This is a genomic window from Mesorhizobium carmichaelinearum (genome assembly GCF_900199455.1).
In the GTDB taxonomy this organism is placed as follows: Bacteria; Pseudomonadota; Alphaproteobacteria; order Rhizobiales; family Rhizobiaceae; genus Mesorhizobium; species Mesorhizobium carmichaelinearum.
The window spans coordinates 580001-635936 of record NZ_FZQR01000003.1 but is presented as its reverse complement, the minus strand read 5'-3'; the positions used below and the strand labels follow the sequence as shown (position 1 = coordinate 635936).

Genomic DNA, 55936 nt, shown 5'->3' with positions numbered 1-55936 from the left:
TTCTTCTTGGCCTTCATGATGTTGGGCAAAGAGGCATAGCGCGGCTGGTTGAGGCGAAGGTCGGCGGTGATGATCGCCGGCATCTTCAGCTCAACCGTCTGCAGGCCACCGTCGACTTCACGCGTCACCTTGGCCTTGTCGCCTTCGAGCACGACCTTGGAGGCGAAGGTGCCTTGCGCCCAGCCGAGCAGCGCCGCCAGCATCTGGCCGGTCTGGTTCGAGTCGTCGTCGATCGCCTGCTTGCCGAGGATGACCAGGCCGGGCTGTTCGGCGTCGACGACGCCCTTCAGCACCTTGGCGACACCGAGCGGCTCGGTCTGCTCGTCGGTCTTGACCAGGATGGCGCGGTCGGCGCCCATGGCGAGCGCGGTGCGCAAGGTTTCCTGCGCCTGCTGCGGGCCGATCGAGACGACGATGATTTCCTCGGCCTTGCCGGCTTCCTTCAGCCGGATCGCCTCTTCCACCGCGATCTCGTCGAACGGGTTCATCGCCATCTTGACGTTGGCAAGTTCCACCGCCGAACCATCAGCCTTCACGCGAACCTTGACGTTCGCATCCACAACCCGCTTCACGGGCACAAGGATCTTCATTTGCCTGTCACCTCTTCACGCTAGTTGGGCGCGCTATAACAGCTTGCGCCCCTTCTGAGTTGTCGAAAGCCGACATTCCTGACTGAATTCCGGCCAGACGGAATTCTGGCCGGATGGAAATTCTGGTCTTTGCCCGCCTTGGACTGCTCCTTAACAGCCTTGGGGCTCAGACGGAGACGTTTCCGTAGTTGCGGCAACCCTTGACGTCAATACGCTGAAAGCGGCTCAAATCGGTTCAGTTTGAGCCGGAGGGGTTTCCCCGGCCCCAGCGCGTTGTGGTCGCCGACGGTTCAGGGGCCGCCGGTTCGGCGGCAAGCGACGGCTGGTCTGATGTGGGAGCCACCGTATCCTCGTCGGCGCCGGCAAAAAGCGGCACGCCGCGCCTGCGCAAGACCAGCACCAGCACGGCGCCGGCAATGATGCCGCCGATGTGGCAGGCCCATGAGATCTGGTCCTCGCCACCGGCGGCGAACATGAAGACCTGGAACAGCACCCACAGGACAAGCGGGATGAAGGCTGGAATGCGCAAAGGGATGCGGGCAAAGGCCAGCACCCAGACCTTCACCCTGGGATAGAGGATCAAATAGGCGACAACCACGCCGGCGATAGCACCGGAGGCGCCGATCAGCGGCACCTGCGAATTCCACGCGACGAGGCCCTGGAAGGCGGCGCCGGCGATGGCGCACAGCAGATAGAAGATCAGGTAGCGGATGTGGCCGAGCGCGTCCTCGACATTGTCGCCAAACACCCACAGGAACAGCATGTTGCCGCCAAGGTGGAAGATGTCGGCGTGCAGGAAGGAATAGGTGAGGTAGCTCAGGCTTTCGGGGATGATGACAAAGCGCGGGTCGAGTTCGGCCGTGTCGTGAACGACGGATGGAATGAAACCAAGGCCAAGCACGGCCGCATTGGTGAAGTTCTCGCCGCCCAGTGCCGTTGCGCAATAGACCAGTGCGTTGGCCACGATCAGGCCGATCGTCACATATTGCAGCCGGATATGACGCAGCCTGTTGGTGTCGTAAAGCGGGATGAACATGCGTGCCTGGCCCCCTCCCGCTTTATGGTCCGTTCAGCGGTTCTTGCCGGGAACCCATAGCACGTCGGCATTTCCATTGTCATTGACCGCCCGGGCAGCGACAAACAGGAAATCCGAGACGCGGTTGATGTATTTCAGCCCGTCGCGGTTGACGTGTTCGCCCGGGTCTTGCGCCAGCGCCACCATCAGCCGTTCGGCCCGCCGCGCCACGGTGCGGGCGAGGTGAAGCGCCGCAGCCGCCGGCGTGCCACCGTTGAGCACGAAGGATTTGAGCGGCTGCAGATCGTTGTTGAGGAGATCGATGTCGTTTTCGACACGGTCGGTCTGCGTGGCAACAATGCGCAGCGGCTCATAGCCGAGTGGCTTGCCATCATCGGGGACGGCCAGGTCGGCGCCAAGGTCGAAGAGATCGTTCTGGATGCGCGACAGCATGGCATCGATCGCAGGGTGGCTGGTTGCCGTATGGACCCGCGCGATGCCGATGCAGGCATTGGCTTCGTCGACCGTGCCATAGGCATCCACCCGCAGATCGGATTTCAGCCGCCGCTCGCCGGTGCCGAGACCCGTCGTGCCGTCATCGCCGGTGCGGGTGTAGATCTTGTTGAGCTTGACCACGTCGTCTCCCCCCGCTGCCGATATCCTCACTTGCGGGTGAAATACACGGCCAGCAGGATCAGCGCCAGCGCCACGGCCTGCAGCATGACGCGTGCCTGCATCAGCTTGTTCGAGGTGACGCCGGAACCGCCGCGCATCATGTTGATGAGGCCACGGATCAGTACAATCACCACGGCGGCCATGACCAGAATGGCGAGGATGTTGAAGACGGTTGCCATTGTAGCGTTTCCAGTTGTTTTCGCGTTCAGGCGCGTTTGGCCATCAGGCGGTAGAGTATCGATGCCGGCAGGACGCGTTTGAGTGCGGCGCCGATCTTAGCCGGCACTGTTACCACATAGTGCGGGCGCGGGCGCCGCGACAGAAGTGCATGGCGCAGAACCTTGTGGACCACTTCCGGCCCGGGTTTCAGCGCCGATTGGCTGCCGCCGGCGCGCAGCCTTTCCAACTGCGCCGCATAGTCCGCGCTGTGCACGGAATTCTCGATGTCGATGTTTTTCAGGAACCAGGGCAGGCCATTGCTGGCGATCTTCGATTTCACCGGCCCTGGTTCGATCAGGCAAACATGGACGCCGCTGCCTTCCAGTTCCTGGCGCTGGCAGAGCATCAGCGCCTCGAGCGCATGTTTCGACGCCGAATAGGCGCCGCGAAAGCGCACCGGCACGAGACCGAGGATCGACGAGCAATGGACGATGCGGCCATGACCCTGGCGGCGCATTACCGGCACGAGACGGCGGGTCAAATCGTGCCAGCCGAAGAAATTGACCTCGAACTGCTCCTTCAGCGCGGCCACCGACAGATCCTCGACCGCGCCGGCCTGAGCGTAAGCGCCGTTGTTGAACAGGGCGTCGAGCCGGCCGCCGGTGCGGTCGAGCACTGAAGTCACCAAGGCAGCGATCGAGACCGGTTCGCTATAATCGAGGTAATAAGCCTCGATGCCGTCGCTTTCCAAGGCAGCGATGTCCTCGGGTTTTCGGGCCGTGGCGAACACCCGCCAGCCTTCCGCCTTGAGTGCCCGGGCGCAATATGCACCTATGCCGGACGAGGCGCCGGTGACGATGATGGTGCGCAATTCCTGCGCCATCGGACTCGTGGTTTCGCCAAGGGTTGCCATTTGCCGCATTCACTTCCCATATTCGCGGCGTCGAGACAATCGAAGGGAACGCGGGTTCTTGTTGCGGAATATTGTCGCCCTGCGCCGCGTGCTCTACGACGCGCTCGGTCATTTCAACACCGATGACGGCTGGGCGATGGCCAGCCATCTGGCGATCACCTCGCTGATGGCGCTGTTTCCGTTCCTGATCTTCGCCACGACGCTGGGCAGCTTCCTCGGCGCGCAGGCCTTTGCCGACACGGCCGTGCATCTGGTCTTCGACACTTGGCCGGATCAGATCGCCAAGCCGATCGCGCATGAGGTGCTGAACGTGCTGACCGTCCGGCGTACCGATCTGTTGACCTATGGCGTGCTGCTTGCCGCCTATTTTGCTTCGAACGGCATCGAGGCGCTGCGTACATCGCTCAACCGCGCCTATCGCGTCACCGAGACACGTGGGATCATCTATCGTCGTGTGCAGAGCCTGTTCTTCGTGCTGATCGCGACGGCCGGTTTCCTGGCGATCAGCGTGCTTCTGGTGTTCGCGCCTCTGCTGGCGCGACTGGCGGAAGCCCATTTCGAGTGGATAAAGCCCTATACCGGCACGATCACGCTGTGGCGCTACGTCATCGCCTCAGCCGTCATCATCGGTGGGCTGTTTTCGGTGCACTACTGGCTGCCGGCCGGCAAGCGCCGCTTCGTCTCGCTGGTGCCGGGCATCGTCTTCACACTGGCGGCATGGCTCATCGGCTCGACGATGTTCGCCACCTATCTCGATCATTTCTCGTCCTATGTGACGACCTATGCTGGCCTCGCCTCGATCATGATCGCGGTGGTCTTCCTCTACATCGTCTCGGCGATCTTCATCCTCGGCGGCGAGCTCAATGCCGCCATCAGCCGTTATCTGGAGGCGCGGGCGCGGGTCGGATGAGGAAGGAAGAACTGGAGAACTGGAGAATTGAAGATTGGCCATATCTGGCTGGGTGCTTCTTCCTCAATTCCTCAATTCCTCAATTCCTCAATTCTCCCCTTGGCCGGCCGCGCCGTCGCCAGGCCAACGCCGAAGGTCGTGATCGCCATGCCGACAATCTGCAGTGCGTTGAGTTGTTCGTCGAATAGCGCCCAGGCGATGATCGCCGTCACCGCCGGCACCAGGTAGAACAGCGAGGCGACTTTCGACATTTCGCCGTCGCGGATCATCACCATCAGCAGGAAGATGGCGCCGAGCGACAGCACCAGAACCAGCCAAGCCATGGCGAAGATCAGTTCGCCGTTGATGACGACGGTGTGCGTCTCGAAGGCGAGCGCGGCCAGGATCATCAGCGAAGCGCCGCCGACATATTGCCACATGGTCGCCGCCACGAGGTCGCCGCTGGAAGCAAAGCGCTTCTGCCAGATTGTGCCGGCGCTCATGCCGAGCACCGAGACCAGCGAGGCGGTCAGCGTTGCCGCCGTCACGCCGCCGCTAATCGCGCCGAGCTTCGGCCACAGCACGATGACGATGCCGATCAGGCCGATGCCAAGGCCAAGCCAGTGGCGCGGCAGGATCGCCTCGCCGAGAAACTTGCCGGCAAGCACGGCGGTGATCAGCGGCTGCAGGCCGACGATCAGGGCCGAAAACCCGGCCGGCATGCCCCGGTGGATGGCCCAGAAGACGGCGCCGAGATAGACGCCATGCATCAGCACGCCGGCGCCGGTGGCATGCAGCGCCTCCTTGCGGGTGGCTCGTTTCGAGCCCAGCACGGGCATCAGGGCAGCCAGCAGGATGGCCGCTATGACGAAACGCGCGGCAAGGAAGGTGAACGGCTCCGCCCACGGCATGGCGTAGCGGGCGCCGATAAAGCCGGTCGCCCACAGGACGACGAAGGTGGCGGGGATGAACCGCTTGATGCTTTGCATTTTTCCGGAGACCGCAGGCTGGCGAGAACTGAACGTGCCGATGCTCTAATCCCGTTCAACCCGGCGTGCAAAACGAAACGATTGATCCATGCATCACGGGAATTCAACCGGCGGCGACTTCGTCACGCGTTCGAAAGCTCCCTCCAGTTCAGAGTCCGACCATAAGCCTGATATCGTCAGGGGTCGCGCCGGACCCGCGCAGCTTGGCAAGGCCGGTATCGCCAAGGCTCTTCGACAGTTTCCGCCCGTCCGGTCCGAGAATAAGCCGATGGTGGAAATAGGCGGGTTGCGGCAGCCCAAGCAGTTCCTGCAGCAGGCGCTGCACGCCGGTGGCGGAAAACAGGTCCTGTCCGCGCACTATATGGCTGACGCCTTGCAGGGCGTCGTCCATGACGACGGCGAGGTGGTAGCTGGTTGGGATGTCGCGGCGCGCCACGATCACGTCGCCCCAGTCCTGCGGGCGCGCTTCGACCGAGCGCGTCACCGATAGCGTCTCATCGGTGAATTCTGCCCATGCGAGGTCCTTGCCGACACGCGCCATGGCGGCGCCGATATCCAGCCGCCAGGCAAAGGGCTCGTTATCGGCGATGCGCCGTTCGCGTTCCTTCACGGGCAGCGTCTTGTCGGCGGGGGGATAGAGCGGCACGCCGTCGGGATCGCGCGGCCAGTCACGCCCGTGCTTTTCACTGTCGGCGATGAAGGCCCTGATCTCGCCACGGCTCATGAAGGCGGGATAGACGATGTCCTCGCGGATCAGCTGGTCAAGCACCGCCTCGTACTCCGCGAAATGCTCGGACTGGCGGCGCACCGGTTCTTCCCAGCCAAGGCCCATCCATTTCAGGTCGGCAAGCACGCCGGCCTCCAATTGCGGCGTGCAGCGTGTGGTGTCGATGTCCTCGATGCGCAGCAGCAGGCGACCGCCACTGGCCTTTGCGAGCGTCTGGTTGAGCAGCGCCGAATAGGCGTGGCCGAGATGCAGGTCGCCGTTGGGGCTGGGCGCGAAGCGGAATGTCAGGAGCGTCATGTCTCAAGCGGCAATCGGGTTGTGCGGCGGTTTCGGCCGTTGCTACTTTGCTGCACATTGGCGGACAAGGATACCATGCAGCGCATCGTGACACTGGACGACATTGCGCGCGGGCTCGATGCGCTTTGCGTCATCGACCCGCGCCTGGAAAAGGTGCGCGGCATGGCCGGCGAGGTGCCGCTCAGGCTTTCGGAGCCTGGCTTCAGGAGCCTGGCTTCCATCATCGTCTCGCAGCAGGTCTCCCGGGCGAGCGCCGATGCCATCTTCGGCCGGCTGACGAAGCTGGTCAACCCGCTGACGCCGCAGGCGATCCTGGCCGCCGGCGAGGACATGTTTCGCGAGGCCGGCCTGTCGCGGCCCAAGCAGCGTGGCCTGATCGCAATTGCCCAGGCTGTGGCCGACGGCCTCGACCTCAATCACCTCTGTTCGCTCGACGCTGACGAGGCCATTACGGCGATGACGGCGGTGCCCGGCATCGGCCCGTGGACGGCGGAAGTGTACCTTCTGTTTGCCGCCGGGCACCCAGACATCTTCCCCGCACGGGATGTCGCACTACAAACGGCAGTCGGTCATGCGCTCGGCATCGACCCGCGTCCGCCGGAGAAAACACTGATCGCATTGGCCGAATCATGGAGCCCGTGGCGAGGTGTCGCATCGCGGCTTTTCTGGTCCTATTATCGCGAAACCAGGGGCAGGGACGCCGCACCGCCCGCCTGAATCCGCAAAAAAGCATAAAAATCATGCTTTTTTGGCACGTCGCGCGAACCACAATCCGCTTCACATCCCTGTCATGTCGGGCTTACAGTATCCGCGCCGTTCGGGTCTAGAACCAAGGAGGTAAACAAGGTGACGGTTGCCGTATCTCCGGATGGGCTTCCAGCGCTGGTGCTGAATGCGGATTACCGTCCGCTCAGCTATTACCCCTTGTCGCTCTGGTCCTGGCAGGACGCCATCAAGGCGGTGTTCCTCGACCGGGTGAACATCGTCGCCGAATACGAGCATGCGGTGTCGTCGCCGACCTTCTCGATGAAGCTGCCGAGCGTGGTCAGCCTGAAGGCCTATGTGAAGCCGTCCAGGCATCCGGCCTTCACCCGCTTCAACGTCTTCCTGCGCGACCGCTTCCAGTGCCAGTATTGCGGCACGCCCGAGGATCTGACCTTCGACCATGTCATCCCTCGCCATCGTGGCGGTGCGACGACCTGGGAGAATGTCGTCGCCGCCTGTTCGCCCTGCAATCTGAGGAAGGGCGGCATGATGCCGGCGCATGCCAAGATGTGGCCGCTGCAGAAGCCTTATCAGCCGACGGTGCATGATCTGCACAACAACGGCCGCCTGTTCCCGCCGAACCATCTGCATGAAAGCTGGATGGATTATCTCTACTGGGATGTCGAGTTGGAGCCATAGTGTCGGCGCCTGGAGCCGATTGGCCAGCGCATGTACAAGATCACGATCGAGTGCCTTGAGGTTGCGCCGGCGTTAGGCCCGCAAGCTGCCATCGACATAGAGCAAGAGTTTCGCGCCAACCGAAAGTGGCACGAGCAGCCGAGTTGCACCTATGCCGGCGGGAAACTCCTGCTTGTTGCAAGAAATGACTTTGACGCCGACGGAAAGGCCCTGCTCGACGAATTCTGGGACTGTCTCGCTGCGTATCTTGGAAAACACAGAGACATGAATATCCTCAGCGTCGAACAGGTCTGAAGTCACCCTGATCAGTGTTAGTCGCGGGAAAGCACGCCGCGAAAGGCGACGGCGGCCAGGACAAGGCTGGCGATGGCGTTCCAGCCGGCCAGCGACAGTCCCAGGATGCGCAGGGCGGCCTTGTCGCAGGAGGGCGGCACGAATTTGTCGAGCGCGTCGAGAACGCCCTTGCCACCGGTGTCGACCGGGCCTGCACCCGCCGTGCAATCGGTCGGGCCGGCCCACCACTGCCATTCGACACCGGAATGGTAGACGCCGAGATAGAGGCCGTAGAGCATCAGCAGGCCGCCAATGCCCAGCAGGCCGCGAGTCAGCCAGGCCGGCGCCCGCAGCATCGATGCAATCACCGCCAGCACCATCAGCGGCGCGCCGATATAATAGGGGGTGCGCTGCTCCAGGCAGAGATGGCAGGGGATATAGCCGCCAATGTACTGGAAGCCGAGCGCCGAGCCGACGGTCGCGGCCATGGCGACGGCGAGAAACAGGGCGGTCCGCGTCCGCTGGCGTCCGGTATCGGCATTCATGGTCGCTGTCATGGGTCTTTCGTCCGTTGAGTTCGCCGCCCGCCAGGTCCGCTTGCCCCGTTCAGAACCGTTACCTGGTTTTGACGAGGCCTCAGAAGGCGTATTTGACGACGATATAGAGCAAAATCAGGGCAGCCGCGGCGGCGCCGACGATCAGGCCAAGGCGCTTTTCGATGAACTCGCGGATCGACTCGCCGTAGCGGCGCAACAGCCACGCCAGCAGCAGGAAACGGGCGCCGCGCGCCAAGATCGCCGAGACGATGAAGACAACAAGATTGATGTGAAGCGCCCCGGCCAGAATAGTGACCACCTTGATCGGCGGCAGGTGCGCAACGCCGGATGTGACGAGCAGCATCAGCATTAGCCCGGTGCCGGACGACTGCCACTTCTCGAACGTGGCAAGGCCGCCGAAGTGTTCCAGGATCGGCCGTGCTATCGTGTCATAGGCGTAGTAGCCGATCAGCCAGCCGGCAATGCCGCCCAGCACGGACGCAACGGTGGCGGTCAGCGCGTAGCGATAGGCGCGTTCGGGCCGCGCCAACGCCATGGGCAGGAAAAGTACGTCGGCCGGAATGAAGAACACCGAGCTTTCGACGAAAGCGATGAAGGCCAGCCACCATTCGGCGGACTTGCGTGCAGCGAGAGACAAGGTCCAGTCGTACAGTCCGCGAAGCATCGGCTCTCCTATGCGTGTCGCCCAAAAGTGCGCAGATGCCTGGGGTGAAACAAGACCCAAAGCGCGCGCGGCCATCCTTACAGATGCGCCATGCTGCATGCGCCGCCTGTCTAGAAAGATTTTCCGCGCTGCACAATGGCAGCGCCGTGATGAAAATCAAAAGGCGAAGATTGGTCGCATCCGCGCGCCTGGCTCTCAAATCGAACGTGCGGCTACGAGTCTCTGTTGAGTGGGGCGTCGGATTTTCCCGAAACGGGCTCCAGCGCTGTCGAAGGGATGATTTGATAGAGCGCCGCACGGCTTTTCCAGAGGGGCGGCTGTTTCACTCAGCGCTGCCTGGCGAAATAAATGCCAGTATTGCAAGTATCAAAAATAGGGATAAAGTCGATGTCTCGCGGAAAGCTTTTGAATATTGCGATGCAACATATCTATTGTTGAGAAAGACGGCTTAGGTGAGCAACGCGGTCGATCGATTGAAAATGGCGACGTCGATTTTGAACTTTGAGGCGCGGAGAGAGAATGGACATCTTGCGATTTACAAGTTGCCCATTGGACGATGGGGGAGGTTCCTACATATGATGCGGGTCGAAGGCGTGACATATCGACGGCATGTGCAAAAATGGCTGATCGTGGCCGCTTGTGCCGTGATCGGGCATGCCGCGTCCGCAGGCTCCCTGGCGCCGGTCGGTGGGCCCTGGCAGAGCGGAGGCGGTTTGCCATTCGACAAGGACACCCGCAAGTCGGTGAGCGGAATCGCCTGTGCGCTTCAACCGGCTCCGCGAAGATGTCTGTTGGCATTGGATGAAGGCATCGCTACGCGCACGATCCTGTTGGGGGATGGATCCTATGCGGTGGACGAAAAGCCGCTCGACTTACCGCTGGACGGCGCTGAGTTGGACGCCGAAGCCGCCGCTGCCGACAATGGCTATTACTATCTGGCCGGCTCGCATGCGCGTAAGCGCAAACACTGCGATGAGAATCCAGCCAGCCACCATTTGCTCCGCATCGGTTATGATCCGGCCAGCGGAGCCGTTCTGACAGACGCCAATGGCAAGATAAGCGATATCACCGACGCCACCGGGCTGGACAAGGTTTTTGCTGCCGTTTCGGGTGTCAAAGAGCATCTCGACGACTGTCTTAAGGACGGCCAAGGCGTGGACATCGAAGGTATGGCCGTCATGGGGCCGAAGCTGTATCTGGGCTTTCGGGGACCGGCGAACGCCGGCTATGCGCCAATTCTGGCTCTCGACAAGAAGGCCCTGTTCGCCAATGAACCCGCCTCGCCCGAATTGACCAATCTAGAGGTTGGCAAGGGGCGCGGCATCCGTGATCTGGCAGCCGTCAAGGACGGTATCCTGGTCCTTGCCGGGCCAGGAGATGCGGAACCGAGCGCTGGTACGTCTCCGCCAACATGGACCTTCAGCCTGTGGGATGGCTCGCATGATGATGGCGGCAAGGCTACGCCCAAATTGTTGACCGAACTTGACCTGTCAGGGGTCGCGCTCCGCGATGGCGCGGGCTGTGACGATAAGGAAATCAAACCGGAAGGCATTGCAGTGCTCAGCGATGAGCCGCATCACCTTAAAATTCTGGTCTTGTCCGACGGCATGTGCGATGGCGGCCCCCTGGTCTTCTCCGTCGATTTCTAGGGGCATCGCTATCGCGGGTGGTGAAATCTGGCGGTATCCGGGATTGCCGGCAATTGGCCAGTTGACGAACAGGCCTCCGACCGTATAGTCCGCGCCCATCCAGGCCGCCCGGCCTGAGCCCCTATGGCGGAATTGGTAGACGCGCTCGACTCAAAATCGAGTTCCGCAAGGAGTGCTGGTTCGATCCCGGCTAGGGGCACCATCCTTCGCTCTTCGAGCTTCGGATGGCAGGCCATCCAAGACTTGTTAGACGAAGGAGTGTCCTCTGAAGCCTTGGCGAAGAGGATTAGCACAGGTTTCGGCTCAGCGCCGCCGAGGTGCACCGTCTGAAAATGCGCGTTGCCGGTTCGGGCTGTCCGGAGCGGTGGATTTCGCCGCCCCGGATGCAACTGACAGATGGATGAAGGCCTGTGCCAAAGCCAAGCCCTTAACTCTCGCCAATTCGCTCAGAGCGAGTGCTTGTAGCCGATCCCGATGTTCCATTTGTCGCCGGCGAGACCGTTGTAGGGAGCCGAAGTCGTGTCCGTCTTCTTCCAGGAGTACCCGACGCTGGCATAGACCGCGTTGGTCGGGTCGATGTTGTAGGTCACGCCGGTGGCCAGCTTCGGCGTTTCCCAGGTGGTGCTGAAGGCATTGCGGTAGCGGAAGTTGAAGACGTTCCAGGTCCACTGCTTGGACAGCTTCCAATCGCCCGCGAGATAGAGGGCGTAGTAGGGAACATTCGCGTTGGCATCCGCATCCTTGATGATGCCGGTGTCGTGCCAGGTGTAGCCGAGCCCGAGGCTCGGGGTCAGGCTGAAGGCATCGGTGATCTTGATTTTGTAGCCGAGGCTCGCTTCGGCGTAGTACTGCGACTTTCCGCCAGTCTTGAAGGTCGGCTGGATAAAGATCCCGCCGACAAAATTATTGTCGAAATTGTGCGAAACGCTGAGCTTGTAGTAGGTGTCGGCAAGCGAGCGGGCGGTGTTGCTGCCATTGTCGATGGCGTAGAATTCCGGGTCCCCCTCGATTGCAATCGTCCAGGTCGGCGCTGCCGGTGGCGGGGCTTCGACCAGGTCGGCTGCAAGGGCCGATGTGGCCATGGACAAGCAGACGCCCAATGGGGCGATGATGGTGCGCAAAAGCATGGTCTTTCCTCGAGATGTGGCGGCGCATCGGGATGGAGCGGCGCGTTGGGATGTGGCGGCGATTTAGCTAGGCGCGCGCTATTGCAGTTATGTGACGATGTGCCATTCGTCTGGACCGCTTTTGTCCAAACGGCTCTCGGTAAGATATTGGCGGTGCGGTTTGGCCACACCCGCGAGGCTGTGACGGGGGGATCCATTGGCGATCGCGCAGGCGATCCTGGTGGTCATGGGGGCGTCGGAACCGCCGCTTCGCCTCGGTTTCCGCCGATGCGCAGGCTCGGCCACCGGAGCTGGCGATTTCGTAACGGCCAAGCGGGGCCCGGTCTCACCACCGGCCCAGCGGGCTCTTCATACGCAGGCGGGCGGCGAGGCGGCCCTGGCCATCCTGACGGCCGACATGCCTCGGCAATGCGATCAAGACGCCTTGCGCGCCACGGCGGGATCGCCGTCGTTGGCCGCGCTAAGCTCGCCGGTTGCCAAGAGGTCCAATCCGTCGAATGCCCGTTCGAGATCGGCACTCACATCGGCTGCCGATTCGCTGTGGCGGCCCTGGTGCGTCGGCGTTTCCAGCTTCTGGTGAAGCTCGCGGTTCTCATCGCGGCAACGGGCATGGGCGAGCTCGTCGGTCATGCCGCGCAAGTGCAGATCGGCGAGCTGAACCTTCACCGCGGCACATTCCTTGCGCGCTGCGTCGCGTTCCTCGCGCAACTTCGCGATCTCGGCTTGCGAAGCCTGGCGCCAATGCTCGGCTGCTTCCTCGGCACCATCCGAGACAGGGCTTGGCGGCGCGCGGACAACGGCTTGATCGACAAGCAAAGCGGTGGTCCGGCGCTGGAGCGAGCGCAACTCCCTCTCCAGTCCCGCGGCCCGCTCCTGCGCGGTGGCGGCGCAATCGTTGAGAACGCCGCGCTCGTGCTCGGCCGTGGACAGCCGCGCGTGCAGGTCTTGCTGCGCCGCCATCTGCCGGGACAGTTTGCCGGTCAGTTGCTCGTTGAGAAGCTGGTAATCCGCGGCCTTGGCATGCAGCAGCAAGGCGGCCTGTTCCAGGCCGGCGAGCCGCGATGCAATGTCTTCACGCGCCCGCTCGGCGGCTTGCCTGGCCACAATCTCATCGGCAAGCTGCTCGGAGATCTGCGCCAGGTTCCCTCTCAGGCGCTCGACCTCGACATTCGCCTTGAGAAACCGCGCTTCGCGCTGGTTGGTGTGCCCGTCGGCCTCGGCAATGGCCTGCCGGGTCCTGTCGAGTTCGACCTTCAGCTCGGCGACGGTCGCGTTCGCGATCGACAACTCGCGCGATTTTCGCTCGAGCTCTCTCGACGCGCGATCGTGCAAATGTTCGAGCCTGGCCGACGCCTCCTGCAATTCCCATGTCTCGGCCTCGAGAGCGTCGGCATGGCGCGTTTGCGCATCGAGCCTGACCAGATAGTCCTGCAGGGAGGACCACGCGTGGCGCGACAATTCCAGCCCTTCCGCCACGCCTTTCAAATGGGCGGCCAAATCGTCGCCGGAACGCAGAATCGACCGATGGCTGGACAAGGGGGTGGAAGCGCGCCTGGTCTGGCTCCAGCCTGTTTGAATTGAACCGGGAGAGACAGCCGGCGTGTCCGGCTGGGCCAATCTGGTGGGCACGTCTTCGAAGGAAGGCGAAGCCGTGCCGGCTTGAATGCTTCGGATCAGGTCTTCGAGCGGGTCATCGTCGCGCTTTCGGACAGCGGCACTCCCTTCTGCACTGATGTGCCGGGCGCCGTTGGCCTCATGATTCAGCGACATTTTTCTCTCATCGCTACCGAATTGCTAAAGCATCGCGGATCAGCAACAAGATTGCGAGTAGATTTTGGCGGTTTTCACAGAAAACTTCTGCCGAAAAATCTCGTTTTTTTATGAACAGAAGTCAATATTAGCGTCGACTGCAGGAAAATCGAAGTAAGTTCCCGATCACCTCTATCGAGTATCCAGATCCTGCGGCGAAATATGCCGTTCTGTCAGAACCGCATCCGGCCGGCGTTAGCGCCGCCTCATGCCGATTGGCGCTTCGACGCGCATGACCCGCCGCATGGCTGCGATCTCCTCAAATGCCTATCGCATATTGCCGGTGTGGCCCTGCGAGTATCGGCCGGGCTGCGGCCAGACCGTCAAGCCGTGAGGCTCGACGCCGACCGGGATCTTCGTTACAGCGCCCGAAGTCGTGTCGATCATGTAGACCTCGCTGTCGAAGCGGCCGGACAGCCACAATTGCTTGCCGTCGGCGCTGACATTGCCCATGTCGGGGCTGCCGCCACCCGGTATGGGCCATTGCGCGACGACCGATCGGGTGGCGAAATCGATGACGGTCACGCTGCCCGGCCCCTTTGCACGGCCTTGCTCCATCTTGTGCGAGCCGCGGTTTGAAACATAGAGCTTCGTCCCGTCGCGGCTCACGACAAATCCGTGCGTGCCGATACCGGTGGCGATGAAGCCGATCTCGGAAAAGCTGTCTCCGTCGATCAGGAACACGCCGTCGTTCATCATGTCGGCGACGTAGAAGACCTTGCCGTCGGGGGAGAGCCGGACGTCCTGCGGCATGCCCATCTTCGACAGAGCGAGGTGGCCGAGCACTTTCTGGTTTTTCAGGTCCACCTTCAACAGGCCGCCATCGCCATATTCGCAGGTGAAGATGGCGTAGGCATTGTCGGCGGAAAAATCGGCGTGGTTGATACCGGGGCAGGTTGGTGTCGGTATCGTCGATTTCAGCGCCATGGTCTGCGGATCGCGCAGGTCGAGCCGCTGGTAGGCTTCATCGACGATGACGGCCGAACTGCCGTCCGGCATGAAATACATGTTGTAGGGGTCATCGACCGGAATATCGTGGCCCGGCTTGGCGGTCTTTGGGTCGATGGGCGTCACGCTGCCCTTGCTGGTGCCGCTGGCGTTGTTGGCGACCCAGAGCGTCTTAAGATCCCAGGACGGAACGACGTGCTGCGGCTTGCGCCCGACAGGGAACCTGTCGACTTCCTTGAGGGTCACGGGGTCGATGACCGATACGCTGTTAGACGAGCGGTTCGGAACATAGACACGCGGCAGCGCGCCTGCCGTCGCCGGGCTCAAATGATCAGAACTTGTCTGGCTGTAGATGTTGATCGGAGCCCGGGGCGGCGGCTCGCTGCAATCTTCCGGGCACGAGCCGGCTGAAGCCGATGCCGAGGCCAGCGCGAACAACAACACGAGCGGCGCGGACAAGCTCGTGAACCACCAATATGCCTTGATCATTTGGGCTGCTGCTTTTCGATGAAGCTGCGGATCGCCTCGGTCGTTCCGTTGACGATCAGGTCTACGCCGAGCTGGCCAAACGCGGCTGACGATCGTGTCGGATCGCCGCCGTAGACGCCGTCGCCGGCATTGAACTTCGGGGCGGCCGCAAGGCGATCCTTGCGCACCATGGACGGGTCGATGGCGAGCATGAGCGACGTGTCGGCCAGTCCCGCGTGGGTTCCGATCTCCGGCTGCGTCGCGCCGGCCGACAGGAGCTTGTCGACATAGGCGCCCTGGGTGATCTGATAGTATTCGAGCGCCGCAAACACCCGGACCGGGGTTTTGCGCCATTCGGCATTCAGGCGATCGGCGACATGGCGCTCGTCGGCCTGATAGCCGCCATGGTCGCCAATCAGCACGATGGTCTTGAAGCCATGCAGCTTGAAGCTGCGGGCCGCGGATTCGAGCAGTTCCTCGAAAGTCTTGTCGCTGACGGTGATCGTGCCGGGAAACCGCATATGGGCGGTAGGCGGATCGATGGTTCCTTCCGGGACGTAGGAGATCACGGGCGCGACCAAGGCGTTGCCCAGTTGGCCGGCTATTTTTTCGGCCAGGAACTTGACCCGCACATTGTGCTTGCCCAAAGCCATGGCAGGCCCGTTCTGTTCGGTGCCGCCTATCGGGATAATGATCGTCGTCGTCCCGGCGCCGATCCGGTCGCGCAGTTCGGTCCAGGTCTGGTCGTCGAGGAAAACCGACGCATTGGCGGCGCTCGCCACTGACGCAAGGCCTGACAGAAACCAAAGGCCGACGACGGTGCCCGCGAACCGTGCGATCGTTCCAGCCTTTGCACCATACGCCGCGTTGGACCGCGGACGCCCGTCCGTTGTTCTTGTGCCATTTGTGTGAGAGGCAGAGGGCTCGGCAAGGCGCCTGCAGCCGCAAAAATTCGGGATCATGGTCTACCGCCTGCGCAACAAGCTCTTCATACGGTTGCGCAACAGGCGGGCCATGTTGCGGGTCTCGCGGTAGAGATGCAGCTGCGAGGCGGCTTGGCGGGCGAGACGGTCGGCATCCGGCGTCAGCCCGATCACCAGCGTGCCGATCGGCTTGCGCTCGCTCCACAGCCTGCTCATCACCGGATGATCCGGCACTGCGCAGGAGTCGGTCATCATGATGTTGGGATCGTCGAGATGCTGCCTGGTGACCTCGATCATCAGCAGCGTGCCCGGCGAATAGGCTGCCAGCGTCTCGTCATAGGCCGTCTTCCAGGTGTAGGCGACGCCGGCCTCGACGAAGACGATCAGGCAGGCGATGGTGCGGCCGTCGAGTGTCAGCGAATGGATGCGGCACATGTCCTGTTCCGCGAGCCTGTGCACGGCCTCGCGGGCAAAGGCGGCGCGGAAGCGGTCGATCGCCATGGCGGTGCGCTCGCGGCCCTTCCAGCCGGACGCTTCCAGCGTCAGAAAACTTTCGATGGCGTGGCGGATTTCTTCGGGGCCGCGCGCCACCACATGCTCCAGCCTGCCGAGGTCGGCAAGGCGCCGCTTCAGGCGGCGGAACTCGCGATAATGGTGCGAACGCAGCGATGCCTTCAGATAGTCGTCGCCGTCGAGTTCGCTCTGGAGCACGGGTCGCGAGGTCTGACCGGTGGTGACCAGCGTCAGGCCGCGCGTCTCGGCAACGGAGTCAAGCAGGCTTGCCACCGGACCGTCGAGCCTGATGTCGGGCAGCACGAAGACTTTCGGCAGCTTGAGGTGCGGGCGCGACAGCATCGAGAAGAAATCCTCGACGACGCCGATCGGATCGTCGCGGTCGATCAGCGGCGTGCCGAGCGGACCGAAGGGGCTCGCCCAGGTGCGCATCACCGGAACGCCGAGCGGCACCACCGGCCGCTCGACCGAGATCGGCACCAGCAGACGCAGCCGGTTGCGGTATTCGTCGCCGTCGCGGATCACCGCCAGCCGCACCTCGCGATCCTCCAGCCGAGGCATTGCGGGCGCCAGGAAGCGCGGGTTGAAGAAGACGTTCGGCTCGATCGTGCGGGCGCAGAGATAGTCCAGCTCCTCGACCAGGTCGAAGCCGGCGGACGCCGGATAGATGGCAAGCTTGCGCTCCGGTCGGTTGTTGGCAAGGATTTCGATATGGGCGGGGTCGGGGTCGCGTGCCAGCCCGGCAAGGCCGGACACCATGGCGCCGGCGGTGCCGCCGCTGGTTTCCTCGAGCAACGGGATGGCGCCCATCAGGCGGCTCCTTTGGCAGGCACGAAGATCGCCATGACGATGCCGAGCTTGCGCCACACCGTGAAGGACAGCGCGCTGGCCTCGAAGATCATGGCAAAGGCGGTGGCCATGGCCGCACCCCACAGGCCGAAATGCGGGATCAGCACCACGTTGAGGCCGATGTTGAAGGCGAGCGTCATGGCATAGACGGCGGCGCAGATGTTCTGGTTGCCGCTCATGGTGAGCAGGCTTTCGCATGGCCCCACGGCGGCGCGCGCCACGACGCCGAAGACGAGCAGGAACAGCAGCGGATAGCCCGACGTGAATTCGGGGCCGAACAGCACCAGCATGGGTTCACCGAGCGCCAGCACCAGCAGCGCCATCAAGAGCGACGGCCAGAAGGTCCACGACACCGTCTCGCGGGCGAAGGCGGCAAGCTTCTCCGGCTCGCCATGGGTGAACTGCGCATAGCGCTGGGCAACGCCGGCCTTGACCGCGAAATAGACGAAATGCACCAGTGCCAGCGTCTTGACCGTGGCGAAATAGACGGCGACGTCCTTGGGATCCATATAGGCGCCGACCATCAGCACGTCGGCATTGGTGAGCAGGAAGAAGAAGCTTTCGACCAGGAAGATCGGCAGCGAGACGACGAACCATTGCGCGAAATGCACCTTCATCGGTCCGGCCGGGATCTGCCTTTCCATGCGGTGCGTGACGCCGATCAACTGCGCGAGCGTGGTGACGTAGGTGGCGGCGATCGAGGCGAAGATCGCCGTCCTGGCGTCGGCGGCGTAACCGGCATAGAGCATCAGCGCCATGAACAGCAGGATCAGCACCGGCCGTATCAGATAGGTCGGCGACAAAGCGAAAAGCGCCCAGCTGTTCGCCCTGGCCTGGCCCTGCAGCAGATCCGACACCGCGATCATCGGCAGGCAGATGACGCCGAGGATGAACGGGATGACGTAGTAGTTTTCGATCCACGGCGCCGCCAGCCAGACGCCGAGCGCGCCGAGCCCGGCGATGATGGTGGAGGCGATCAGCACGAACAGGCGGCTGGCCACGACGATGCCGCGCAGTTCGTCCATCATTCCGCGCTCGCGGTATTCGGGGATGAAGCGGATGACCGAGGTGTGGAAGCCGAGGCAGGCGAGGTTGCCGACGATGACCATCGTCACCCAGACCAGCACGAAGATGCCGTATTCGAACGAGCCCATCCAGCGTGCCATCAGCACCTGGCTGATGAAGGCGATGACGGCGCTGACGATGCGGATGGAGAAGGCGATGACCGACATGCGGCCGGCCTCGCCGCGCTCATCGGCGGTGAACAGCACGGCGTCGATGCGGCCAAGCAACGGTTCGACGCGCAGCGCCAAACGCTGCGGCAAGAACCGCCCGGCAGTCGTGGCCGCGGAAAAGCGCACCCCGATCTCTCTCCGTTTTCCGCCTCTTTTTCAGGCTTTGGTGTAGCGGAGACACATTAAGAAACGGTTGGGTGAGGAGCGGTCCGCGCAGCGGACGAAAAGCCAACGATTTGGCTTTTCGAGCGACGAACGCCCGGAGCCATAGCGGAGGGCCGGCGACCGCCTAAGTAGGTGAAGCCCAGAATCCGGTTTTCGAGATGCGCCGTGTTTCGGAACACCGACGGCGATACGGCTAGAGGAAATAGGCCAAATCTTGGAAGTCAGCGCTGCCCCTCATCCACCCTTCGGGCACCTTCTCCCCGTGTAGTGACGGGGAGAAGGAAGAGCGCTTCCCTTACGCGAACGCCCCGTGGCAGTGCTTGTATTTCTTCCCCGAGCCGCAGGGGCAGGCTTCGTTGCGGCCGACCTTGCCCCAGGTCGCCTGGTTGTTCGGGTCGCGGTCTTCGGGGGCGACGATGGCGTTCGATTCCTGGCGCACCAGAAGCGCTGTCTCGCCGCCTTCGAAATCGTTCTCGCCGGTGGTGCCGTCAATATGCGTGCCGAACATGTCGGGGGCTTCCGGGGGCGGGGCTTCAGCGGCCTGGCGGACCAGCTCGACACGCATCAGCTGCGCGGTGACGGCCTGGCGCAGATTGCCCAGCATCGCCTGGAACAGCTCGAACGCTTCGCCCTTGTACTCCTGCAGCGGATCGCGCTGCGCATAGCCGCGGAAGCCGACGACCGAGCGCAGATGGTCGAGGTTGACGATGTGCTCGCGCCACAGATGGTCGAGCGTCTGCAGCACCACCGAACGCTCGACATAGGTCATCACTTCGGGGCCGAAGCGCTCGGAGCGCTCCTTGGCGGCGGTGTCGGCGGCCTGCGTGATGCGCTCGCGGATGTCGTCCTCGGCGATGCCTTCTTCCTTGGCCCATTCGTCGACCGGCAGGTCGAGATTGAGGAATTCGGCGACCTCGGCCTTCAGCCCGGCAACATCCCACTGCTCGGCATAGGCGTTTTCAGGAATGGCCTTGGCGACGATCTCGTCGATGACGCCTTCGCGCATCTCGGCGATGATCTCGGTCAGGCCTTCGCCGTCCATCAGCTCGATGCGCTGTTCGAACACCACCTTGCGCTGGTCGTTGGAGACGTCGTCATATTTCAATAGGTTCTTGCGGATGTCGAAGTTGCGCGCCTCGACCTTCTTCTGCGCCTTTTCCAGCGCCTTGTTGATCCAGGGATGAATGATCGCCTCGTCTTCCTTGAGGCCGAGCTTCTGCAGCATGCCATCCATGCGCTCGGAGCCGAAGATGCGCATCAGGTCGTCCTGCAGCGACAGGAAGAATTTCGAACGGCCGGGATCGCCCTGGCGGCCGGAACGGCCACGCAACTGGTTGTCGATGCGGCGCGATTCATGACGCTCTGTGGCGAGAACGTACAGGCCGCCGGCGGCCAGCGCCTTTTCCTTCAGGCGCTCGACGTCGGCGTTGATCGCCTTTTCGCGCGCCTCGCGCTCGGGGCCTTCCGGCATGTCGCCCAGTTCGTCGGCGATGCGCATTTCGGCATTGCCGCCGAGCTTGATGTCGGTGCCGCGGCCGGCCATGTTGGTGGCGATGGTGATGGCGCCGGGCTTGCCGGCCTGGGCGACGATCGCCGCCTCGCGCTCGTGGTGGCGGGCGTTCAGCACCTCGAAATCCTTGAAACCTTCCTTGCGCAGGCGGTCCGCCAATTGCTCCGACTTCTCGATCGAGGTCGTGCCGACCAGCGTCGGCTGGCCCTTGGCGCTGGCTTCGCGGATCTCCTTGACGATCGCTTTGTATTTCTCCTCGACCGTCCGGTAGACCTCGTCGTCCTCGTCCTTGCGGATGACCGGCAGATTGGTCGGGATCTCGGTGACTTCGAGCCCGTAGATGTTGCCGAATTCCTCGGCCTCGGTCAGCGCCGTACCGGTCATGCCGGACAGCTTCTTGTAGAGGCGGAAGTAGTTCTGGAAGGTGACGGAGGCGAGCGTCTGGTTCTCCGGCTGGATCGCCACATGCTCCTTGGCTTCGAGCGCCTGGTGCAGGCCTTCCGAATAGCGGCGACCGGGCATCATGCGGCCGGTGAATTCGTCGATGATGACGATCTCGTCGTTGCGAACGATATAGTCCTTGTCGCGCTGGAACAGCCGGTGCGCCTTCAGAGCGTTGTTGACGTGGTGGACGATGGCGACGTTCTCGACGTCGTAGAGCGACTCGCCCTTCAACAGGTCGGCATCGCGCAGCATGTTCTCCAGCTTCTCGGTGCCTTCCTCGGTGAAGATCGAGGTCTTCTGCTTTTCGTCGATCTCATAATCCTGCGGCTGCAGCTGGATGATGAAGGTGTCGATGGTGTTGTACATTTCCGAGCGGTCCTCGAGCGGACCGGAAATGATCAGCGGCGTGCGCGCCTCGTCGACCAGGATGGAATCGACCTCGTCGACGATCGCGTAATTATGGCCGCGCTGCACCATCTGGGCGCGCTCATACTTCATGTTGTCGCGCAGATAGTCGAAGCCGAGCTCGTTGTTGGTGGCGTAGGTGACGTCGGACGCGTAGGCGACGCGGCGCTCCTCGTCGGAGAGGCCATGGACGATGACGCCGACCGAGAGGCCGAGGAATTTGTAGACGCGGCCCATCCATTCGGAGTCGCGGGTGGCGAGATAGTCGTTGACGGTGACGACATGGACGCCGTTGCCGGCGAGCGCGTTGAGGTAGACCGGCAGCGTTGCGACCAGGGTCTTGCCTTCGCCGGTGCGCATCTCGGCGATGCCGCCATTGTGCAGCACCATGCCGCCGATCAGCTGGACGTCGAAGGGGCGCATGCCGAGCACGCGGCGCGCCGCCTCGCGGGCGGTGGCGAAGGCGGGGACCAGAAGGTCGTCAAGGCTGGCGCCATTGGCGATATCCTGGCGGAATTTCTCAGTACGCCCGGCGAGTTCGGCGTCGGAAAGCGCCCGCATCTCGTTTTCCATGGCGTTGATCGCCTCGACACGGGGCCGGGTCGATTTGACCCGACGGTCGTTGGAGGAACCGAAAACCTTACGGGCGAGACCGCCGAGACTGACCATCCAATGGTCCTTTCGATAGAATTCTCAATCTTCAGACGAGCGCCGGCCGGCCCCATCACATCCGCGTGAACGCACCGCCTGAATACGGGCAAACACAAAAAGCGCCCGGAAAACGGTTCTGGACGCAAAGTCGTTGGACAGATAAGAGGGGGCTCAACTGATGTCAACGCCGCGCTGGCCCTGCCGGTCGCGCCAAATTCCGCCACAATCTGGCTGATCTGGAAGCCACCCCTCCTTACAATCCTTCCCCGGAGTCATCCTTATGCCCTTGTTGTTCCGCCGTGCGTCGCTTGCCAGCCTTGGCCTGGCCTTCGGCCTGTCGGCTCTTTGCCTGTCGCCTGTCATGGCACAGGAGGCCGCTCCCGCTGCTCCGGCCGATGCCGCCGCGGCACCGGCGGCTGCACCGGTCGACCCGAACGCCGTCGTCGCCACGGTCAACGGCCAGCCCCTGACTGAAGCCGACCTGGTGCTTGCCGAAGGCGAGCTGTCGCAGCAATTCGCGCAGCTGCCGCCCGAACAGCGCCGCGCCGCGGCCCTTTCGGCGGCGATCGAGATCCGCGTCATGGCCGCCAAGGCCGTTACCGACGGGCTCGACAAGGATCCCGACTTCCAGCGCCGCATGGCCTTCCTGCAGCAGCGCGCGCTGCATGGCGAGATGGTCGAGAAGGGTGTCGTCGACAAGGTCACCGACGCCGAGATTCGCGCCCGCTACGACCAGGAAATCGCCAACACGCCGCCGGTCAACGAGGTGCATGCCCGTCACATCCTCGTGAAGACGAAGGAAGAGGCCGAGGCGATCATCAAGCAGCTCGACGCCGGCGCCGATTTCCAGAAGCTCGCCAACGAGCACACAAGCGATCCCTCGGGCAAGTCCAATGGCGGCGACCTCGGCTGGTTCGGACCTGGCCAGATGGTGCCGGAGTTCGACAAGGCGGCCTTCGCGCTGGAGGTCGGCAAATACACCAAGGAGCCGGTGCAGTCGCAGTTCGGCTGGCACGTCATCAAGCTCGAGGACAAGCGCGCCAAGCAGCCGCCGGCCTTCGACGAGGTCAAGGACCAGGCCAAGCAGGCGGTCATCCGCGACAAGTATTTCGCGCTGGTCAAGTCGCTGCGCGCCGGCGCCAAAGTCGAAATCCCGGACGCCAAGCTGAAGCAGGCCGTCGATACGATGGAAGCCGGCAAGTAAGCCTGAACGACGTTTTCAAAGGCGCGGCAGCCAAAGGTTGCCGCGCCCTTTTTTTGGCCGCCCGTTATCTGCCGGGCGCTTCTATGCCTTGCAGGAGATAGCGGACCATCTTGCGTATCGTCGCCTCAGGCTCGTCAAGCCGGTTGATCAGGAGATGCCGCCAGGCGTAGGAGGCGACGAGATCGGCGACCACACCCGGATCGATATCGCCAGCGATCTCGCCGCGTGCCTTGGCGCGCTCGATGATCTGGCCGGTGTGAGTGCGGCGCCCTCCGGCATAGCCGGCAAGGGCCGCGGCCGCGGTTTCATCCGATTGGGCCTCGGCGATCAGCGACTTGAAAACACTGCCCGACGATGTCTGGCGCCAGTGCGTGAACAGATTGATCAGGAAGCCGACGAGATCCTCCTGCAGGCTTCCGGTATCGGGAAGGTCGACGCGCTTCTGGCGCTGGTAGACTTCGAGCAGCAGGGCCGCCTTGCTCGGCCACCAGCGATAGATGGTCGGCTTGCCGGCACGGGCGCGGCGCGCAACCGCCTCGATCGAGAAACCGGCATAGCCGGCCTCGATCAGCACGGCTTCGGCAGCCTCCAAAATCGCTTCGGCGCTGTCAAGATTGCGCCTGGCGCCAATCGATTTGCGTGCCGGATCGGCGATTTCGCCCATTAGCCGTTCCTCCTGAAGCGGTTTTTCGTCTCGTCCGAAACGACAACCCGCCGGCAATCGCTTGCCTCGCCCGCGCTTTTGCCCAGATAGGAACCATCCGGAGTAAAAGCACTCGTTTTCCTTGCAGCACTTGCGGACGGCAAAGGAAGCCATCTGGCCGCAAAAAGCGCTGATGCCAAGAGATATCAATACATCATCGCTTGACGAAACGGAACGGTTCGTTCTATTCAACGAAACGTTTCGTTCCGATGGAGATCGTCATGACGGCTGTTATCTCACCCGGCTCCGCGCCCGCCGAGACGACGATTTCGAACTGGATGACCTTTTTGCTGGCCGCCGCCTGCGGGCTGATTGTCGCCAATATCTACTATGCACAGCCACTGATTGGCCCGATCGGCGCCGAGCTTGGCCTGCCGCCACATGCGGCGGGCCTGATCGTCACGATGGCCCAGATCGGCTACGGAGTGGGCCTGTTGTTTATCGTGCCGCTTGGCGACCTCATGGAAAACCGCAGGCTGGTGCTTGGCATACTCGCCGTTGCAACGCTCGCCTTGCTGGGCGCGGCGATTTCGACGCAGCCGGCGGCTTTTCTGGCCGCGATGCTGTTTGTCGGCCTTGGCTCGGTCGCGGTGCAGACGCTTATCCCCTATGCGGCGCACCTGGCGCCGGAAGCCAGGCGTGGCCGCGTGGTCGGCAATGTCTCGGTGGGATTGCTGCTGGGCATCATGCTGTCGCGGCCGTTTTCCAGCTTCATCACCGCGCTGTCGTCCTGGCATGTGGTCTACTTCACCTCTTGCACGGTCATGATCCTGCTGATCGTGGTGCTGCGGTTCGCGCTGCCCAGGCGCGTGCCGACGGCGCGTCTGAGCTACGGCGCGCTGTTGGCGTCCATGGTGCATATTGCGCGCACGACGCCGGTGCTGCGGCGGCGGGCTCTCTACCAGGCGTTCCTGTTCGCGGCCTTCAGCCTGTTCTGGACGACGACGCCGCTGCTGCTGGCCGGGCCCGATTTCGGCTTGACGCAGCGCGGCATCGGCCTGTTCGCGCTGGCCGGCGTCGCTGGCGCAATCGCCGCGCCGCTCGCCGGAAGGGTTGCCGACCACGGATGGGGCCGGCCGGCAACCGCCTTTGCCATGCTGTGCGTCGCCGTCGCGTTTCTCGTGACCCACATCGCGCGCAGCGGCTCGACGCTTTCGTTGGCGCTGCTGGTCGTCGCCGCCATCGTGCTCGACTTCGGTGTGCAGACCAACCTTGTCCTCGGCTATCGCGACCTGTTCGCGCTCGGCGCCGCACATCGCAGCCGTCTGAACGGGCTCTACATGGCGACGTTCTTCATCGCCGGCGCAATCGGCTCGGCTGTCGGCGGCTGGGCGTATGCGCAAGGCGGTTGGCCGCTGGTGTCCTGGATCGGACTGGCGCTGCCGGTTGCGGCACTGCTCTGTTTCGCGGCCGAATTCATGTCGCGCCAAAGCGCGTGAATTCGCACCCAGATCGGGTCATCATTGCATCGCTTGAGAGGTTTCGGACTCGATGCGCCATCCACCTTCGGCCTTGACCAGCCCGAGCGTGACACGCGCCTTGCCGGTTAGCCGTGCCGCCGCCTTGTCCTTCGGCACATAGTCGTAGCGCATGGCAAAGGCGGCTTCAGTGCGGTCCTCGCCATGCGGCGTGATCTCCAGGCTGCCGGGTTCCAGCCCGAGCGACCACGAGGCCCATTGCGCGAACCAGTCGGTCTTCACCTTGACGATGGCATCGGCGTCGTAGCGTGTGCCGAAAATGGCGGCGGACGGGCCGTAGATCCGCTTGACCGTTTCGGCCATCGCTTTGGTGTCCGGGGCCAGATAGTCCCGGCGCAGGAAGTTTTCGATCGAGGCCTTGTCGTCGCCCACGGAGCGCTCCAGCGCCGCGACCTGCGAGGCTGGTGCCGGCTCGGCCGCCGGCTTGGGCTTGGGGGCAGGCCCATCACCCGGGACGAATTCGAAGCGCTCGAGCAGCGAGCCCTGTTCCCACGGGCGCTGGCCCTCGCGGGTTTGCGAAACGACGTCGCGGCGCACCGCGATCATCATGTCGTTGATGCTCTGGCCAGGCTCGGCGATGTGCCGCAAAAGGGCTGATGCAAAGGGCGAGTTGCGCCCGGTGCCGTCCATGGCGACCGCACCCGGCGCCGTCGAAAAAGCGATGAACGAGCCGCGCGTCGAATCGAACTGCGCCAGCCCGGCGAGCGCCGTCGCCGAGCGCGTGGTGGCGGTGCGGCTCAAGCTGCGTGCAAACGGATTGTTGCGGCAGGCATCGAGAAACACCAGGCTGACCTTGGTCTGCTGTTCCATGATGTCGAGGACTTCGTCGATCGGCACCGCTTCGAGCTGCAGCTTCACCGGCATGTCGAGCCGGGCGTCGACAGGCACGATGTAATTACGGCCGTCGACCTGCAGGCCGTGGCCGGCATAGTAGAAAAGCCCGACGCCGGCGCCTTCGAGCGCATCGGAGAATTCGCCGATGCTGCGTTCGAGCTCGCGCTTGCCGAGATCGTTGCCTTCGATGACCTCGAAACCGATGGAGCGCAGCTTGTCGGCTATGTCGAGCGCGTCGTTGACCGGATTGGCCAACGTGCCGGCCTCGGCATAGGTGCCGTTGCCGATGACGAGCGCCACGCGCCGCGCCGGCTCAGCGTCGGCGCTCAGCAGCAACAGTCCCAGAAATGCCCAAGCGAGGATCGCAAGCCTGCCCATGGGCGCGATCATAGCGCCACAGGCCCCGGCGATGCCAACAGATTTGAAATGCAGGCTTAATCCGCGCGGTTCGCCGCCTCGGCAGGCGCGGCGAAAACGCCCTTGCGCCCGCGCGCCGTATCGGGCAAACCGGCCTTCCCTTGCGATTTTCCCGCCCGAGGTCCCCATGTCCACGACGATTTCGCCGCTCGCGCCGAAGAAATACCCCAAGATGCCTGAAATCGAAGGGGTGCGCATCGCCACCGCCGAAGCGGGGATAAAGTACAAGAACCGCACCGATCTTCTGGCTATGGTGTTCGACGCCGGCACCACGGTCGCCGGCGTGTTCACCAAGTCGAAATGCCCCTCGGCGCCGGTCGATTTCTGCCGGCAGAACCTTGGTGCCGGCAAGGCGCGGGTGCTGGTCGTCAATTCCGGCAACGCCAATGCCTTCACCGGCCAGAAAGGCCGCGAATCCACCGCAATGACCGGCGAGGCGGCGGCCAAGGCGGCCGGCTGCACGGCGGGTGAGGTCTTCCTGGCTTCGACCGGTGTCATCGGCGAGCCGCTCGACACAACCAAGTTCAGCCATCTGCTTGCGGGACTGGTCAGCGACGGCAAGCCGGACCTGTGGACCGAGGCGGCGAAGGCCATCATGACCACGGACACCTATCCGAAGGTCGCGACGCAGACGGTCAAGCTTGGGGACACCGCTGTCACCATCAACGGCATCTCCAAGGGCGCCGGCATGATCGCCCCCGACATGGCAACGATGCTGTCCTTCATCGCCACCGACGCGCCGATCGCCGCCCCTGTGCTGCAGGACCTGTTGTCGCGCGGCACGGCAAAGACCTTCAACGCGGTGACTGTCGACAGCGACACCTCGACCAGCGACACGCTGCTGATCTTCGCCACCGGCAAGGCCGCGAAACGTGGCGCGCCGGAAATAACCGATCCCAAAGATGCCCGCCTTGGTCAGTTCCGCCGGGCGCTCGGCAAGGTGCTGAAGTCGCTGGCGCTGCAAGTGGTGCGCGATGGCGAGGGTGCCCGCAAGCAGGTTGAAGTCACCGTCACGGGCGCGAAATCGGCCCGCTCGGCCAAGCGCATCGCGCTATCGATCGCCAATTCGCCGCTGGTCAAGACGGCGGTCGCCGGCGAGGACGCCAATTGGGGCCGCGTCGTCATGGCCGTCGGCAAGGCCGGCGAGCCCGCCGATCGCGACCGGCTGTCGATCTGGTTCGGCGACAATAGGCTGGCACATGAGGGCGAGCGCGACCCGGCCTATTCGGAAGAAAAGACCTCGGCCTACATGAAACGCGACGATATCCGCATCCGCGCCGATATCGGCATTGGCCGCGGCAAGGCGACGGTGTGGACCTGCGACCTCACCAAGGAATATGTCGCCATCAACGGCGATTATCGGAGCTGACGGTTTTGGCTTCCAGGCATCCGGCAAGCATGCTCGCGATCGTGCGCCGCTACGAGGCGGCCGGCTTTCGCGCCTGGCCGGCGGCCGCTGTCCACTATGACGGCACCTGGGTGGTGCGGCTGACTGCCGGCCATCCGGCTAAGCGGCTGAATTCGGTCAATCCGCTCGATCCCGGCGACATCCAGCACATCGCCGACCGCATCGGCCGGGCCAGCCGCCGTTTCGATGCCTATGGCAGGCCGTTGACGTTCCGCATGTCACCGCTGTCGGGTCCCGATCTGGCCAGCCATCTCGACAAGGAAGGCTGGAGCCGGTTCGACGAATCGCTGGTCATGCGGCTGCCGCTGGCCGATGCCCAACTCGATGCCGCCATGGACCAGATTCCGCTCAAGGACATCAGCCGCTTCATCGGCGCCTCGATCAAGGTTAGCGGCTCGGATGTTTCGCTGCGGCCCGGCCTGTCGGAGATCATCGGCGCCATCCAGCCCGAGGCCGGGCTGTTCGCGCTCGAAGATGGGGTCGAACCGCTGGCGACGCTGATCTGCGTGCATGACGGCGATCTCGCCGGCCTGTTCGAGGTCGCCACCGACAGATCGGCGCGCAACAAGGGCCATGGCCGCAACCTGATCCTGTCGGCGCTGAAATGGGCGCGGCTGCGCGGCGCGCGGGAGGCCTGGCTGCAGGTCGAGGCCGGCAATGTGCCGGCGCTGGCGCTCTATCGGTCGCTCGGCTTCGAGGAAGTCTATCGCTACCACTATCGCCGGCCGCCCGGGAATGAATGATCTGGCCAATACCGGCAAGCGCCTGCTCCTGGTCGCCGCCTGCGCGCTGGTCGACGCCGACGGCCGCGTGCTTTTGGCGCAGCGGCCTGAAGGCAAGCAGCTTGCCGGCCTGTGGGAATTTCCCGGCGGCAAGGTCGAGCCCGGCGAGACGCCGGAGCAATGCATCATCCGCGAACTGCATGAGGAGATCGGCATCGAGACCGAGATCCCGTGCCTGGCGCCGCTCACCTTCGCCAGCCACTCCTATGACGACTTCCATCTGTTGATGCCGCTGTTCGTCTGCCGCCGCTTCCGCGGCATCGCCCAGCCCCGCGAAGGGCAGGCGTTGAAATGGGTGCGGCCCAAGCAGATGCGCGACTATCCGATGCCGCCGGCCGACGCGCCGCTGATCCCGTTCCTCATCGACCTGCTCTGAGGGGCGGCGACGGATCGGACCACGATTCATATCAGCCAGCGTTAATGGAAGATTTATCTCATCATGAAAAATTGATGCATGGCCGTGTCCTCGCGGCCGCGTCGCCAATTGGCTGGGGAGCGATAGGATGAGCCTGGATAGGGATTGGGATTCGATCCGGCCCGACCGCAGCTTCCGTGCCGCCGATGCGGGCATGGGTATCTTGCGCGTCACGCTGCTGTTCGGCTCGGCTGCGGTGGCGCTGGCGCTGATCGCAATCCCTTTCCTCGACAGCCAGACCCGCTCGCAATCGGCGCGTGATGATTTTCCCGGCGGTCTCGATATGACGGCCACCGGCTCGATCAGCCATCGCGGCACCTATACGGTGCGCCGCAGCGTGCTGCAGCCGCAGCCCGGTTCGGTCTGCATCATCGGCTCCGACGGCAGGACCAGCGGTGACTGCTGACATGGTTAAGATATCCGCGAAAGGGCGGCCGTTTCACCGCCTGTTAAGCCTTTGCCGTTAACCTTTCTTAACAGATCGGCGGTAAGGTCCTGGTAATGGGGATCGAGGTGATGAAAACAGTGCTGCTGCGCTTTCTGACGGATGAGACCGGCGCTACTGCCGTCGAATACGCCCTGATCGTCTGTGTGCTGTCATTGACCATCATCGGCGGCATCGGCCAGGTCTTCAACCAGATCACCTGGCTGTTCAGCGACAACACCAGCAGGCTTGCGAACGCCTTTGCTTCGCCTTGATGGCAATCGCGACGACCGCCTAGAGCGTTATTTTTATGCATGTCGTCTTCCCAAAACCGAGGTCACGTTTGGGCGACATGCATTAGGATTCGCCGGAACCTTCCAGTATAGCTTTCAGCGAGACCTTGGCTGAACCGGGCTTCAGCGGTTTCTGCTGCGATGCATCGGGCGCCCAGCCAGACATCCAGACCATCGAGAAGCTTGCCCGGATCCGGCCGTCGGGGTCGGAAAACCGCTCGGCATAGATTTCCGCGGCACGGGCAAACAGCCGGCGCGTGCCTGGCCGCCGGCTGCGATCGGCAAGCGCGCTGGTTTCGCCCATGGCGCGCAGATCGGCCATCAGGGCAAACAGATTGGCATAGCGCACGGTCACTGTCTCGACGTCGGTGACCGGCAAAGCGAGACCGGCGCGCTGCAACAGCGCACCGGCATCGCGCACGTCGGTGAAGGGGACGACGCGCGGGCTGGCTCCGCCGTAGAGCTCGGTCTCGGCCGCAAGCAGGCTTTCGCGCAGTTCGCCGAGCGTGCCGGCGCCGGCAAAGGCGCCAAGGAAAAGCCCGTCCGGCCGCAGCGCACGGCGGATCTGGATCAGCATGCCGGGAATATCGTTCATCGCCTGCAGCGACAGAAGCGACACCGCCAGATCGAGGCTTGCCGGCTCGAACGGCACGGTTTCCAACGGTGCGACCAGGCCGGCGGCACCCATCAGGAAAACCGCGTCCGTCTCGACGCGGACAATATCCGCTACCTTGCCGCTCTCGGCGAGCACGTCGGCCGCGGCCGGCGTCTGGCAAAACAGCACCGCTGCCTTGCCGAACCGGCGCTCGACGGCGCCTAGTCGGTCGGCAAGGTCCTCGGCGGCGCGGTTCATGAGGAAATCGGCACCGTCGACCGGATGGGTGAGCGCGCGCCGCTTGTGCGCCAGCCAGAGATCGGTATCCATTATCGGGTGCAAAGGGCGGATCCTTGTTTGTCCACGCCCTGATATACTTGGTATACACGGTGCGCAGGACCAACCACGTGGCCGATCCCATGTCCAAGATCAAGTCCATCGGGATCAGGAACCTCACCCGCTCGGCTCTCGGCTGGCCTGCGCGGGTCCTGTTTCCGCCGGTCTGCGCCGGTTGCCGCCGGCACGTCTCGCAGCCCGGTGTGCTGTGCGGCGCCTGCTGGCCGAAGCTGCGGCTCTTGGAACGGCCCTGGTGTCCGGTGATGGGCACGCCGTTCACCCACCATATGGGCGAGGGCTTTCTGTCGGCCGAAGCGATCGCCGATCCGCCGCCTTTCGAGCGGGCGCGGGCGGCCGTCGCCTATTCCGGCGTCGCCCGCCAGATGGTGCAAGGGCTGAAATACCAGGATCGCACCGATCTGGCACCTTGGATGGCGCTCTGGATGGTACGCGCCGGCGCCGATCTCATCGCCGAGGCCGATGTGGTGGTGCCGGTACCGCTGCACTGGCGGCGTTTTTTCAGGCGGCGGTTCAATCAGTCGGCGGAATTGGCGCGCGGGGTTTGCGAGCTCAGCGGGCTGTCTTTCGCGCCTTCCGCCATGCGGCGCGTGAAACTCACCCGCCAGCAGGTCGGGCTGGAGCGGCAGGAGCGCGAGGAGAATGTGCGGGCCGCCTTTCGCGTGCCGGCCGAGGCGGAGATCGAGATCGCCGGCCGCAGGGTGCTTCTGATCGACGACGTCTACACCACGGGCGCCACCGTGCGCGCGGCCACCAAGGCGCTGAAAAGGGGCGGTGCGGCCGCCGTCGATGTGCTGACCTTCGCGCGTGTGTTGCCGGGGGACTTTCGGGCGGACGAGTCCGCGACTATATAAGTCGGCAACGAAAGCGGAATTCATCATGGTCGATGTCACGATCTATACGCGCATGATGTGCGGCTACTGCACGGCGGCCAAGCGGCTGCTGGAGCGCAAGGGCGTCGCCTTTACCGAGCACGACGCTTCGTTTTCGCCGGAACTGCGCCAGGAGATGATCTCGCGCGCTCACGGCCGCACGACCTTTCCGCAGATTTTCATTGGCGACACGCATGTCGGCGGCTGCGATGACCTCCACGAGCTGGAGGCCGAAGGCCGCCTGGACAGACTGCTCGCCAACGGCGCGACGATTTGAGGGTGTGATGATGGGTGTTTTCAAGGCTGCGGCGGTCCAGATGCGTTCAGGCGAAAGCCCCGAGCGCAATGCGGTCGATCTCGAACGGCTGGTGCGTGAGGCAGCCGGCCAGGGCGCGACCTACATCCAGACGCCGGAAATGACCGGGGCGCTGATCCGCGACAAGGAAGCGCGTGCAGCCTCCTTCACCTCCGAGGACAAGGACGTCATCGTCGCGACCGCGCGCAGATTGGCGCGCGAACTCGGCGTCTTCCTGCATATCGGCTCGACCGCCATCCTGCGCGCCGACGGCAAGCTCGCCAACCGGGCGCTGCTTTTTGGCCCGGATGGTGCTGTGCTCGCCACCTATGACAAGATTCACATGTTCGACGTCGATCTCGACAATGGCGAGAGCTGGCGCGAATCCGCCGCCTACGAACCGGGCACCGAGGCCGTCGTGACCGGGGTTGCGGGCGCCAGGCTTGGCTTTGCGGTCTGTTACGATCTGCGGTTCCCGCAACTGTTCCGTGCCGAGGCGCTGGCCGGCGCCGATGTTTTGACCGTGCCCGCCGCCTTCACCCGCCAGACCGGCGAGGCCCACTGGCATGTGCTGCTGAGGGCGCGTGCCATCGAGAACGGCGCCTATGTGGTTGCCGCCGCACAAGGCGGCCTGCATGAGGATGGCCGCGAAACCTATGGGCATTCGCTGATCGTCGACCCCTGGGGTCGGATCATCGCCGAAGCCGCGGATGACGAGCCGGCGGTGATCGTCGCCGAGATCGATCCGGCGCAGTCGCTTGCTGCGCGCAAGAAGATCCCCAATTTGAAGAATGCGCGGGATTTCACCATCAATGCCGGCGAAGTGGACGCGCCGCGTCTTAGGGGTGCAGCCTCTTGATCCGCTTTTCCCTGATCTGCGAAAACGAGCACGAGTTCGAGGGCTGGTTCCGCAGCAATGACGATTTCGACACCCAGAAGAAGCGCGGCTTTGTCGATTGCCCGAGCTGCGGTTCGCACAAGGTAGAGAAGGCCCTGATGGCGCCGGCTGTCTCCACGGCTCGCAAGCAGGAAACAATCGCGCTGGCCATGGGCGAGGCGCAGAAGCAGGCCCTGGCGCAACTGAAGGCGATGGCCGAAAAGGTGCGCGAGAATGCCGACTATGTCGGCGACAAATTCGCCGAGGAAGCGCGCAAGATCCATTTCGGCGAAACCGATGCGCGCGGCATCTATGGCGAGGCGACGCTGGAGGAGGCCAAGGGCCTGGCGGACGACGGCGTCGATTTCATGCCGATCCCGGTGTTCCCGGATGATCGGAACTAAACGATCAGCCCACGCTACCTATCAATTTCTCAAGCAAGCGCGAGAGCGTTTCCCGTTCCGCCGGCGTCAGGCCCGCGAGAATCTCATGCTCGTTGGCGACGTGCGCGGTGACAGCCTCATCGATCAAGGCCAGACCTTTCTCGGTAAGCTGCACGACAATGCCACGCCGGTCGTTGGGGTGCGGGCCGCGCAGGATCAATCCGGCCTTCTCCAGCCGGTCGAGCCGGTTGGTCATGGCGCCTGACGTCACCATCGTCGCTTCGTAGAGAGCGGTCGGCGTCAGCGCGTAGGGGGCTCCGGAGCGGCGCAGCGTCGCCAGCACGTCGAACTCGCCGGCCTGCAATCCGAATCGAGCAAACAGCGGAGCGAGGCGGTCACGCGCGATCAGCGACGAGGCTTCGTTCAGCCGCCCGAGCACGCCCATCGGCGAGACATCAAGATCCGGCCGTTCCCGTTTCCACTGCTCGATCGCTTTCGCCGCGCGATCCATCTGTCTCACCGTTAAATATCTTGACGTTAAGAATCTCTGTACTATCTTACCTCAAGATACAGAACCGGCCAAGCGCCGCAAGCGCCAAATTTCGCAATTGAGTGACGGGACCATCCGATGAAATTTCTCTGGGATTCGGCGCTCGGCCTGCTGGTCGTCACTGGCGGCCTGCTCGGGCTGACGCTGCCCTTCGGCAAGCTCGCGACGGCGGCCGGCGTACCGGCCATGGTCTGGGCCTTCGTCATCTCGCTCGGCGCCGGCGGCGTGCTTTTGTGCGTGCTCTTGGCACGCGGTCAGCACATCCGGCCCACCGCGCACAAACTGCGCTATTTCTTCGTCACGGCCGCCGTGTCCTATGCCGTCCCCAATCTCTTGATGTTCTCGGCCATACCGCATCTGGGCGCCGGCTATACCGGCATCATGTTCACGCTGTCGCCCGTCATCACGCTGGTGTTCTCGATCCTGCTGCGTGTCCGGCGCCCCAACATGCTGGGCATTGTCGGCATTGCCGTCGGCTTCGTCGGCGCCGTCATGGTGGCGGTGACGCGCGGCGAGGCCGGCCAGCCGGCCGATCTGTTCTGGGTGGTGATCGGCCTACTTATCCCGGTCAGTCTTGCCGCCGGCAACATCTACCGCACCGTCGACTGGCCGGAAGGTACCGGGCCGATCGAGCTTGCCGTCGGCAGCCACCTGGCGTCGGCAACGCTGTTGCTCGCCGGCATTCTTGCCTTGTTCGGCGTCAAGGCCTTCGCCCCGCTCGGCGCCGTGCCGCTGGTCGTCGTCGCGCAGGTCGCATCCGCGTCGGCGATGTTCGCCTTCTTCTTCCGGCTGCAGGCGGTCGGTGGCCCGGTCTATCTCAGCCAGATCGGCTATGTGGCCGCCGCGGTCGGGCTCTTTGCCGGCACGATCTTCCTTGGCGAGCACTATCAGCTGCTGACCTGGGCCGGCGCCGTCATCATCACCGGCGGCGTCTTCGTCACCACGAAGGCGCAGAGCCAGGCCGTCGCGAAGCCGCAGCCTGCGTAAACGTCTTCAAAGCTTTCCGCCGCCGTCGTCGGCGCCGTCACCGGGCTCCGGCCTTGGGTGATGGCGACGGTGCGTGGCGGCGGCTCGACACTGTCCTTCGTCGATTATGCCGAGGAGTTCCCCTATTTCCGCGACACCGTGCTACCCATTCTCGAACAGAGAGGCATCCGCATCGCGCCGGCCGCGATGCAGTCGGCGGCTTAGGAGGATGTTATGTCCACAGTCTCGAGAGAGGGCCCGGTCGACGTCGCCGACTTTCGCGCCGCCATGCGGCTCATCGTCGGCAATGTCAGCGTCATCACCGCCGGCGTCGGTGACGACCGTTCCGGCCTTGTCGTCATTTCGGTGGTCTCGCTGTCGGCCGAGCCACCCAAGGTGATCGCTTGCGTCAACCGATCGTCATCGACCTGGCCGGTGATAGAGCGTTACCGGCATTTCGGCGTCAATTCGCTAGGACCTCAGCACCAGCGCGTGGCAGAGCGCTTCTCCGGCCTTGGCGGCATCAAGGGCAAGGACCGCTACGAGGGCGCCGAATGGGTGACGCTGAAGACCCGAGCCGCGCTGCTTTCCGACGCCGTGGCCGCCTTCGACTGCAGCCTCGACGAGATGATCGACCGCGGCACGCATTCCATCGTCATCGGCTCGGTCGAGGCGGTGCGCACCCACGATGCCGGCCAGGCGCTGATCTACTGGCGGGGCGGCTATCGGCCGCTCGATTCGGCCTGACCCGAATCTCAACACGTCCTTGGCGCGAATTCCGCGAACGTGGTCAGACCGATCCTTTTTCCGCCAGCACCATGTAGTTGACGTCCATATCCTTCGACCGCGCCCAGCGATCGGCAAGCGGATTGTAGGTGACGCCGGTGCGGTCGATAATGGTCAGACCGGCGCCGCCCAGCGCCTTTTCCAGCTCTTCCGGGCGCACCAGCTTGCCGAATTGGTGGGTGCCGCGCGGCAGCCAGCGCAGCACATATTCGGCGCCGATAATGGCCAGGCCGAGCGCCTTCAGCGTGCGGTTGATGGTGGCGACGAACATGATGCCGCCGGGCCGGACCATCTGTCCGCATTTGGCGACGAACAGGTCGATGTCGGCGACATGCTCGACCACTTCCATGTTGAGGATGACGTCGAATGTCTCGCCGGCGTCGGCAAGGTCCTCGGCCGTCGTCGCGCGGTAGTCGACGCTCACATTGCCTTCGGCCGCGTGCAGTTTCGCCACTTCGATGTTTGTCTCGGAGGCATCCGCTCCGACGACCTCGGCGCCAAGCCGCGCCATCGGCTCGCACAAAAGACCACCACCGCAGCCGATATCGAGGATGCGCAGTCCCTCGAACGGCCGCGCGGCACGCGGGTCACGGCCAAAGCGCGCCGCGATTTGGTCGCGGATATAGGAAAGCCGGACCGGATTGAATTTGTGCAGCGGCCGAAACTTGCCGTTCGGGTTCCACCATTCGGCGGCAAGGGCGGAAAAGCGTTCCACTTCTCCGGCATCGATCGTCGACCGTCGGGGCTCTGGCATGGGTTGGTCTCCTAGAGCTCTTTGATTTGTCGCAATTCCTGTGGGAAAACCGTTACACACTTTTCCTGGAATTGCTTCAGAGCGCTAGGGAGTCGGGCGTGGGAGCCGGAAAGTCAAGGCAACAATTTTCCCGTTCTGAGAGGGCGGTCCGTTCTGTCAGGGCACGGGCGCCGTGCTGAATTCCTCGGCGCCGAGGGTCTTACGGGAAAGGGCGGCTGATCAGGTTCCCTTAACATCAAATTTACGAGGTTGGCGGTTTCCTGAGGCACGATCGGGATTCGGCATGTACATTGCCCTCCCATCGATTGGGATGGCTTGGTGCGGATCAAGACCCAGATTGTTGCCACCTTATTCAGCGCCGCGGCCTTGATTGGCCTGGTGGGCGGCATTGCGATCGTCTCCCAGATATCGCTGACCACATCCGGCGCGCTCGCCGAAGCGACGAGCGTTGGGCGGCAATTGGCCGAAACGATTGCCTTCAAGGCTTCCGATGCGCCGCATTCCTTGTTTGAAAGGGCAGACGCGCTGCGCGAATTCGTGACCGCGCAACACAGCGACTCGAAACGCGACCTCGTTGTCGTCAATCACGACAAGGTCATCCTTGCCGATGTCCCGGGTGAAGAAAAAAATGTCGGCACTCCCTACCGCCACGATCCCGACAATGAGGTCGGCCGGACGATCGAGGATGGCACACCGCGCAACTTCGTTGAAAGCAGCACCGACCTATCAGAAGCGATCAACCTGGTTGCCGTGCCGATCAAGGATGCTCCCGGCAAGACGGTCGGCGCGGTGCTGTTCGAGTATACGCCGCTGCTGCACGCCGCCCAACAGCGCACCAACAACATGCTCTGGCTCATCGGTCTGTGCACCGCGACCGCCGTGCTGATCTCCGCGATCTCGGCTTTCCTGTTACTGCGTGGCTTTGGTGCCGGTCTTTCCGGCCTCAACCGTGGCATCGAATCGCTGGCGCGCGGCGACGCCGGGGCGCGTGTCGGCCTGACCTCCAATGACGAGTTCGGCCAATTGGCGCGAGGCTTCGATGGTATGGCATCCGAACTCGAATCCTCGCGCGGGCAGCTCGTCGAGCAGAAGGCCTATATCGAGGATATTGTCCGCACTGTCGCCGAAGGCATTGTCGTCATCGACGGCAATGGCCGGATCGTCTCTGTCAATCCGGCAGCCGCCGAGATCATCGGGCGGCGCAATGACAAGATCGAGGGGCAGGATTGGCCGTCGGTTCTCGATATAAGGGGACTATCGGGAGACAGGCTGGCGCAGGCGACATCGCCGATCGAGCTAGCGCTGACCACGGGTCGCGGGCATCAGGCCGAGGTGCGGCTGGCAAAACCGGACGGATCGTACCTGCCGGTGATTGCGAGCTGCAATCCGCTCAATCGCTCCGACGGCGGGATCGTGCTGACCCTGAACGATATCAGCGAGCTGCGCAGCGCCGAGCGGGCGGTCAACGATCGCGCCGAGGAACTGGTAACGCTGAACCGTGAACTGAAAGAGACGTCCCAGGCAACGACCCGCCTGGTCAAGCTCGGCGAACTGCTTCAGGCGTGCGTCACCTTCCAGGAGGCATTTTCCGTCGTCGGCTCGGCCATGCCCGATTTCTTCGGCGGATTGAGCGGCACCGTGCATCTGACCAGCGCCTCGCGCAATCTGGTCGAGGAAATGGCGCATTGGGGCGCCGTCCGTTCGAGCGTTGGCCAGTTCGCTCCGGAAGATTGCTGGGCGCTGCGGCGCGGTCAGGAACATGTTGCCGGTCCCGGGATGCTGACGCCGCGCTGCAACCACATCACCGAGAATGGCGGCCGTGGCTATGTCTGTATGCCCCTGGCGGCGCAAGGGGAGACGCTTGGCATCGTGCATCTGTGCGAACCGGACGCCGCCGGCAGGCCGGACTGGCTGACCGAGCGGCAACAGATCCTGCGCGGCGTCGTCGATACGCTGGCGCTGGCACTGGCCAATCTGCGCCTGCGCGAAACATTGCGGCAGCAATCGATCCGCGATCCGAACACCGGGCTCTACAACCGCCGCTATCTCGAGGAGACAAGCAGCCGCGAGTTGAGGCGCCTGGAGCGTTCTGGGCAGCCGATGGCGGTAATCATGCTCGACGTCGATCATTTCAAGCAATTCAACGACACGTTTGGCCATGAAGCCGGCGATCTGGTGCTCAAGCAGGTCGCCGCCACGCTGCTCGACCACGCGAGGGACAGCGATGTGGTGTCGCGCTATGGCGGTGAGGAATTCGCGTTGATGCTGCCGGGGACGTCGATCGCCGATGCCGCCGAGCGCGCCGAGGCGCTGCGCAAGGCGATCAAGCAGCTGCATCTGGCGCATCGCGGCCGCACGCTTGGAACCATCACAGCCTCGTTCGGCGTGTCCGCCTTCCCGGAACTCGGCGCGTCATGGGTCGAAATCGTCAACGCCGCGGATCGTTCGCTCTATCAGGCAAAAGCGGACGGCCGCGACCGCGTTGTTGCCGGATTGGGCAAGGCCGATCCCAACTGGGACCTTCCCACTGCCAGCCAAAGCGTGGGTTAACGCGACAGAACGAGCTCGGCATGTCGCCTGGACCGGAACAGCCGCCAGAAAGCCCGGCTATCCTTTCGCGTCCAGTACTTCGCGTAGCTTGGCCTCGAGTTGCTCGATGGTGAATGGCTTGGCCAGGAAGTGCACGTCATGGTCGAGCACGCCGTTGTGGACGACGGCATTCCTGGTGAAACCGGTGGTGAAGACGACTTTCAGGCCAGGTTGGCGCGCGACCGCTTCCTCGGCAAGCTTGCGACCGTTCATCACCGGCATGACAATGTCCGTGAAAAGCAGGGCGATGCCCGGTGTCACCGCCAGCTTCTGAAGCGCCTCCTGGCCGCTGCCAACGTGGATGACGGTGTAGCCGAGTTCGCGCATGGCGTCCGTCGTTGAGGCCCGCACGCGGGCGTCGTCCTCGACGACTAGGATCGTTTCTGTGACCTTGGCGGTGCTCTTGCCGCGCCCGGCAAGTGCTGCCGGCTCCTCCGGCCCGAAAAACCGGGGCAGATAGATCCTGATCGTCGTGCCTTCGCCCGGTTCGGAGTAGATCTTGACGTGGCCGCCCGACTGCTTGACGAAGCCGAACACCTGGCTCAGCCCAAGTCCCGTGCCCTTGTCGACCGGCTTGGTCGTGAAGAAGGGTTCGAAGGCCTTGGCGATGACCTCGGGCGACATGCCGGTGCCGGTGTCGGTTACCGCGATCATCACATATTGGCCTGGCGTGACTTCGGCATGCGTCGCGGCGTAAGCGTCGTCGAGGTGGCTGTTGGCGGTCTCGATGGTCAACTTGCCGTCATTATCCATGGCGTCGCGGGCATTGACGGCAAGGTTGAGGATCGCGTTCTCGATCTGGCTGGGGTCGGCGTGGGTTTTCCATAGGCCGCCCGCCAGCACCGTTTCGATGCGGATGCCTTCGCCGAGCGCACGGTGCAGAAGGTCGGACATGTCGGTCACCAGCCGGTTGGTGTCGACCACCTGCGGCGCCAGCGGCTGCAGACGGGAGAAGGCAAGCAGCCGGGAGGTCAAATTGGCGGCACGGCTGGCCGCGTCCGTCGCCGCCTCGATGAATTTCTCGATATCATTCTCGCCGCGCTTCAGCTTGCGCTGGGCAAGGTTCATGGCGCTGAGGATCACCGCCAGCATGTTGTTGAAATCGTGGGCGATGCCGCCGGTCAGTTGCCCGACGGCCTCCATCTTCTGCATCTGGCGGATCTGGGATTCGGCCTTCTCGCGCGTGTCGATCTCGTTGCCGAGTTCGATGTTCTTGCGCATCAGTTCTTCCTGGGCGGTGGCGACCTCGCGGAAGCGGCGGCGGGATTGGCGGATCGTGTAGGCGCCGAGCAGGAAGATCGCGATCAGGGCCGCCAGCGAACCGATGCGCAGCCAGGTCTCGACCTGGTCGGTGTGCTCGTCGCGCGCGGCGATGTCGGCGGCGCCGATGCGCCGGATCGTGTCCATGCTGGCGCGGATTTCGTCCATGGCGGCCTTGCCCTGACCGCTGCGGACAAGTTGCAGCGCCTTCGCGGCATCACCCTTGTCGTAGAGCGCGATCGTCACGGCGAGTTCAGCCTGCTTTTGCGCCAGCGCTTCCTTGATATGGCTGATCTGCAGGGCGAGCTGGTCGTTGGGTGGTGTCATGGCATCGATGCGGGCAAGTTGCCCTGGAATTGCATCGACAGCCTTCTGGTACGGGTCGAGGTAGGATTTCTCGCCGGTCAGCAGGTAGCCACGCTGGCCAGCCTCGGCATCCTGCGCCGATGAAAGCAGCCCGGAAAGCTGTTCCTGGTATTCGATTGTCTCGCGTGCTGCGGCACGGTTGGCCCTCTGGCCCTCGACCAGCAGGGCGCGGGTGCCGACGATCAGTGCCAGCACGGCGAAGCCGGCGGCAAGCGGCAGCGATTGCAATCGCATGGCGCGCCGAAGACGAGCAATCATCTGTTATGCCGAACCAAAAGGAATTCCCCGCGGGCAGCATTTGGTAAGCGGCGCCGGCCTGGAAGGCAATATCCGTCTTCTTGAAGCCGGCAATCCGCCGCCAGCCTTGCGAAAGACAAAGCATTTGGCTAAGGAGGCCGCGCATTCAGCGGCCGGCGCCAGCCGGGCGCTTTCCTTCGTTTTCGGCTCCGGGCCGGCTTCAGTCAAAGGCATTTCGCTTCCATGGCGCGTATCGTGATGAAATTCGGCGGAACCTCCGTCGCCGACATCGCCCGCATCCGCAATGTGGCGCGTCATGTCAAACGCGAGGTCGACGCCGGCCACGAGGTGGCGGTGGTGGTTTCGGCGATGGCCGGCAAGACCAACGAGCTGGTTGGCTGGACGCGCGAGGCCTCGCCGATGCATGACGCACGCGAATATGACGCGGTTGTCGCTTCCGGAGAGCAGGTCACCGCCGGCCTGCTCGCCATCACCTTGCAGAACATGGGCGTGCATGCGCGCTCCTGGCAGGGCTGGCAGATCCCGATCAAGACCGACAACGCGCATGGCGCGGCGCGCATCCTTGACATTGACGGCGCCTTCCTGATCAAGCGTTTCGGCGAGGGCCAGGTGGCTGTCATCGCCGGCTTCCAGGGCATCGGGCCTGACAATCGGATCGCCACGCTCGGCCGCGGCGGTTCCGACACCAGCGCGGTCGCCATTGCCGCGGCGGTCAAGGCCGACCGTTGCGACATCTACACCGACGTCGACGGGGTTTACACCACCGATCCGCGCATCGAGCCGAAGGCGCGGCGGCTGGCCAAGATCTCCTTCGAGGAAATGCTTGAAATGGCCTCGCTCGGCGCCAAGGTTCTGCAGGTGCGTTCGGTCGAGCTTGCCATGGTGCACAGGGTGCGTACCTTCGTGCGGTCGTCCTTCGACGATCCCGATGCGCCCGGAATGGGGGATTTGCTCAATCCCCCGGGAACGCTCATTTGCGACGAGGAAGAGATCGTGGAACAGCAGGTCGTCACCGGAATTGCCTACGCCAAGGACGAGGCCCAGATTTCGCTGCGCCGCGTCGGCGACCGCCCTGGCGTCGCCGCCGGCATCTTCGGGCCGCTGGCCGAGGCCAACATCAATGTCGACATGATCGTCCAGAACATCTCCGAGGACGGCAAGTTCACCGACATGACCTTCACCGTGCCATCGGGTGACGTCGACAAGGCGCTGGCTGTGCTCGACCGGCTGAAGGCCGAGGTCGGCTACGATGTCGTGCAGTCGGAAGCCGGCATGTCGAAGGTCTCGGTCATCGGCATCGGCATGCGGAGCCATGCCGGCGTCGCCGCCACCGCGTTCAAGGCGCTGGCCGACAAGGCGATCAATATCCGCGCCATCACCACCTCCGAGATCAAGATTTCGATACTGATCGACGGTCCGTACACCGAACTGGCAGTTCGCACTTTGCATTCCGTCTACGGTCTGGATAAGCAGTAGCAAGACTGAATCAGTTGTTGCGCGCATGCCGGCAGCGGCGGAAACTGCGCCGGCAAGTGTTTCATTGGAGAAGAAGCCGCGATGCGTGACCAGGCCAGCGGCCCGCGCGTTTTGCTGAAACGGCTCCGCGAGCTCATGCAAGAGCCGCTGGAGCCGCAGGAGCGGCTTGACCGGATCGTGCGCGACATCGCGTCCAACATGGTTGCGGAAGTGTGCTCGCTCTATGTGCTGCGCGCCGATTCGGTGCTCGAACTCTACGCCACCGAGGGTCTGAACCCGAACGCCGTCCACCTGGCGCAGTTGCGACTCGGACAAGGCCTGGTCGGCACCATCGCCGCCAGCGCGCGGCCGCTCAACCTGTCCAACGCGCAGGAACATCCGGCCTTCGCCTATCTGCCGGAGACCGGGGAAGAGATCTACAATTCCTTCCTCGGCGTGCCGGTGCTGAGGGCAGGGCGGACGTTGGGCGTGCTGGTCGTGCAGAACAAGACCATGCGCCATTATCGCGACGACGAGGTCGAGGCGCTGGAAACCACGGCCATGGTCATCGCCGAGATGATTGCCACCGGCGATCTGGCACGGCTGACCCGGCCTGGGCTGGAACTCGATTTGCGCCGGCCTGTCAGCTTCACCGGCCTGTCCTTCAACGACGGCGTCGGGCTTGGCCATGTCGTGCTGCACGAGCCGCGCATCGTCGTCACCAATCTGTTCAACGAGGACAGCGAGGAAGAAGTCAGGCGTCTCGAGACCTCGCTCGGCTCGCTCAGGCTTTCCATCGACGACATGCTGGAGCGTCGCGACGTCGCTTTCGAGGGCGAGCATCGCCAGGTGCTCGAAGCCTACCGCATGTTCGCCAATGATCGTGGCTGGGTGCGCCGCCTGGAAGAGGCGATCCGCAACGGCCTGACGGCGGAAGCCGCCGTGGAAAAGGTGCAGAGCGACATGCGCGCGCGCATGCTGCACATGACCGATCCCTATCTGCGCGAGCGGATGAGCGATTTCGACGACCTCGCCAACCGGCTGCTGCGCCAGCTGATGGGACGCGGGCCAGAGGATGTCGCGGCCTCGCTGCCTAAGGACGCCATCATCGTCGCCCGCTCGATGGGCGCGGCCGAACTGCTCGACTATCCCCGCGACAAGATGCGCGGGCTGGTGCTCGAGGATGGCGCGGCCACCAGCCACGTCGTCATCGTCGCGCGCGCCATGGGCATCCCGGTCGCCGGCCAGATGAAGGGCGCCGTTTCCATGGCGGAAAACGGCGATGCCATCATCGTCGACGGCGAAGAAGGCGTAATCCACCTGCGGCCGCAATCCGATCTCGAAGCCGCCTATGCCGAAAAGGTGCGGTTCCGCGCCCGCCGGCAAGAGGTCTACCGCGGGCTGCGCAAGAAGCCGTCGACGACCAGGGACGGCGTCCAGGTCGACCTGTTGATGAATGCCGGACTTGCCGTCGACCTGCCGCAGCTGGCCGAGGCGGGTGCGGCCGGCATCGGCCTGTTCCGCACCGAATTGCAGTTCATGGTCGCCTCGACCTTTCCGCGCGCCGAGGCGCAGGAGAAACTCTACCGCGACGTGCTCGAGGCGGCACGCGGCAAGCCGGTCACCTTCCGCACCATCGACATCGGCGGTGACAAGGTGCTGCCCTACTTCAAGGGGGCTATCCAGGAAGAAAACCCGGCGCTCGGCTGGCGGGCGATCCGGCTGACGCTCGATCGACCGGGGTTGCTGCGCACCCAGATCCGCGCCTTGCTGAAGGCCAGCGGCGGGCGCGAGCTCAAGCTGATGCTGCCGATGGTGACCGAGCTCGGCGAGATCGCCCAGGCGCGCGAAATCATCGACCGCGAGGTACGGCATCTGTCGCGCTTTGCCCATCATCTGCCGACCAGTCTCAAGCTGGGTGCGATGCTGGAAGTGCCGTCGCTGCTGTTCCAGCTCGACGAATTGATGAAGGCGGTCGACTTCGTCTCGGTCGGCTCGAACGATCTGTTTCAGTTCGTCATGGCGGTCGACCGCGGCAACACGCAACTGGCCAACCGCTTCGACACGCTGTCGGCGCCGTTCCTGCGTGTGCTCAAGCAGATCGCCGATGCCGGCATCCGCAACCACACGCCGGTGACGCTGTGCGGTGAACTTGCTGGCAAGCCGATCTCGGCGATGGCGCTGATCGGCCTCGGCTTCCGTTCGATCTCGATGTCGCCGGCCTCGATCGGCCCGGTCAAGGCGATGCTGACGGAACTGCCGCTGGATGAACTGACAGCGTTCTTCGACGACAATCTGATGGCGCCGGCGCAGGGGCTGCCGATGCGGGCGCTGCTGCAGGCCTTCGCCGACGACCGCTCGATCCCGTTGTAGGCCCCCTCATCATGGTCAATTTGCCCCGCGATCGTATGGATCAAGTCGTCAAGCGTTTCGAGATGCTCGAAGCGCAGATGTCGGCCGGCCCGGCGCCGGATGCCTATGTGAAGATGGCGTCGGAATATGCCGAGCTGCAGGACATGGTGGCCAAGGTCAGGGAATTGCGCTCGGCCGAGCATGAGCAGGCCGACCTCGAAGCGATGCTCGCCGACAAGGGCACCGATGCCGAGATGCGGGCGCTCGCCGAAGCCGACTTGCCCGGGGTGGAGGGGCGCATCGAGGCGCTGCAGAAGGACATTCAGGTCCTTCTGTTGCCTAGGGATGCCGCCGACGACAAGAACGCCATCCTCGAAATCCGTGCCGGCACCGGCGGCGATGAAGCGGCCCTTTTCGCCGGCGACCTGTTTCGCATGTATGAGCGCTATGCCGCCGAGCGCGGCTGGCGGTTCGAGACCGTGTCAGCCAGCGACGGTGATGCCGGTGGCTTCAAGGAAATCATCGCCACCATTTCCGGTCGGGGGGTGTTTGCCCATCTGAAATTCGAATCCGGCGTGCATCGCGTGCAGCGCGTGCCGGCGACCGAGGCGAGCGGGCGCATTCATACCTCAGCGGCAACGGTGGCCGTGCTGCCTGAAGCGGAAGAAGTCGACATCGAGATCCGCTCCGAAGACATCCGCATCGACACGATGCGTGCCTCGGGCTCCGGCGGCCAGCACGTCAACACCACCGATTCGGCGGTCCGCATCACCCATTTGCCGACCGGCATCATGGTGGTGCAGGCGGAGAAGTCGCAGCACCAGAACCGGGCGAAGGCCATGCAGATCCTGCGCGCCCGGCTCTATGATCTCGAGCGCAGCAAGGCGGATGAGGAACGTTCCGAATCACGCAAGTCGCAGGTCGGTTCCGGCGACCGCTCGGAGCGCATCCGCACCTATAATTTCCCGCAAGGCCGCGTCACCGACCATCGCATCAACCTGACGCTCTACAAGCTCGACCGGGTGATGATGGGCGAGCTCGACGAAGTCGTCGATGCGCTGATCGCCGATCACCAGTCGAAGCTGCTGGCCGATATCGGCCTTGATGGCTGACCCTCTGCCCGAGGCGCTGGGGCCGCTGCTGCGGGAGGCGCGGGCCAGGCTTGCGGCCGCGGTCGATGATCCGGCGCTCGATGCGCGGCTGATCGTCGAACATTTTTCCGGTACGACGCGCACGCAGGCCATTGCCGACCCTGAACGCAGGGTCGGCAGAACAGCCATCGCCGCGATCGACGCCGCGCTGAGACGGCGAGCCGGTGGCGAACCGGTGCATCGCATCCTCGGCTACCGCGAATTCTACGGTTTGCGCCTGTCACTGTCGCCGGAAACGCTGGAACCGCGGCCGGATACCGAAACGCTGGTCGAGGCGGTGCTGCCCTTCGTCAAGGCAATGGCCACCCGGGAGGGCGCCTGCCGCATCCTTGATCTCGGCACCGGCACCGGCGCCATCGCGCTGGCGCTGCTGAGCGCAGAGCCTGCCGCGACCGCGACCGGCGTCGATATTGCTGCCGGCGCGCTGGCAACCGCGGCCCGCAATGCCGGGGAACTCGGACTTGGCGATCGGTTCACGGCGGTGCAGTCGGACTGGTTCGAAAAAGTTTCCGGCCGATACCATGTAATTGCCGCAAACCCTCCCTATATACCTTCCAGAGATATTGGAAATCTGCAGGACGAGGTCCGCGATTTCGACCCACGCCTGGCCCTGGATGGCGGCGTGGATGGGCTGAACCCCTACAGGATCATTGCCGCCGGGGCGGCACGGTTTCTTGAAGCCGAAAGCAGGATTGCGGTCGAGATCGGCCACACGCAACGCGATGAGGTTACGGATATATTCAGGGCGGCTGGTTATGCATCGGCTGCTGCTTTGCGTGATCTCGGCGGAAACGACAGGGTTCTTGTCTTTCAATGGGGATAAGCCTTGACGCAGTGCGAAAAAACCGCTTGGCAATACCGGGGAATGCGGCTAGGGTCGCCTCAACCGGATGAGACGAAGCAGGCAGTGCTCTTAGCGATTCGGTCCTCCTTGGAAATAGCTGCCTTCTTGCGCAAACGACGCCCAAGCTTCGTGCGGGAATCGTCCGGCAAGTGATGTAACCGGAACAGGATGGCACGTGGCGCCAACGCAATTGATGCGGGCGAACGCCGGTGAAGAAACGAAACGGCTGGCTGCATGAGCGCCTCCGTTCGTAGCGAGTTTTCGAAAATTTCAAGATGAAGAGAGTCGAATGAGGCCACAACAGCAGAACAGGCGCATGCGCGGTCGCAACAACAATGGCGGCGGCGGTGGCAACAACAATAACAACAACAACCGCAAGGGCCCGAATCCCCTGACGCGCAACTACGAGAGCAACGGCCCGGACGTGAAGATCCGTGGATCGGCTCAGCAGATCGCCGAAAAATACGCCACCTTGGCCCGTGACGCGCAAAGCTCCGGCGACCGGGTCATGGCGGAGAACTACCTCCAGCATGCAGAACACTACAATCGCATCATTGCCGCCGCGCAGGCGCAGATGCCGATCCAGAATACGCAACAGAATCGCGACGATTTCGACGATGACGGCGACGAGGATCGTGATGACTTCGACAATTCCGGCAACAGCAACAATGTTTCCGATGCTCAGATCCCGGTGGCCAATCATGGCGCTGGTCCGCAGCCGGTCATCGAAGGCATGCCGGCCGAGGTCGCGCTGAACCGGGAGAGCGGTCGCGACAACCGAGACAATGGCGGGCGCGACAACAATGGCGGGCGCAACAACGGCCGCGACAACAATGGTGGGCGCCATCGTGATCGTCGCCCCAATGGCGGCTACGGCCAGAACGGCCAGCGCGACTTTGCTTCGTCCTCCGATCAAGGTGGCCAGCAGCAGCGCAACGAGACCCCAGTCCAAGCAGACGCACAGGCAGAGGTACAGCTAGAGCCAGGTTTGCCGGTCGAGACCGTTGCGGCAGCCGCGCCGGCTCCGCTGTTCGAGAGCTTTTCGCCGGCGGCTCTTGCCGCCCAGGCAGAGCTTAACGAGGCGGCCGCCGAGAGCGGTGCTGCCCGTCGCCCGCGCCGTCCGCGCCGTCCGCGCACCAATGCCGACCAGGTCGATAGCGGCAGCGACAATGCGGATGCCGGCGAGGTGGCAGCGGCGCCTGCCGACAGCGGCAATGCCGAACCGGTGATTGTCGACATCGACAACTGATCGCACAGCATTTCAAGACGTTGAACGGCGGGGAGAAATCTCCGCCGTTTTCGTTTTGGGCTGACGTGGAATATTATGCATTTGCCGATACCCTGACGTCTTGAGGGTCCGGGGTGCATGCACCATATCTCGGCTGAAACAGGATCCGGCTCGAATGGGCGGGTCCGTCACCGCAATCTGATCCGGTGCCGCAAAGCGGGCCGGTGACGGAAGGAGACAGATATGAACCTTGAGAAATACTCCGAGCGCGTGCGCGGCTTTATCCAGTCCGCGCAGACCATGGCGCTCTCCCGCAACCACCAGCAATTCACCCCCGAACACATTTTGAAGGTTCTCGTCGACGATGACGAGGGTCTCGCCGCCTCGCTGATCGAGCGCGCCGGCGGCAATGTCCGCGACGTCAAGCTCGGCGTCGAGACGGCGCTCGAGGCGATGCCGAAAGTCGAAGGCGGCAATGGCCAGCTCTATCTGGCGCAGCCGCTGGCCAAGGTGTTCTCTACCGCCGAAGAACTGGCCAAGAAGGCCGGCGACAGCTTCGTCACGGTCGAGCGGCTGCTGCAGGCGCTCACCATGGAAAAGTCGGCCAAGACCGCCGACATCCTGGCCAAGGCCGGCGTCACCGCGCAGGCGCTGAACCAGGTCATCAACGATGTCCGCAAAGGCCGCACCGCCGATTCGGCGAGCGCCGAGCAGGGCTATGATGCGCTGAAGAAATACGCGCGCGATCTGACGGCCGATGCCCGCGCGGGCAAGCTGGACCCCGTGATTGGCCGCGACGACGAGATCCGCCGCACCATCCAGGTGCTGTCGCGGCGCACCAAGAACAATCCGGTGCTGATCGGCGAGCCGGGCGTCGGCAAGACGGCGATCGCCGAAGGCCTGGCGCTGCGCATCGTCAATGGTGACGTGCCGGAATCGCTGAAGGACAAGCAGCTGATGGCGCTCGATATGGGCGCGCTGATCGCCGGTGCCAAATATCGCGGCGAATTCGAGGAGCGGCTGAAGGCCGTGCTCTCCGAAGTCACCTCGGCCAATGGCAACATCATCCTGTTCATCGACGAGATGCACACGCTGGTCGGTGCCGGCAAGGCGGATGGCGCCATGGATGCGTCGAACCTGCTGAAGCCGGCGCTGGCGCGCGGCGAATTGCACTGCGTCGGCGCGACCACGCTCGACGAGTACAGAAAACATGTCGAGAAGGATCCGGCCCTTGCCCGCCGCTTCCAACCGGTCTTCGTTGACGAGCCGACGGTGGAGGACACCGTCTCGATCCTGCGCGGCCTGAAGGAAAAGTACGAGCAGCATCACAAGGTGCGTATCTCCGACTCGGCGCTGGTGGCGGCGGCGACGCTGTCCAACCGCTACATCGCCGACCGCTTCCTGCCGGACAAGGCGATCGACCTCGTAGACGAAGCCGCGTCGCGGCTCAGGATGCAGGTCGATTCCAAGCCCGAGGCGCTGGACGAGATCGACCGCCGCATCATGCAGCTCAAGATCGAGCGCGAGGCGCTGAAGGTCGAGACGGATGAGGCCTCGAAGGACCGGCTCGCCCGCCTGGAAAAGGAGCTTGTCGGCCTCGAGGAGGAATCGACCGAGATCACCGCCAAGTGGCAGGCCGAGAAGCAGAAACTCGGGCTCGCCGCCGACTTGAAGAAACAGCTCGACGAGGCGCGCAACGACCTTGCCATTGCCCAGCGCAAGGGTGAATTCCAGCGCGCCGGCGAGCTTGCCTATGGCAAGATCCCGGAACTGGAAAAGAAGCTCAAGGAAGCCGAAGCCCAGGACGGTAAGGTCGGCATGGTCGAGGAGGTGGTCACCCCCGACCACGTCGCCCATATCGTCTCGCGCTGGACCGGCATTCCGGTCGACAAGATGCTGCAGGGCGAACGCGACAAGCTGCTGCGCATGGAAGACGAGATCGGCAAGCGCGTCGTCGGCCAGGGCGAAGCGGTGCAAGCCGTTTCCAAGGCGGTGCGGCGAGCCCGTGCCGGTCTGCAGGATCCGAACCGGCCGATCGGCTCGTTCATCTTCCTCGGGCCGACGGGCGTCGGCAAGACCGAACTGACCAAGGCGCTGGCAAGCTTCCTGTTCGACGACGACAGCGCCATGGTGCGCATCGACATGTCGGAGTTCATGGAGAAGCACTCGGTCGCCCGGCTGATCGGCGCGCCTCCCGGCTATGTCGGCTATGAGGAGGGCGGTGCGCTCACCGAAGCGGTGCGGCGCCGGCCCTATCAGGTCGTGCTGTTCGACGAGATCGAGAAGGCACATCCCGATGTCTTCAACGTGCTGTTGCAGGTGCTCGATGACGGCCGGTTGACCGACGGGCAGGGCCGCACGGTCGACTTCCGCAACACGCTGATCATCATGACGTCGAACCTCGGCGCCGAATATCTGGTCAATCTCGGCGAGGACCAGGATGTCGACGCCGTGCGCGACGAGGTGATGAATGTGGTCAAGGCATCGTTCCGGCCAGAATTCCTCAACCGCGTCGACGAGGTGATCCTGTTCCACCGGCTGCGCCGCAAGGATATGGACCGCATCGTCGAGATCCAGCTCAAGCGGCTGGAAAGCCTGCTTGTCGATCGCAAGATCACGCTGTCGCTGGATCATGAGGCGATCGAGTGGCTGGCGGCCAAGGGCTACGACCCGGCCTATGGCGCGCGGCCGCTGAAGCGGGTGATGCAGAAGGAACTGCAGGACCCGCTGGCGGAGAAGATCCTGCTCGGCGAGATTCTCGACGGCTCGACCGTCAGGGTCACGTCCGGCTCCGACCGGCTGAACTTCCGCTCGAAGCCGACAGTCGTCGCGACCGAAGCGGCGGCCTGATTTCAACGCCGCGCGTCCGCCCTGGACGCGCGGCGTTTTCATATTGAGGGTGGGGCGGATGACGCTGGACGACTACAACGGCTTCTGCGCCTCACTGCCCGCCACAAACCACGTCGTCCAGTGGGGCGGCGCCCATGTCTGGAAGGTCGGGACCAAGGTGTTTGCGATCGGCGGCTGGGACCAGGGCCAGCAGCTCTTCGTCACCTTCAAATGTTCCGACATCGCCTATGATGTGCTGAAGGAACAGCCGGGCCTGCGGCCCGCGCCCTATCTTGCCTCGCGCGGCATGACATGGATCCAGCGTCGGACAAGCCAGAGCATGGATGATGCTGCGCTGAAGGACTATTTGCGCGAGAGCCATCGCCTTGTCGCCGTGAAGCTGACCAAGCAGGCGCGCAAGGAATTGGGGCTCGCAAGCTAGCTAGTATTCGTCGATGCGCCGGAAAACCGCCATCTTCATGCCCGGTTCATGTTGGAACCATATGGTGGGTTAACTGGTTTGCTGGCGAAGGGGTTCGCCCAGAACAATGCCGGGCGGCGGCAATTACGGACCGGAGAGTTTGGCCACAATGTTCCGCACGATCTTTGCCCTTTCGGCGCTTGCCGCCGGGCTTGTGTCTTCTGCCGCGCTTGCCGCGCCGACGCGGGACAATGCACCAAGGGTTGTCCGCGCTGCCGATGATGGCGGCATTCTCGTTGCCCAGGACGGAAATCTGGACATCTACTACGACGCCCGCGGCAACCGGGTCATCGTCGATGCCGATACCGGCAAGGTCATCGCCATCCAGCCGCCGGGGACACGGCTCGACCGTCGTGCGCTGCGCCGCGAGACAAGGCTGCGCGAGTTGGGCCGGGCTCCCGCCGATGATGATCGCTACTATCTCGACGATCCGGAAGACATGGCGCGGTTCCGCCGCAAGCAGCTGGAAGAGGAAGGCCGGGTCATCCCGCCGCCGGTGGATGAGTCCGACCCTTACGGCGACAACTCCGTCGACGCCTATCCGCCGGCGCCGCAGGACGACGGCAGCTACGACAACACCTATCCGGATGCGCCGCCGCCGGCAAAGCCGGGCACCATCAAGCGCCAGCCGCTGAACGAGGCTTCGATCGATCAAGCGCAGCCGGACGTGCAGCAGGCCAATCCGGAGACGCAGTCGTCCCTGCCGCCGGACACTGGCGGCAAGGCCGCCGTCGATCCGTCGCTTACGCTGGGAGCCCGCCAGGATGTCGCAGCGCTGCAGGTGCTGCTCGACCGTGGTGGCGCTTCGCCAGGCGTGATCGACGGGCGCTTCGGCTCGAACGTCGATAAGGCTTTGGCCGCCTATAATGAGATCACCGGCAGCAATCTGAAGTCGACCGACTCGGTCGGCATCCAGGCGGCACTCGCGCAATCCGGCGGCGATGCTTTCGCCAGTTACACCATCACTGCGGAGGATGCGGCCGGCCCCTATGTCGCCTCGATCCCGGAAGACTACAGCCAGAAGGCGCAGCTCAACTGCATGTGCTACACCTCTGTCACCGAGGCGCTGGCGGAGCGCTTCCACATGGACGAGAACTATCTGAAGTCGATCAACAAGGGCCTCGACTTCGATACCCCCGGCACGATCATCAAGGTCGCCAATTTCGGCAAGCTGGTCTCGACACCGGTCGCGCGCATCGTCGCCGACAAGACCAAGAAGGAAGTGTACGCCTACGATGCGGGCGGCAAGCTGGTCGCAGCCTATCCCGCCACCATCGGCTCGGCCGATACGCCGTCGCCCACCGGTATCCACGCCGTATCGCGCATCGCGCTCGACCCGAACTACACCTACAACCCGAACATCAATTTCAAGCAGGGCCAGAACGACAAGATCCTGACCATTCCGCCAGGCCCCAACGGACCTGTCGGGTCGGTCTGGATCGCCCTGGACAAGCCGACCTACGGCATCCACGGAACGCCCGAGCCGTCGAAGATCGGCAAGACCGAAAGCCATGGCTGCGTGCGCCTGACCAATTGGGACGCGCGCGAACTCGCCAAGCTGGTGTCGCCAGGCGTCACCGTGGAGTTCGTCGGCGGACCTTCAGCCGATGACGTTGCGCAGCAATGAACCGCGCGGCGCAGCGGCATAGATCAGCTGCACCGCCAGGATAAAGACGACGCTGAGCAACGGGTTGATCAGGCACAGTGCGGCACCGATCGCCCACAGGATCTGCGCCTTGACGATGCGCTGATAGACCGTGCGCGTCGTTTCAGCGTCGACGTCCTCCGCGACAAAGCCGTTCTTCTCGGCATAGCGCCAGCTGGCGAACAGGGTGACGCCGAGCATCAGCAGGTTGAGCCAATAGACCAGCACCGCGGTCCTGAATTCGAGGAAGTCCGCCAGAAGGTCGGTCGAGAACGGCAAGAGCGCGATGAAGGCGAGAAAGCAGAGGTTCAGTGTGGCGAGCCGCCTGTCGGATTTGGCGATCAGCCCATGCTGCGCCTGCTGGCCGAACCAGAAGATTGTCAGCGTCAGGAAACTCAAGGCATAGGTCAGGAAGCGTGGGGCGAGTGCCGCGATGGCGACAAGCAGATCGCGCTCGGAATGAACAACCTCATGCGCCGGCACCCTGATCTCGAGCACGATGAGCGTGAGCGCGATGGCAAAGACGCCGTCGGTGATGCCGACAATGCGGCCGCGTCCTTCTGGCGAAGCTTCAAGTGGACGCTTCATTGATTTCTCCCCGCCTGCCGAGTTCCGGAAAACTTAGCATGGCTTCCGCGATTTGCATCCCGATAGGATCTCTCCTGGCAATATGGCTGGTTTCAAGGACTGCAGGCTGCTGGCTGGTTGTTGCCCGCACAGCGGCGGTCTAAGCAGAGTGCCATGCATTCGCCCGATGAAGCCGCCGCAGTCCCGCTGATCAGTCCAGTCACGAACGGCACCTTCTGTTCGCAATCGCAGCGGCGGTTCGTATTGATCGCGGCGATCCTGGCCTCGGCGCTCGGCTTCATCGATGGTTCCATCCTGGCCATCGCCATGCCGGCGATCCGCGTCAACCTCGGTGCCAGCCTTGCCGAGGCGCAGTGGATTTCCAATGCCTATGCGTTGACGTTGTCGGCGCTGATCCTGGCCGGCGGGGCCGCCGGCGACCGGTTCGGGCTGCGCCGCGCCTTCGTGGCCGGCATTGTGCTGTTCGTCGCAGCCTCGCTCGCCTGTGCGCTCGCGCCGAATGCTGTCGTGCTGATCGCGTTTCGCGCCCTTCAGGGCATTGGTGCGGCGATCATGGTGCCGGGCAGCCTCGCCATCATCGCCAAGGCCTATCCGAAAAAAGAACGCGGCCGGGCGATCGGCATCTGGGCCGCCGCCTCGGCGCTGACGACGGCGCTCGGGCCAGTGCTGGGTGGCTTCGTCCTGTCGACTTTCGGCGACGGCATCTGGCGGGCGATCTTCGCCGTCAACCTGCCGCTTGGACTGCTGTCGATCTATCTTCTGCTGACCAGGGTTCCGGCCGACACGGCGACGGAAAGGCGAAGCTTAGACCTCGGCGGCGGGGTGCTGGCGACGCTGGCATTCGGAGCGCTGGCCTATGGGCTGACCTCGATGAGCGCCGAGGGTGGGGGGCATATGTCGGGGCCGAGCATCGTCGCCGGTCTTGTGCTGCTCGTCGCCTTCATCGCCTTCGAGCGGTGGCAGCGCGAGCCGATGATCGACCTCAGTCTGTTTAGAATCCGCGCCTTCGCCGGCGTCAATGTCGCGACCTTCTTCCTCTATTTCGCACTCTCGGCCAATCTCTTCTACCTGCCGATGCTGCTGATTGCCGGCTGGGGGTTGAGCACGGCAGAGGTCGGCTTCATCTTCCTGCCGCTGTCCGCATCGATCGCACTTTTGTCGGGTCCGGTCGGCCAGCTTTCCGACCGGATCGGACCCCGTTTCCCGATCGCCTGCGGCAGCCTGATCGTGGCTTTCGCCTTCGCCGGACTTGCCTTGCTCACCCATGCCGGAATTCACCTTTTCTGGACCGGGACATTTCCGCTGATGGCGCTGATGGGGCTCGGCATGGCGCTGGTCGTCTCACCGCTGTCGACCGCGATCATGACGGCGGTGGAAGACAAGGATACGGGGGCCGCCTCCGGCATCAACAATGCCGTCTCGCGCATTGCCGGCTTGATCGCGGTGGCGGCAATGGGATCGCTGGCGGCCTGGGTCTATTCGACGATGCTCGACACCAGCGTCAGGCCGGGCATTCCGGGTTTTGGCGAACCAGTATCGACAGGCCTGCCGCCCGAACTTGAGGCAACGCGGCTTGCCGCCAGCGACGCGGCTTTTTCAGCCATATCCTTGACGACCGCTGTGCTCTGCCTGCTTGCCGCAATCATCGCCTGGATGACCGTTTCGGGTCGGGCACTGCCCTGGCCGCGCCGCACCGATGAATCGTCTGATGATTCGTCGCGACGCTGATTCGTCCATGCCGGATCGGTCGAGGGTCAGCCTTCGATCTTGGCGCTGGCAACCTTCAGCGAATTGCCATCTTCCTGCTTCAGCAGGTCGTCGATGCGCTCGCGCTCGCGCTTGAAGGCGACGAGGTCGTCGCCCTTCAGCACCTTGCCGACCGGCAGACGGACACGCATCGAATCGACCTTGGTGCCGTTGACGATCAGCTCGTAGTGGAGGTGAGGACCTGTGGAGAGACCGGTCTGGCCGAGATAGCCAATGACCTGGCCCTGGCGAACATGGACGCCCGGCGCGATGCCTTTGGCAAAGGCGCTCTGGTGATTGTATGAGGTCTCGTAGCCATTGGCATGGCGCAGTATGATCTGCTTGCCATAGCCGCCGGCCCAGCCGGCTTTCTCGACGACACCATTGCCGGCGGCGATGATCGGCGATCCGATCGGGGCGGCCCAATCGGTGCCTGTGTGCATGCGGACGTAGCCGAGGATAGGATGCTTGCGCGCACCAAAGCCGGAGGTGAATCTCCCGTTGGGCAGTGGGTTGCGCAGCAGAAACTGCTCGGCGCTCGAGCCATCCTCGTCGAAATAGTCGGTGCTGCCGTCCTGCATCTGGAAGCGATAGAAGTTGCGCGTCGTGCCGCCGAAGGTCGCCGAGACATAGAGAAGTTCGGAATCGTCTGACGTCTGGTCGTCGCCGTCGGGCTGAGAGAACAGCACTTCGAGGCGATCCGACGGATTGAGTCGCGACTGGAAGTCGACGCCAGACGCCAGCAGCTTGATCAGCCGCTGGGTCATCTTCTTCGACATGCCGTAGGAATAGGCGGTGCGGTAGATGCCGTCATAGACGTTGGGCAGGTTGCCGCGCACCACCACCGGTGCGGACGAATCATCGAACGCCGTCAAAAGTTCGGGATTCGGCTCCGGCTCCTGCGCC

General features: G+C 63.6%; 54 protein-coding genes and 1 tRNA gene (2 of these 55 cut by a window edge). 31 read left to right on the top strand and 24 right to left on the bottom strand.

The window, feature by feature from the left end; all coding sequences use genetic code 11:
• The 5 genes from CKW40_RS09745 to CKW40_RS09725 form a co-directional block, all read right to left on the bottom strand.
• Nucleotides 1-590, bottom strand: partial view of an electron transfer flavoprotein subunit beta/FixA family protein gene (locus CKW40_RS09745; RefSeq protein ID WP_095199680.1) — the 5' portion only. The gene continues 160 nt to the left of window position 1, outside the view; the window shows 590 of its 750 coding nt (coding positions 1-590); the start codon lies at nucleotides 588-590; its stop codon lies beyond the left edge, outside the window.
• 235 nt (nucleotides 591-825) lie between these two features.
• The gene (locus CKW40_RS09740) at nucleotides 826-1626 is read right to left on the bottom strand and encodes a rhomboid family intramembrane serine protease (protein ID WP_095199679.1); all 801 of its coding nucleotides are present in this window, start codon (nucleotides 1624-1626) and stop codon (nucleotides 826-828) included.
• A gap of 33 nt (nucleotides 1627-1659) precedes the next feature.
• Nucleotides 1660-2241 (bottom strand): cob(I)yrinic acid a,c-diamide adenosyltransferase, encoded by a 582-nt coding sequence (locus tag CKW40_RS09735; protein ID WP_095199678.1) that lies wholly within the window; start codon nucleotides 2239-2241, stop codon nucleotides 1660-1662.
• A 26-nt stretch (nucleotides 2242-2267) separates the two neighbouring features.
• The gene (locus tag CKW40_RS09730; protein WP_095199677.1) at nucleotides 2268-2459 is read right to left on the bottom strand and encodes a twin transmembrane helix small protein; all 192 of its coding nucleotides are present in this window, start codon (nucleotides 2457-2459) and stop codon (nucleotides 2268-2270) included.
• A gap of 26 nt (nucleotides 2460-2485) precedes the next feature.
• Entirely contained in the window at nucleotides 2486-3352 is an 867-nt protein-coding gene (locus CKW40_RS09725) for an SDR family oxidoreductase (protein ID WP_095199758.1), read from the bottom strand.
• 58 nt (nucleotides 3353-3410) lie between these two features.
• On the opposite strand from CKW40_RS09725, the gene CKW40_RS09720 reads away from it, so the two are divergent.
• Nucleotides 3411-4262, top strand: coding sequence for a YihY/virulence factor BrkB family protein (locus CKW40_RS09720; RefSeq protein ID WP_095199676.1), 852 nt, complete (start codon nucleotides 3411-3413; stop codon nucleotides 4260-4262).
• A gap of 71 nt (nucleotides 4263-4333) precedes the next feature.
• On the opposite strand, the gene CKW40_RS09715 is transcribed toward CKW40_RS09720, so the two are convergent.
• Both CKW40_RS09715 and gluQRS read right to left on the bottom strand, forming a co-directional pair.
• Nucleotides 4334-5230 carry a DMT family transporter gene (locus CKW40_RS09715; RefSeq protein WP_095199675.1) on the bottom strand — a complete coding sequence of 299 codons (897 nt, stop codon included), beginning with the start codon at nucleotides 5228-5230 and terminating at the stop codon, nucleotides 4334-4336.
• Between the two features lie 148 nt (nucleotides 5231-5378).
• Nucleotides 5379-6254 (bottom strand): tRNA glutamyl-Q(34) synthetase GluQRS, encoded by an 876-nt coding sequence (gene gluQRS / locus CKW40_RS09710; protein WP_095199674.1) that lies wholly within the window; start codon nucleotides 6252-6254, stop codon nucleotides 5379-5381.
• A gap of 75 nt (nucleotides 6255-6329) precedes the next feature.
• Between gluQRS and CKW40_RS09705 the strand changes: the two genes are divergently transcribed.
• From CKW40_RS09705 to CKW40_RS09695, 3 genes are all read left to right on the top strand, one after another.
• Nucleotides 6330-6971: a DNA-3-methyladenine glycosylase family protein gene (locus tag CKW40_RS09705; RefSeq protein WP_095199757.1), complete on the top strand. Its 642-nt coding sequence runs from the start codon at nucleotides 6330-6332 to the stop codon at nucleotides 6969-6971.
• 129 nt (nucleotides 6972-7100) lie between these two features.
• Entirely contained in the window at nucleotides 7101-7658 is a 558-nt protein-coding gene (locus tag CKW40_RS09700) for an HNH endonuclease (RefSeq protein ID WP_008874122.1), read from the top strand.
• Between the two features lie 30 nt (nucleotides 7659-7688).
• Nucleotides 7689-7952, top strand: a complete 264-nt coding sequence (locus CKW40_RS09695) for a hypothetical protein (protein ID WP_095199673.1) — start codon at nucleotides 7689-7691, stop codon at nucleotides 7950-7952.
• 17 nt (nucleotides 7953-7969) lie between these two features.
• Here CKW40_RS09695 and CKW40_RS09690 read toward each other — a convergent pair whose 3' ends face one another.
• On the bottom strand, nucleotides 7970-8488 hold the full coding sequence (locus CKW40_RS09690; protein WP_095199672.1) for a disulfide bond formation protein B: 519 nt from the start codon (nucleotides 8486-8488) through the stop codon (nucleotides 7970-7972).
• 79 nt (nucleotides 8489-8567) lie between these two features.
• Complete coding sequence (locus CKW40_RS09685) at nucleotides 8568-9152, bottom strand: YqaA family protein (RefSeq protein WP_095199671.1); 585 nt, start codon at nucleotides 9150-9152, stop codon at nucleotides 8568-8570.
• A 452-nt stretch (nucleotides 9153-9604) separates the two neighbouring features.
• Here CKW40_RS09685 and CKW40_RS09680 point away from each other — a divergent pair, with 452 nt between their 5' ends.
• A complete protein-coding gene (locus CKW40_RS09680; protein ID WP_143748266.1) occupies nucleotides 9605-10801 on the top strand; it encodes a DUF3616 domain-containing protein in 1197 nt (398 codons plus the stop codon).
• A gap of 117 nt (nucleotides 10802-10918) precedes the next feature.
• A tRNA-Leu gene (locus tag CKW40_RS09675) sits at nucleotides 10919-11003 on the top strand.
• 244 nt (nucleotides 11004-11247) lie between these two features.
• Here the strand turns inward: CKW40_RS09675 and CKW40_RS09670 are convergent.
• A complete protein-coding gene (locus tag CKW40_RS09670) occupies nucleotides 11248-11928 on the bottom strand; it encodes a TonB-dependent receptor (RefSeq protein WP_095199669.1) in 681 nt (226 codons plus the stop codon).
• 414 nt (nucleotides 11929-12342) lie between these two features.
• Nucleotides 12343-13290 carry a coiled-coil domain-containing protein gene (locus CKW40_RS09665; RefSeq protein WP_179297892.1) on the bottom strand — a complete coding sequence of 316 codons (948 nt, stop codon included), beginning with the start codon at nucleotides 13288-13290 and terminating at the stop codon, nucleotides 12343-12345.
• A gap of 297 nt (nucleotides 13291-13587) precedes the next feature.
• Here CKW40_RS09665 and CKW40_RS44400 point away from each other — a divergent pair, with 297 nt between their 5' ends.
• Complete coding sequence (locus CKW40_RS44400; RefSeq protein WP_210200195.1) at nucleotides 13588-13812, top strand: hypothetical protein; 225 nt, start codon at nucleotides 13588-13590, stop codon at nucleotides 13810-13812.
• Between the two features lie 192 nt (nucleotides 13813-14004).
• Here the strand turns inward: CKW40_RS44400 and CKW40_RS09660 are convergent, their stop codons facing one another.
• The 5 genes from CKW40_RS09660 to secA all read right to left on the bottom strand — a co-directional run bounded on the left by CKW40_RS09660 (nucleotide 14005) and on the right by secA (nucleotide 21866).
• Entirely contained in the window at nucleotides 14005-15174 is a 1170-nt protein-coding gene (locus CKW40_RS09660) for a YncE family protein (RefSeq protein WP_095199667.1), read from the bottom strand.
• Nucleotides 15171-15935 (bottom strand): creatininase family protein, encoded by a 765-nt coding sequence (locus tag CKW40_RS09655; RefSeq protein ID WP_244571140.1) that lies wholly within the window; start codon nucleotides 15933-15935, stop codon nucleotides 15171-15173. The genes CKW40_RS09660 and CKW40_RS09655 overlap by 4 nt, the downstream gene beginning before the upstream one ends.
• A 183-nt stretch (nucleotides 15936-16118) precedes the next feature.
• Nucleotides 16119-17399, bottom strand: a complete 1281-nt coding sequence (locus CKW40_RS09650) for a GNAT family N-acetyltransferase (RefSeq protein WP_095199665.1) — start codon at nucleotides 17397-17399, stop codon at nucleotides 16119-16121.
• Entirely contained in the window at nucleotides 17399-18799 is a 1401-nt protein-coding gene (locus tag CKW40_RS09645) for a lipopolysaccharide biosynthesis protein (RefSeq protein WP_095199664.1), read from the bottom strand. Before CKW40_RS09645 ends, CKW40_RS09650 begins: the two co-directional genes overlap by 1 nt.
• A gap of 334 nt (nucleotides 18800-19133) precedes the next feature.
• Nucleotides 19134-21866: a preprotein translocase subunit SecA gene (gene secA, locus CKW40_RS09640; RefSeq protein ID WP_095199663.1), complete on the bottom strand. Its 2733-nt coding sequence runs from the start codon at nucleotides 21864-21866 to the stop codon at nucleotides 19134-19136.
• Between the two features lie 262 nt (nucleotides 21867-22128).
• Here secA and CKW40_RS09635 point away from each other — a divergent pair, with 262 nt between their 5' ends.
• Nucleotides 22129-23052 (top strand): peptidylprolyl isomerase, encoded by a 924-nt coding sequence (locus CKW40_RS09635; RefSeq protein WP_095199662.1) that lies wholly within the window; start codon nucleotides 22129-22131, stop codon nucleotides 23050-23052.
• Nucleotides 23053-23116: 64 nt separating this feature from the next.
• Here the strand turns inward: CKW40_RS09635 and CKW40_RS09630 are convergent, their stop codons facing one another.
• Nucleotides 23117-23716, bottom strand: a complete 600-nt coding sequence (locus CKW40_RS09630; RefSeq protein WP_095199661.1) for a TetR/AcrR family transcriptional regulator — start codon at nucleotides 23714-23716, stop codon at nucleotides 23117-23119.
• Nucleotides 23717-23976: 260 nt separating this feature from the next.
• Here CKW40_RS09630 and CKW40_RS09625 point away from each other — a divergent pair, with 260 nt between their 5' ends.
• On the top strand, nucleotides 23977-25194 hold the full coding sequence (locus CKW40_RS09625) for an MFS transporter (protein WP_095199756.1): 1218 nt from the start codon (nucleotides 23977-23979) through the stop codon (nucleotides 25192-25194).
• Between the two features lie 21 nt (nucleotides 25195-25215).
• Here CKW40_RS09625 and CKW40_RS09620 read toward each other — a convergent pair whose 3' ends face one another.
• Nucleotides 25216-26445, bottom strand: coding sequence for a caspase family protein (locus CKW40_RS09620; RefSeq protein WP_095199755.1), 1230 nt, complete (start codon nucleotides 26443-26445; stop codon nucleotides 25216-25218).
• Between the two features lie 166 nt (nucleotides 26446-26611).
• Between CKW40_RS09620 and argJ the strand changes: the two genes are divergently transcribed.
• From argJ to CKW40_RS09595, 5 genes are all read left to right on the top strand, one after another.
• The gene (argJ, locus tag CKW40_RS09615) at nucleotides 26612-27853 is read left to right on the top strand and encodes a bifunctional glutamate N-acetyltransferase/amino-acid acetyltransferase ArgJ (protein WP_095199660.1); all 1242 of its coding nucleotides are present in this window, start codon (nucleotides 26612-26614) and stop codon (nucleotides 27851-27853) included.
• Between the two features lie 29 nt (nucleotides 27854-27882).
• Nucleotides 27883-28635, top strand: coding sequence for a GNAT family N-acetyltransferase (locus CKW40_RS09610; RefSeq protein WP_095199659.1), 753 nt, complete (start codon nucleotides 27883-27885; stop codon nucleotides 28633-28635).
• Nucleotides 28628-29050 (top strand): (deoxy)nucleoside triphosphate pyrophosphohydrolase, encoded by a 423-nt coding sequence (locus CKW40_RS09605; protein ID WP_095199658.1) that lies wholly within the window; start codon nucleotides 28628-28630, stop codon nucleotides 29048-29050. The genes CKW40_RS09610 and CKW40_RS09605 overlap by 8 nt, the downstream gene beginning before the upstream one ends.
• A gap of 127 nt (nucleotides 29051-29177) precedes the next feature.
• Entirely contained in the window at nucleotides 29178-29495 is a 318-nt protein-coding gene (locus tag CKW40_RS09600; protein ID WP_095199657.1) for a hypothetical protein, read from the top strand.
• 110 nt (nucleotides 29496-29605) lie between these two features.
• On the top strand, nucleotides 29606-29788 hold the full coding sequence (locus CKW40_RS09595; protein WP_095199754.1) for a Flp family type IVb pilin: 183 nt from the start codon (nucleotides 29606-29608) through the stop codon (nucleotides 29786-29788).
• 82 nt (nucleotides 29789-29870) lie between these two features.
• Here the strand turns inward: CKW40_RS09595 and CKW40_RS09590 are convergent, their stop codons facing one another.
• On the bottom strand, nucleotides 29871-30743 hold the full coding sequence (locus tag CKW40_RS09590; RefSeq protein WP_095199656.1) for a methyltransferase domain-containing protein: 873 nt from the start codon (nucleotides 30741-30743) through the stop codon (nucleotides 29871-29873).
• 65 nt (nucleotides 30744-30808) lie between these two features.
• On the opposite strand from CKW40_RS09590, the gene CKW40_RS09585 reads away from it, so the two are divergent.
• From CKW40_RS09585 to CKW40_RS09570, 4 genes are read left to right on the top strand one after another with little or no spacing between them, the layout of a single operon-like run.
• Nucleotides 30809-31609, top strand: a complete 801-nt coding sequence (locus tag CKW40_RS09585; RefSeq protein WP_095199753.1) for a ComF family protein — start codon at nucleotides 30809-30811, stop codon at nucleotides 31607-31609.
• Between the two features lie 25 nt (nucleotides 31610-31634).
• On the top strand, nucleotides 31635-31904 hold the full coding sequence (gene grxC / locus CKW40_RS09580) for a glutaredoxin 3 (protein WP_095199655.1): 270 nt from the start codon (nucleotides 31635-31637) through the stop codon (nucleotides 31902-31904).
• Nucleotides 31905-31914: 10 nt separating this feature from the next.
• On the top strand, nucleotides 31915-32781 hold the full coding sequence (locus tag CKW40_RS09575) for a carbon-nitrogen hydrolase family protein (RefSeq protein ID WP_095199654.1): 867 nt from the start codon (nucleotides 31915-31917) through the stop codon (nucleotides 32779-32781).
• Nucleotides 32778-33203, top strand: a complete 426-nt coding sequence (locus CKW40_RS09570; RefSeq protein ID WP_095199653.1) for a DUF1178 family protein — start codon at nucleotides 32778-32780, stop codon at nucleotides 33201-33203. The genes CKW40_RS09575 and CKW40_RS09570 overlap by 4 nt, the downstream gene beginning before the upstream one ends.
• Nucleotides 33204-33207: 4 nt before the next feature.
• Here the strand turns inward: CKW40_RS09570 and CKW40_RS09565 are convergent, their stop codons facing one another.
• On the bottom strand, nucleotides 33208-33693 hold the full coding sequence (locus tag CKW40_RS09565; protein ID WP_095199652.1) for a MarR family winged helix-turn-helix transcriptional regulator: 486 nt from the start codon (nucleotides 33691-33693) through the stop codon (nucleotides 33208-33210).
• A gap of 117 nt (nucleotides 33694-33810) precedes the next feature.
• Between CKW40_RS09565 and CKW40_RS09560 the strand changes: the two genes are divergently transcribed.
• Genes CKW40_RS09560 through CKW40_RS09550 form a run of 3 tightly spaced genes read left to right on the top strand, consistent with a single transcriptional unit; the run spans nucleotide 33811 to nucleotide 35445 of the window.
• Nucleotides 33811-34719: a DMT family transporter gene (locus CKW40_RS09560; RefSeq protein WP_095199651.1), complete on the top strand. Its 909-nt coding sequence runs from the start codon at nucleotides 33811-33813 to the stop codon at nucleotides 34717-34719.
• A 60-nt stretch (nucleotides 34720-34779) separates the two neighbouring features.
• Nucleotides 34780-34923 carry a hypothetical protein gene (locus CKW40_RS09555; RefSeq protein WP_244571139.1) on the top strand — a complete coding sequence of 48 codons (144 nt, stop codon included), beginning with the start codon at nucleotides 34780-34782 and terminating at the stop codon, nucleotides 34921-34923.
• Nucleotides 34924-34932: 9 nt separating this feature from the next.
• Nucleotides 34933-35445: a flavin reductase family protein gene (locus CKW40_RS09550; RefSeq protein ID WP_095199650.1), complete on the top strand. Its 513-nt coding sequence runs from the start codon at nucleotides 34933-34935 to the stop codon at nucleotides 35443-35445.
• Between the two features lie 43 nt (nucleotides 35446-35488).
• On the opposite strand, the gene ubiG is transcribed toward CKW40_RS09550, so the two are convergent.
• Entirely contained in the window at nucleotides 35489-36238 is a 750-nt protein-coding gene (gene ubiG / locus CKW40_RS09545) for a bifunctional 2-polyprenyl-6-hydroxyphenol methylase/3-demethylubiquinol 3-O-methyltransferase UbiG (RefSeq protein WP_027031212.1), read from the bottom strand.
• Between the two features lie 318 nt (nucleotides 36239-36556).
• Here ubiG and CKW40_RS09540 point away from each other — a divergent pair, with 318 nt between their 5' ends.
• Nucleotides 36557-38788 carry a diguanylate cyclase gene (locus CKW40_RS09540; protein WP_143748265.1) on the top strand — a complete coding sequence of 744 codons (2232 nt, stop codon included), beginning with the start codon at nucleotides 36557-36559 and terminating at the stop codon, nucleotides 38786-38788.
• A 57-nt stretch (nucleotides 38789-38845) separates the two neighbouring features.
• On the opposite strand, the gene CKW40_RS09535 is transcribed toward CKW40_RS09540, so the two are convergent.
• On the bottom strand, nucleotides 38846-40687 hold the full coding sequence (locus CKW40_RS09535; protein WP_095199648.1) for a CHASE3 domain-containing protein: 1842 nt from the start codon (nucleotides 40685-40687) through the stop codon (nucleotides 38846-38848).
• Between the two features lie 246 nt (nucleotides 40688-40933).
• Between CKW40_RS09535 and CKW40_RS09525 the strand changes: the two genes are divergently transcribed.
• From CKW40_RS09525 to CKW40_RS09490, 8 genes are all read left to right on the top strand, one after another.
• Nucleotides 40934-42187, top strand: coding sequence for an aspartate kinase (locus CKW40_RS09525; RefSeq protein WP_010911671.1), 1254 nt, complete (start codon nucleotides 40934-40936; stop codon nucleotides 42185-42187).
• Between the two features lie 81 nt (nucleotides 42188-42268).
• Nucleotides 42269-44539, top strand: coding sequence for a phosphoenolpyruvate--protein phosphotransferase (ptsP, locus tag CKW40_RS09520; RefSeq protein WP_095199646.1), 2271 nt, complete (start codon nucleotides 42269-42271; stop codon nucleotides 44537-44539).
• A gap of 11 nt (nucleotides 44540-44550) precedes the next feature.
• Entirely contained in the window at nucleotides 44551-45630 is a 1080-nt protein-coding gene (prfA, locus tag CKW40_RS09515; protein WP_095199645.1) for a peptide chain release factor 1, read from the top strand.
• Nucleotides 45623-46492, top strand: coding sequence for a peptide chain release factor N(5)-glutamine methyltransferase (gene prmC / locus CKW40_RS09510; RefSeq protein ID WP_095199644.1), 870 nt, complete (start codon nucleotides 45623-45625; stop codon nucleotides 46490-46492). Before prfA ends, prmC begins: the two co-directional genes overlap by 8 nt.
• 310 nt (nucleotides 46493-46802) lie before the next feature.
• Nucleotides 46803-47762 carry a DUF4167 domain-containing protein gene (locus CKW40_RS09505; protein ID WP_095199643.1) on the top strand — a complete coding sequence of 320 codons (960 nt, stop codon included), beginning with the start codon at nucleotides 46803-46805 and terminating at the stop codon, nucleotides 47760-47762.
• Between the two features lie 222 nt (nucleotides 47763-47984).
• Nucleotides 47985-50591 (top strand): ATP-dependent chaperone ClpB, encoded by a 2607-nt coding sequence (gene clpB, locus CKW40_RS09500; protein WP_095199642.1) that lies wholly within the window; start codon nucleotides 47985-47987, stop codon nucleotides 50589-50591.
• Between the two features lie 58 nt (nucleotides 50592-50649).
• The gene (locus tag CKW40_RS09495) at nucleotides 50650-51012 is read left to right on the top strand and encodes an MmcQ/YjbR family DNA-binding protein (protein ID WP_095199641.1); all 363 of its coding nucleotides are present in this window, start codon (nucleotides 50650-50652) and stop codon (nucleotides 51010-51012) included.
• A 148-nt stretch (nucleotides 51013-51160) separates the two neighbouring features.
• On the top strand, nucleotides 51161-52678 hold the full coding sequence (locus CKW40_RS09490) for a L,D-transpeptidase family protein (RefSeq protein ID WP_095199752.1): 1518 nt from the start codon (nucleotides 51161-51163) through the stop codon (nucleotides 52676-52678).
• Here CKW40_RS09490 and CKW40_RS09485 read toward each other — a convergent pair.
• Nucleotides 52652-53284: a TMEM175 family protein gene (locus tag CKW40_RS09485; protein WP_095199640.1), complete on the bottom strand. Its 633-nt coding sequence runs from the start codon at nucleotides 53282-53284 to the stop codon at nucleotides 52652-52654. The genes CKW40_RS09490 and CKW40_RS09485 overlap by 27 nt on opposite strands.
• 153 nt (nucleotides 53285-53437) lie before the next feature.
• Here CKW40_RS09485 and CKW40_RS09480 point away from each other — a divergent pair, with 153 nt between their 5' ends.
• A complete protein-coding gene (locus CKW40_RS09480) occupies nucleotides 53438-55012 on the top strand; it encodes an MFS transporter (RefSeq protein WP_095199639.1) in 1575 nt (524 codons plus the stop codon).
• Nucleotides 55013-55038: 26 nt separating this feature from the next.
• On the opposite strand, the gene CKW40_RS09475 is transcribed toward CKW40_RS09480, so the two are convergent.
• Nucleotides 55039-55936, bottom strand: the 3' end of a protein-coding gene (locus CKW40_RS09475; RefSeq protein WP_179297891.1) for a M23 family metallopeptidase. 1073 nt of this gene lie beyond the right edge of the window; the window shows 898 of its 1971 coding nt (coding positions 1074-1971); its start codon lies off the right edge, out of view — the gene reads right to left on this strand; its stop codon occupies nucleotides 55039-55041.

Bases quoted from the DNA above. Each gene is read 5' to 3' on its own strand.
- CKW40_RS09740 (WP_095199679.1), bottom strand. From the start codon at position 1,626: ATGTTCATCCCGCTTTACGACACCAACAGGCTGCGTCATATCCGGCTG.
- CKW40_RS09730 (WP_095199677.1), bottom strand. From the start codon at position 2,459: ATGGCAACCGTCTTCAACATCCTCGCCATTCTGGTCATGGCCGCCGTG.
- CKW40_RS09725 (WP_095199758.1), bottom strand. From the start codon at position 3,352: ATGGCAACCCTTGGCGAAACCACGAGTCCGATGGCGCAGGAATTGCGC.
- CKW40_RS09715 (WP_095199675.1), bottom strand. From the start codon at position 5,230: ATGCAAAGCATCAAGCGGTTCATCCCCGCCACCTTCGTCGTCCTGTGG.
- gluQRS (WP_095199674.1), bottom strand. From the start codon at position 6,254: ATGACGCTCCTGACATTCCGCTTCGCGCCCAGCCCCAACGGCGACCTG.
- CKW40_RS09705 (WP_095199757.1), top strand. From the start codon at position 6,330: ATGCAGCGCATCGTGACACTGGACGACATTGCGCGCGGGCTCGATGCG.
- CKW40_RS09695 (WP_095199673.1), top strand. From the start codon at position 7,689: ATGTACAAGATCACGATCGAGTGCCTTGAGGTTGCGCCGGCGTTAGGC.
- CKW40_RS09690 (WP_095199672.1), bottom strand. From the start codon at position 8,488: ATGACAGCGACCATGAATGCCGATACCGGACGCCAGCGGACGCGGACC.
- CKW40_RS09685 (WP_095199671.1), bottom strand. From the start codon at position 9,152: ATGCTTCGCGGACTGTACGACTGGACCTTGTCTCTCGCTGCACGCAAG.
- CKW40_RS09670 (WP_095199669.1), bottom strand. From the start codon at position 11,928: ATGCTTTTGCGCACCATCATCGCCCCATTGGGCGTCTGCTTGTCCATG.
- CKW40_RS09660 (WP_095199667.1), bottom strand. From the start codon at position 15,174: ATGATCAAGGCATATTGGTGGTTCACGAGCTTGTCCGCGCCGCTCGTG.
- CKW40_RS09650 (WP_095199665.1), bottom strand. From the start codon at position 17,399: ATGGGCGCCATCCCGTTGCTCGAGGAAACCAGCGGCGGCACCGCCGGC.
- secA (WP_095199663.1), bottom strand. From the start codon at position 21,866: ATGGTCAGTCTCGGCGGTCTCGCCCGTAAGGTTTTCGGTTCCTCCAAC.
- CKW40_RS09635 (WP_095199662.1), top strand. From the start codon at position 22,129: ATGCCCTTGTTGTTCCGCCGTGCGTCGCTTGCCAGCCTTGGCCTGGCC.
- CKW40_RS09630 (WP_095199661.1), bottom strand. From the start codon at position 23,716: ATGGGCGAAATCGCCGATCCGGCACGCAAATCGATTGGCGCCAGGCGC.
- CKW40_RS09625 (WP_095199756.1), top strand. From the start codon at position 23,977: ATGACGGCTGTTATCTCACCCGGCTCCGCGCCCGCCGAGACGACGATT.
- CKW40_RS09620 (WP_095199755.1), bottom strand. From the start codon at position 26,445: ATGGGCAGGCTTGCGATCCTCGCTTGGGCATTTCTGGGACTGTTGCTG.
- argJ (WP_095199660.1), top strand. From the start codon at position 26,612: ATGTCCACGACGATTTCGCCGCTCGCGCCGAAGAAATACCCCAAGATG.
- CKW40_RS09610 (WP_095199659.1), top strand. From the start codon at position 27,883: ATGCTCGCGATCGTGCGCCGCTACGAGGCGGCCGGCTTTCGCGCCTGG.
- CKW40_RS09605 (WP_095199658.1), top strand. From the start codon at position 28,628: ATGAATGATCTGGCCAATACCGGCAAGCGCCTGCTCCTGGTCGCCGCC.
- CKW40_RS09600 (WP_095199657.1), top strand. From the start codon at position 29,178: ATGAGCCTGGATAGGGATTGGGATTCGATCCGGCCCGACCGCAGCTTC.
- CKW40_RS09595 (WP_095199754.1), top strand. From the start codon at position 29,606: ATGAAAACAGTGCTGCTGCGCTTTCTGACGGATGAGACCGGCGCTACT.
- grxC (WP_095199655.1), top strand. From the start codon at position 31,635: ATGGTCGATGTCACGATCTATACGCGCATGATGTGCGGCTACTGCACG.
- CKW40_RS09575 (WP_095199654.1), top strand. From the start codon at position 31,915: ATGGGTGTTTTCAAGGCTGCGGCGGTCCAGATGCGTTCAGGCGAAAGC.
- CKW40_RS09565 (WP_095199652.1), bottom strand. From the start codon at position 33,693: ATGGATCGCGCGGCGAAAGCGATCGAGCAGTGGAAACGGGAACGGCCG.
- CKW40_RS09560 (WP_095199651.1), top strand. From the start codon at position 33,811: ATGAAATTTCTCTGGGATTCGGCGCTCGGCCTGCTGGTCGTCACTGGC.
- CKW40_RS09555 (WP_244571139.1), top strand. From the start codon at position 34,780: ATGGCGACGGTGCGTGGCGGCGGCTCGACACTGTCCTTCGTCGATTAT.
- CKW40_RS09550 (WP_095199650.1), top strand. From the start codon at position 34,933: ATGTCCACAGTCTCGAGAGAGGGCCCGGTCGACGTCGCCGACTTTCGC.
- ubiG (WP_027031212.1), bottom strand. From the start codon at position 36,238: ATGCCAGAGCCCCGACGGTCGACGATCGATGCCGGAGAAGTGGAACGC.
- CKW40_RS09535 (WP_095199648.1), bottom strand. From the start codon at position 40,687: ATGCGATTGCAATCGCTGCCGCTTGCCGCCGGCTTCGCCGTGCTGGCA.
- CKW40_RS09525 (WP_010911671.1), top strand. From the start codon at position 40,934: ATGGCGCGTATCGTGATGAAATTCGGCGGAACCTCCGTCGCCGACATC.
- ptsP (WP_095199646.1), top strand. From the start codon at position 42,269: ATGCGTGACCAGGCCAGCGGCCCGCGCGTTTTGCTGAAACGGCTCCGC.
- prfA (WP_095199645.1), top strand. From the start codon at position 44,551: ATGGTCAATTTGCCCCGCGATCGTATGGATCAAGTCGTCAAGCGTTTC.
- prmC (WP_095199644.1), top strand. From the start codon at position 45,623: ATGGCTGACCCTCTGCCCGAGGCGCTGGGGCCGCTGCTGCGGGAGGCG.
- CKW40_RS09505 (WP_095199643.1), top strand. From the start codon at position 46,803: ATGAGGCCACAACAGCAGAACAGGCGCATGCGCGGTCGCAACAACAAT.
- clpB (WP_095199642.1), top strand. From the start codon at position 47,985: ATGAACCTTGAGAAATACTCCGAGCGCGTGCGCGGCTTTATCCAGTCC.
- CKW40_RS09495 (WP_095199641.1), top strand. From the start codon at position 50,650: ATGACGCTGGACGACTACAACGGCTTCTGCGCCTCACTGCCCGCCACA.
- CKW40_RS09490 (WP_095199752.1), top strand. From the start codon at position 51,161: ATGTTCCGCACGATCTTTGCCCTTTCGGCGCTTGCCGCCGGGCTTGTG.
- CKW40_RS09485 (WP_095199640.1), bottom strand. From the start codon at position 53,284: ATGAAGCGTCCACTTGAAGCTTCGCCAGAAGGACGCGGCCGCATTGTC.
- CKW40_RS09480 (WP_095199639.1), top strand. From the start codon at position 53,438: ATGCATTCGCCCGATGAAGCCGCCGCAGTCCCGCTGATCAGTCCAGTC.